We start from the raw sequence: 50,606 nt of genomic DNA on the forward strand, positions 1-50,606 counted from the left end.
GAGGTTTGTAACCTAGTGGGCTAAGTAAAAACCGAGCAAAGCTTCCGCGTCCTGCTCACGCCCCTTACCTACATCCATGTAGGCAACAAAGAGTCAATCGCCCCTAGGCAGAACCCTTCGGGCAGTGCCTGTTTGGCATTGATGCTACGTTATCGCCTATTTATGGGGAATAACCACACCACATAGGCTCTGCCTTGCCTAAATACCAAACACACTGCTGCAAATTCAACCTTGAAAGATCAACAGACCCTAATCAAGCCTAGGCGTTAGTAAACCTTACAAATTAAGCCTTTTAAGTAAAAACCTTCAGGGTAACTACCCGCAATAGGGTGATCGGCGGCTTGGTTTAAACGCTCCATAATAAGTAAGTCTTTACCAGCATCAAGGGCTGCATCAGCCACCACTTTTTGAAACAAGTTTTGCTCCATTAAGCCCGAACACGAGAAGGTTAATAAGGTGCCACCTGGTTTTAATATTTGCATAGCAATCATGTTTATGTCTTTATAGCCACGACACGCACCAGTAAGTTGTGCTTTGTTGTCGGCAAACTTTGGCGGATCCATTACTATAGTGTCAAACAATACACCGTCTTCGCGGTATTGACGCAGTAACTTAAATACATCTTGTTTGACAAAATCAACCTTATCTAAATCAAGGTTGTTATGCTCAACATTGCGCTTAGCTGTATCGAGGGCTGGCTGCGATACATCCACATTAGTTACGTGTTTACAGCCGCCACGTAGGGCATACAACGAAAATGTACCCGTGTAGCTAAAGCAGTTTAATACGGTTTTGTCTTTAGAAAAGCGTTCAAGTGCAGCGCGGCTATCGCGTTGATCTAAATAAAAGCCGGTTTTATGGCCATCAATAATATCAACTTCAATTTTAAAGCCATTTTCTGCAATGAGTACTGGGGCAGTTGGTTCATTGCCCCATAATGCCCCTTTAATTGGCTCAAGGCCTTCTTTGGTACGCACTTCTACGTCTGAGCGCTCGTAAATGCTCATACCAGGGAATATAGCCATTAACGCGCCAACAATTTCACCTTTATGACGCTCAGCACCCGCGCTAAGTAATTGACACACTAATACGTTGTCAAACTTATCTATGGTAACGCCGGGTAAAAAATCTGATTCTGCGGCGCAGAGTCTAAAGCCAGTTAAACCACCTTCTTCAATTACTTGGCTACGGGCTTCTAGTGCACGACGTAGGCGGCGTTCAAAAAAGTGTTGATCAATAACTTCTTTTTCGTCAAAGCTCCAAACACGGGCACGAATTTGTGAATGTGGGCTATAAGCTGCTGTTGCTAAAAATTTACCTTCACTGTCGTGAATAGTAACTGTGTCACCTAGGCCTGGTTTACCTTTAATTTTTTTGATGGCTTTGGAAAATAACCAAGGGTGTTTTCTTTTTAATGATTTATCGCGGCCAGCTTGCAGGTAAACGGCAGATGTCATAAAGCTTCTCAGTAGTAATAAATAAGCGCTGTATTTTAGTCAAGGCAAGGGCAACATACAATGAATGTTTTGCATGGAGCCCATAAATCGCGGTAAAGTATGGCTAATTCAATATGTTAATTAGGTATTTGGAACACGTTGTGACAGACATAATGTTAAGCCCTGAGCTGCAGCAGCTCAATTTACAGTGCAGAGCCTTTATTACCACACTAATTCATGCCGATGTGGCGCATGATATAACCCATATTGAACGCGTAGTTCGGGTTGCTATTAAATTGTGCGATGCAGAGCAAGCTAATATGAAGGTAGTGCTCCCGGCTGCATGGTTACACGACTGTGTAGCCGTGGCCAAAAACCATCCAGATAGGGCTAAAGCCTCTACTATGGCCGCCGATAAAGCGATTGCTTTTTTAGCTTCTATTAATTACGACGCGCAATTATTTACTCAAATTCATCATGCAATAGCGGCGCATAGCTTTAGCGCCAATATTAAAGTGAACTCAGTAGAAGCACAAATAGTGCAAGACGCAGACAGAATGGATGCACTAGGCGCGATTGGTATAAGCCGCTGCATGAAAGTAGGTGGCTCAATAAGTCGATTACTATATAACCCGGATGACCCATTTTGCCTACAACGCGAAGCAGATGATAAAAAATACACGCTTGATCATTTTTTTATTAAGTTATTACACATAGCTCAAAGCATGAATACTCCCTCGGCTAAGGCCGAAGCACTAAGACGTACTGAGTATATGCATGACTTTTTAGAGCAACTAAAGTCTGAAATAGGAGAGCAGCGTGAGTATACCTAAGCTAGCTGGGATTGATCATTGTCATTTAAATGTGGATGATTTAGCGCAAGCGGTTAAATGGTATGAGCGTGTTTTAGGCTTTAGTGTGGTTGAAGCGCTCGCCTTTTGGAATGAAGATGGCAAAGGGCCATTAACCCTTGAAGATGCAAATGCTACCACGCGTTTAGCGTTATTTACTGCACAGGGACGTAGTAAAGGCATTGCTTTTTTAGCCACTGGGGAGCAATTTATTGCATGGCTTGAGCATTTTGAACACCTAAATATTAAAACAGTATTAGCTGATCACGGCGTTACGTTTTCAATTTATTTTAAAGATAACAGCGGAAATAGCCATGAAATTACCTCTCATGACTATACGCAGATTAAAACTGTGTATCCGCAGGTATTATTAGGCTCGCATACAGCCAAAAAGAGCTAAATTAAAATCGCTCCTGATGAGCATTTTTTATGGCAATAATATCGTCAATTTTGCCAATAAATAGCTCAACCAATTGCGGGTCGAAGTGTTTACCGGCTTGTTGTTGCATATGTTCTATAGTTTGCTCTATGCTCCAAGGCTCTTTATAGGGGCGTTTTGAGGTAAGTGCATCAAATACATCGGCAATGGCAACAATACGGCCTTCCAGCGATATGGCTTCTCCTTTTAGGCCATTGGGGTAGCCAGTACCATCCCACTTTTCATGATGTTCAATTGCCAGCACATGCGCCAGTTGTAATAGTGGCGATGATGAATTTGCTAAAATTTGTGCACCAATTAAAGCGTGCTCTTTCATGTGGGTAAACTCATCGGCAGTTAACTTTCCGGGTTTTAGCAAAATGGCATCCGGAATACCTATTTTACCTACATCGTGCATAGGGGCTGCTTGGCGTAATAATTCGGCGTGTTGCTCATCCATACCCAGCGCCAATGCAAGTACTTTGCTGTATTGACTCATACGTATAATATGCTCACCGGTATCGGTGTCTTTATATTCTGCAGCACGACCTAAACGCTGTACTAAATCGACATGAGCTTGTTTTAGCTGCTCAGCTTGCACTAACGACAGGTGAGTTTTAACACGTGCCCGTACAATAGCAGGGCTAATGGGTTTGGTTATATAGTCTACAGCGCCTAGTTCAAAACCTTTAAATTCATCACTTTCATCACTTAGCGCAGTAACAAAAATAATAGGGATATGCGATGTTGCAGGGTTAGCTTTAACAATTTGGCATACTTCAAAGCCATTCATATCAGGCATCATAATATCGAGTAAAATTAGCTTTGGTAGTTCTTTTTCAAGTAATGCTATAGCGGCAGCGCCCGATTTAGCAAACGACATTCTATATTGATTACCAAGCACCTCGCGCATTACTTTTAAGTTTGCAGGCTCGTCGTCAACAATTAATATGCGGGGCTTATCTAGAATAAAATCCATTAATTAATTCTCCTTTAGGGTTAACTTTTTAAGTAAATTTGCTAATTTAACTTGCGCGTTATCAAAGTCGAATTCATCAAAGGCACTGGCTATTTCATCTATATCTACTTGTACTGATGCTATACATTTACGTTGTAACTGATCGAGAAGATCATCATTAAGTTCGGCATTTTGTGCATCAGCATAGAGTTCTTGGCAAATTTCTATTAGCTCAGCTGTTGATAACGGCTCAGCATTGTCGATAAGTTTGGCGGGCTCTTTACATATAGTGCTTGCTAATAATTGGCCGATAAGCGCCAATTCAGTTTTTATATCTGCCAAAACGCTGGTTAGCGCAGCTTCATCGTCTGCGTTCTCTAAACGCGTTAACAGTGTCATTAAGGTTAATAACCCTAAATTACCAGCCACGCCTTTTAAAGTGTGAATAAGCGTATAAACACTTTTAATATCGCTTAGTTGCAGCTTAAATAAGCTTATAAATTGCTTTTCGTTGGTATTAACAAATTTAGTAATTTCGGTAAGCTGTTTACATTTAGAGCCCCACAAAGCTAACCCTTTTTCAAAATCTATGTGCTTGGCATCGGGGTCGGTTTGCGCAATTAATGTTTCTTTTGCTAAGCCAAGTCCAAGCACCAGTGCTATTTCTTGATTCAGTTGGTTGATATCAACCGGCTTATTAGCAAACCCATTCATGCCTGCATTTTTAGCGGTTAGTTTATCTTGCTGTAACACGCTGGCTGTTAATGCAATAATAGGCGTAAATTTTATTTGTTTTAGTTGCTCCAATGTACGAATTTTAATGGTGGCCTCAATACCGTCACATTCAGGCATGTGAATGTCCATTAAAATGACATCAAAGTCTTGCTGATTAAACGCCTCAATGGCTTCTAAACCATTACTTGCAGTGGTTACTGTGTGTTGATCTCGCGAAAGTAATATAGAAAGTAGCTCTGTATTTTGTTCTATATCATCAACCACTAATATTCTAAGCGGAGGTAGTTCGGTATGTAGGCCTTCAAAATAATCTATTTTATTTTCATCACCAACAGTAAAAGGTAATGAGAAGTAAAAGCAGCTGCCTTTATCAACTTCACTCACTAAATCAATTGAGCCATGCATAAGCTCTACTAATTGTTTACTTATTGTTGTGCCTAAACCTGTGCCACCAAATCGACGTGTGGTCGTGCCATCGGCTTGCACAAAAGGCTGAAAAACCGCTTTAATACGATCTTTAGCAATACCAATGCCTGTATCTTGTACTTCAAAAAATAGGTGATTATTTTGTGTGGTACTTACGGTAACAGTAACAGCGCCTTGCTCAGTAAATTTAATAGCGTTACCAATAAGGTTTGTAAGTATTTGCCTAAGGCGGTCGGGATCACCGTAGTATGCGGTGCTAACTGATTTATTAATATTAAGCGTTAAATTAAGGTTTTTCTTTTTAGCTTCTAACCAAAAAGTTGAAATAATACTGTCGATAACGGGCTTTAAATTAAAATGCACAGGCTCAATGGTTAGCTTTCCTCGTTCTAACTTTGCAGAGTCGAGAATCTCATTAAGCAGCCGCAGCAAAGAGCGTGCTGCGCTATTAACCGTAACAAGGTGCTTTTGCTGCTCTTTACTTAGCGGTGTATCCATTAGCAGATCGCTAAAGCCAATAATTGCATTCATAGGGGTGCGTATTTCATGGCTCATATTTGCCATAAAAGATTGCTTAGCATTGGCAGCTTCTTCTGCTTGCAGTTTAGCGTGCTCTAATTTTGCTTCATACTCTTTGCGCTCAGTAATATCAACAAGTACACCATCAATCCACTGTGCAACATCGGTATTATTAAAGTCAAAACTACCTTTCTCTAATACCCATACAGTTGCGCCGTTGCGATGGCGAATTCTATATTCAACAGAGTATTGACGCTTTTCGGTAACGGCATTAGTGAGCGTGGTAATAATCATTTGTTGATCAGACTTTAAAATCAGGTCTGTAAACTCAATGTGTTGCTCAATAAATTCATCTGGTGTATAGCCAGTTAAATCCAATATACTTGGGCTAACAAATAGCATGGTGTAGTTAGTATCGAATTTACATCTAAAGGCAACGCCTGGCATATTTTGCATTAATGAGCGATATTTTTGCTCATTTTCAACAACCGTTTTTTGTAGCGCTCGTTGCTGCGTTAAGTCAGTAATAAAGCCAACATACAAAGGCGGTTGCCCAGTTTGCGTCACTTGTCCAATACCAAGGCGCACAGGGATCAAATGGTTATCTTTATGTTTAGCAAAAGTATCGCGGTTTATGCCTATAATAGCGCTTAGATCAAGAGTCATATCACCAGATGATGACGCATTGTTTAGAGCGTTATTATCATTTAAAAGAATCTGTACACTTTTACCTTGTAACTCATGTTCTCGCCAACCTAAAATCTTACTTGCTGCTTCATTAAAGCTTAAAATAATACCTTGATGATCAATAGTCACAATGCCATCTATTGCTGTTTCTAATATAGCGTTTAACCGCGACTCGTCGGCTGACTTTTCTTCAAGTAGCAGTTTATAGCGTACCATGCCATTAATTACAGCAACCAAGCTGGTTATTGCAACAGTTGCAGTGGCAACCGCAATTGCAACAAATGTAAGCCCAGCAGACGCATTTTCGTCTGCGTAAATTAGTGGGGAAGTTGCTACAAAACGGGTTGCTGCCATACCCATATAATGCATCCCAGTAACGGCAAAGCCTAATATAACGGCGCTGATTGAACGAGTTTGTAACTGTGTTAACCGAGGGAAAATTCTTTCAAGGTTAAAGTGGCTATATAAAGCTATAAAGGATAGGGCAACGGCCACTAAAATAGACAACCCAAACATAACTGGGTCATACCGTAGCATAGGCGCAAGCTCCATCGCTGCCATACCACTGTAATGCATAGTGCCAATACCTGAGCCTAATAATACCGAGCAAACAGCTAATACTTTAAAGTTACCATTACTTTTTACCAGTATAGATACAGCGTATTGGCACGCTAAAAATGCCGGTATAAAAGAGAGTAAGGTAATAGTTGGGTTATATTTAATGTTAGTACACAAAGAAAAAGCCAACATACCAATAAAATGCATGCTCCAAATACCCGCAGAAAAAACAGCTGCAGCGGTTACAGTAGCTAAACGTTGATAGCTTGGGAAAGTAGTTTTTTTAGCTAAATCAATGAGTTTTGTAGTAAAAAAAGCGGCAAATATGACTATTAAAACTGAAAGAGAAACCAAAAGGGGATCGTAAACCCCGTTTATAATTAAACTAGGATCTTGGTCAGTAATAAAGAAAGCTGATAACATGGCGGCTCTAAATAGGCATTTTAATCGTGTAGTTTAATAGAATTAATTAATTAATAAACCGTTAATTTTATGTTTGCTTATTAAGCTATAAATAAACAACGCGGCATTAACTAACCATTAGACGAAAAGTAGCCCCTAGCTAGTATAGTGTGAGAGATTAATTTGTTTGCCTACCAACTAAAAAAAAGTACCCGACGAAAGACCGTTGCTATTAAAGTGCATAATCAAAATGTGACGGTATATGCCCCCCATCACGTACAAAAAAAAGTGCTCGATAACTGGTTATTAGAAAAAAAATCATGGGTTGAGGCGCAGCTGCAAAAACAGCATACTTTGGTTGATACAAAACAGTATCCACTTAAGGACAAAAAGATCTGGTTTTTTTCAGAAGCAATTAATTTAACGTTTCAGCAAGGCAATACCTCTACAGTGGAGCGCCAACAAGATGGCCTGCTTATTACCGTTTCTGCTCGTGTTAAGCATCAGCAGCAAAAGTACCAATTACTTTTAGAGGCGTATTTAAAAGAGCAGTTAACCGCATACATAGAAATGCGACTTAATGACTTTTGCACGCAGATGCAAGAAGCGCTGCCTAACGATTTAAATATTGCAGTTTATAAACGCAAATGGGGAAGTTGTAATAGTAAAAGGGCGCTAACATTTAACTTATTATTGATTGGTGCACCGCATAGCATTATTGATTATGTAATAGTGCATGAGCTGGCGCATTTACGATATTTAAATCATAGCAAAGCATTTTGGCAGCGCGTAGCACAATTTTGTCCCGACTATAAAGCAAGTACGTTATGGCTAAAACAACATGGTATGAGTTTACAATGGGTATTTTAATGTTTAACTAAGAAAAAACACGGAGATTACTAACAAGGAATGTAGTAACTATATAAGTAGAAAATAAGTAGAAAAGTGGTGGAGGGAGCTGGATTCGAACCAGCGAAGGCTGAGCCGTCAGATTTACAGTCTGATCCCTTTGGCCGCTCGGGAACCCCTCCACACTAATTTTGTTACATTTGGCCCCACTTAACTTAGCGGTAAGAAAAGTGGTGGAGGGAGCTGGATTCGAACCAGCGAAGGCTGAGCCGTCAGATTTACAGTCTGATCCCTTTGGCCGCTCGGGAACCCCTCCAATGCAACGGCGCTGATAATAGCAAACATCGTATTTAAGTAAAGAAAAAAGCTAAAGAAAAATGAAATAAAGCCGATAAATAGGTATTACTTACTTCAATCGGCTAAAGTCTATGCAAATCGGTGATTTGTTAATCACAGAGAGTCAGCTCAACACTCGACTCAATAAAAGTGTGCATGAAAAGCGCCGAGGAGAGTTTGCGCTTTTACTCGCTATGCTATCTCATGATGCACTCGATTTTAGCCAATTCCATTTACCAAAAACAGAAATTGAAGATTCAACTGTTGGCGAAGATACCCTTCGCAAACAAATTGGAGCAGGTCCAAAGCAACTTTTAGCGCCAGATAAGTTTGATATCTTGATAGGGCAGTTTAACGCCTCACTATTAATGCAAGCAGGGGAACGCGCTGGAATGAGCGATATTAAATTAAATCACTGTTTAAACCCTGAACCATTGTTTATAAGAGATGATGTAAGCCATATTCCGCTTCAGGTGCGTGATAATTGTGAATTAGCAGTGCGCAGGCGTATAAATAACACACAAACGCAACTATCTAACCCGCAACTCGATGCTGCTGCTTTTTACGAAAGCCTAAATAATGATGCGCTTCACCACCCATTACATTTAGTAAGCGCTTAATTATAAAGCGTACGCTGTAACTGCTTTGATATTGCAATAACCAATTATATTAATAGAACTTGGCAAACGATTGCGTCATCACTCTAACTATTAAATTACTTGTCTGTAATATAAAGCCGCTAACTCTCTACACTTAAGCGCATTTTAGCGATACTTTATTTTATTAATGGATTAATAATTGATTTAATATAAAAAAAGCATCCAAAAATTAAATGCAATTGCTATAATAGGCTCAAATGGTATGACATTAAATGCCGTTATCATTAAACCAAGGTAATTAGGAACGTAATGAAGAAAATATTCACGCTAAATCACGAGAAAATCAAATATCCTCGTATGGTTGACGCCGCAAAGCATGAAGTGAAAAAATATTTGAAAAGAGAGCGTAACAAAACTCTACCACTCGATGCTGATTACTGGGCGTTTGATTGTAAGTTTGGTAATACCGCTGAAGATGCACAAGTAGTGCACGTTGCAGAGCTTAGTAATCATATAAGCGAAATAGAAAAGCAAAGCTTAACTTCTTTTTATGTAGAAATATTAGCGCGCCCAGCTCAACGTCAACAACCAGATTTGGATGACGACGAATAAGACGCTTATAAAGTAATTTGCGTAATTTTTAAAATGGGCCTAGTGGCCCATTTTTTGTTTGTACGTTTATACAAACGCGATTTCAACCTTGAGCATTCAAGTACAAGCAGCTTATAAGCAGTGCTTACTTTCAGTATTACCCTGAAAATTATGGCCGTGATTTTCTAAAACAATTAACAACAACTCTGTATCGCCATTTTTATATTTGGTTGTAAGTTTGATTAAAAACCCAACTTTAATACATTTGCATAACATAAGACTGTATTATACTGTGTTAGTTGATAATTATAGAAAACAGTAGTATTTATGCCATTAAATTATGCCGATAGCGATTTAAAACTTAGCCTTAAAACCTCAAAAGTTCTCATTGTTGATGATCAGTTACTTAGCATAATTGTACTGAAAAAAATATTATCAAAGCACTTTATTGTTAACACCGCCAACAGCGGTGAAGAAGCAGTTGAAATATGTAAATCTAATACTCCCGATATCGTACTGCTGGATATTTCAATGGATGGCATATGCGGTATAGAAACCTGTTTAAAACTTAAAACGACGACACAAACCCAAGATATTCCCGTTATATTTGTTACCTCCTTTGAAAATCAAGAAGAGGACTGCTGGGAAGCGGGCGCGGTAGACTTTATTCAAAAACCGATTAACCCAGAAACCTTATGCAGAAGAGTAAGAGCGCACTTAACTATTAAGCTGCAACATGACTTATTAAGCCAAAAAGTGTTTCTTGATGACTTAACTAAAGTATTTAACCGTCGTTATTTTGATACTCATATTAATAAAATACAATTGAGTGCATTAAGAGAGAATGCAGAATATGCTTTATTACTTATGGATATTGATTACTTTAAGCAATACAACGATATTTATGGACACGTAGAAGGCGACGCTGTTTTACACTTAGTTGCTCAAACAATTGCCAACAGCCTACAAAGGCCAAGCGATTTTGTTGCCCGATATGGCGGCGAAGAATTTGTGGTTGTGCTACCGCATACCAACGAGGAAGGCGCTCGCTGTGTTGCTGAAAAAATTAAAAATAACATATCCGGCTTGGGTGTTTTACATAAGTACTCAGAGTTTGAATTTGTCACTATAAGTATAGGTGGGGCTACGTTATTGCAATCAGACGAAGGCAGCATAGATATTTTGCAACGCGCAGATAAAAAAATGTACGCCGCTAAAGCACAAGGGCGAAATAAGGTGTGCTTTTAAAGCGCACTGTACCAAAATATGCAGTAGAGCAGTTATTAACGCAGTCCTATAGGTATGTAAATTGCCAATAGTTGCTCAAAAGAAAAGTTTAATTTTAGCCATACACCGCTTCATAACAGCGATTACTAGGTATGGCTATTTGTATTTAAGGTTTAGTTGCCTGCAATTACCTACTTTACTCACCGCACAGTTAGTTGCAGTTTGTTATATGCTATGACACTTTTTATATTTTTTGCCACTTTGGCAAGGACAGTTATCATTTCTGCTTATTTTAATATCGGCTACCGGAAATAGTGTGCCTTCAAGGTAGCGCCACTGCCCATCTTGTTTAATAAACAACGACTTTTCGTGCAACTCGCAATATAGGTTTTGGTAAAAGTAATTTACTTTAAATGTTACAAAGCCTTCGCTTGCATCGTGCTCAGTGTCGATGACGGTTAGCTTTATAAAGCGGCAGCTATCAGCAAAGTCTTTAATCTCTTTTACAGGGTTTTCTGCCTGTTTTTCACTTGCATAAGTTTGATAAACATAAGTTGCATTTTTAAGTACATATGCACTGTAGCGAGCACGCATAAGTTGCTCAGGTGTTTCAGCTATTTTTGATGCTAAATGAAGTGGTTCACAGCAGTCAGCATAGTTTTGCTGGCTGCCACAAAAGCAAGGAGAAGTCGTTAATGAGGTCATAATACTAATATAAAGAGTTTAAAACACGAGTTTAACAAGCTTATTGAGTCAGTGGTATCTCAAGGTTGTGAGTATTTTTAGTAAAACAGTAAAGCTTAGTATTTGTAGTGCTTAAATTTAATGATAGCTGTGTCAGCTGTTGATCATTAATAATATCGGTCCAGGTAATAACCGCAGCAAAGTTTCCGTTGTGTAGCGCCGAGCTAAGTACATATTCTAAGTTTACTAAATGTTTTTGCCTGATCACCAGTAATTTGCTGGTATCAATGGAGCATGAATCAAGTAAAGCTTTACTTGGTACATGGTCAGGTGCAATCAGTAGTGTCCATGCATTTAAGCTATTGTATTGGTGTAATACTTTAAGCAATTCAAAGGTTGCTGAAATTTCATCTTCAATTTGAATTAAATTCACACAATCACTTTTATCGTCTTGCTGATAACTTTTAACGGTTCTTACGGTAATAGGCTGTAACATAAATCTCTCACTCACTGGGTTTTTATACAGTACCCGTATACAGTAGTTTATACAGTGTTATGGTGCAAGTGTTTTTTTGCTAATTATTTGAACAGTCATTCAGTTTTAAATTTTTACACGGATAAAAAAACAAAAATAACTATTAAAAACAGAGCGTTAATATTTTAGATTTGTACTTTATATTTTTTACTAAAATTATGCGGCGAATAACACCTATACAGTACTTTATCCTCTATTATTTACGTTAAAGTAAAACTAATTATTTAGCATATAAGCACGGTAATTATTATTTTTAAAACCTAAAGCACATACGTATTACCGTGTCATATTTATTATTTCAGCTACTTCAATAACTTAATGCATAACAAGGTAAAATGTCCGGTATTTCGCTATTTTTATGCTAAAATCTCGCCACTTTTTACTACCTTAAGTTTGTTATGCTCGAAGCCTTATTTAAAATCCGCGCAAATGATTCCTCAGTACAACGTGAATGTGTTGCCGGTATGACTACTTTTATTACTATGGTTTATATTGTTTTTGTTAACCCAGCAATGCTTGCCCAAGCAGGAATGGATCAAGGCGCTGCGTTTGTAGCTACATGTATTGCAGCTGCAATAGGCTGTTTTATTATGGGCCTATGGGCCAATTATCCGTTAGCGTTAGCACCAGGTATGGGATTAAATGCTTTTTTTACCTATGGCGTTGTTTTAGGAATGGGTTATACCTGGGAAGCGGCATTAGGTGCTGTGTTTATGTCGGGTTGTATATTTTTATTTTTAAGCTTATTTAAAGTACGAGAGTGGATTATTAATGCCATTCCACTGGTGCTTAAACAAGCAATAGCGATCGGTATTGGTGCTTTTTTAGCGCTAATTGCGCTTAAAAGTGCAGGGATCATAGTATCTAGCCCTGCAACCTTAGTGCAGCTAGGTGATATTACTGCGCCTGGGCCATTACTTGCTATTTTAAGTTTTTTTGTAATTGCGGCATTGTTATATCGCGACTTTAAAAGTGGTGTGTTAATTAGTATTTTACTGGTAACTGGTATTGCTCTGGCTTTTGGTTTGGTTGAATATAAGGGGGTTATGTCTATGCCGCCGTCAATTTTACCAACCTTTATGCAACTTGATTTTAGTGCGGCATTTGAGCTTTCAATGCTGAGTGTTATTTTTGCATTTTTATTTGTAGATTTATTTGATACCTCAGGCACCTTGGTTGCGGTCACGCAAAAAGCAGGGCTTGCAGATGAAAAAGGCAATATGCCACGTTTAGGGCGCGCCCTTAGCGCTGATAGCACTGCAACTATTGCCGGTGCAATGTTAGGTACATCTACTACTACCTCTTACATAGAGTCGGTGGCTGGTGTTTCTGTAGGCGGATGCACAGGCTTAACAGCCGTTGTTGTGGGTATTTGTTTTTTATTGATGATGTTTTTTGCGCCACTAGCGCAAATGGTGCCAGCGTATGCTACTGCCGGTGCTATTTTATATGTTTCGGTACTTATGCTACAAAACTTAAAGTTTGTAAACTGGGACGATATGACAGATGCCATTCCTGTTAGTGTGGTGTTATTAATGACCCCGCTGACATTTTCTATTGCTCATGGTATTGCGCTTGGGTTTATTTCTTACACCGCGGTTAAAGTGTTATGCGGTAAAAAGGATCAAGTAAGTATTAGTGTGTGGATTTTAACGGCATTGTTTATTGTTAAGTTTGCATTTTTATCTTAAAAAACTTATTTATCTATCAATAAAAAAAAGCCCATACAAAATTGTATGGGTTTTTTTTATAAATTTTAGTGCCAATTTACCATTTCTTTTTCGGAGCAAATAATATGTCTAGGTCATCTTGCTCTTGCTCAGTTTTCTTTTTAAGTGCACTGGCATTCGATGCCCTTAACTCAACACTAATAGCTTCTAAGTAGCCTTCTACTTCTTGGTATTTAGCAGTTACATATGGATCGCTATACGATACCGCACTGAGTGAAGCATGAGCTTTTTCAAAATACTGTCTAGCTGAACCTACCATACCTGCAGAGCGCGCCGATAAACCACGTTTAATTTGGCTTTCAATATTTATTTGTAACTGTAGTTTTTCCATGCGCTTGTCCTCGATTACAAATAGTTGGCTATCAAGGTTACCTTTATTGTGCTCAGAGCGTAGAATAATACGTAATTTTTTTATGCCCTGTATTAGCGATACCAGTTGCTTATCGTTACTTGGCAGTGAAAGCGATTCGCTATTGCTGCCTTGAACTGGGTTGTTTAAACGCTCTTTCGCTTCATTTAAACGGTTTTTTAATATTTTAGAACCAGGTGAAAGCGATACCATGGTGCTAAGCGCATCGTGATTGCGACGCTGTAAAACACGTAGTGTATTATCTGAAAACGGGATATTAGCGTTATTCATTAACGCTTCCTCTGTTTCCTCAATAATAGCTTTTTGTTTGGTTAGTTCTTTACGGCGATCAGCTTCTTGTTTTTCTTTATGCTGTTGCACCGCACTTACCCAAAGCGCAATCACAATAAGAGCAACAATGAGTATAATTATAATAGAGACGATCATGTTACAGTTCTCGGGTTCTAAACCTAATAGCTCAATCTTACATTAAATATATAAGAACAGGAAAACTTTGCGCTAATTAACTACAAAAGCAGGCTAAGAAAGCGTTTAAATCTTAATGCTTTATATGATAATCATTGCTATCTGAAGTATATTTATTGTGCTAGCCTAAGCCTATATTTATTAAATACGGTATTATCAATTAAAACCTACCTTTTGTTGGGTGGTCAGTTTTTAAAGATAAAGTATTTACCCCTCAAAAACGAATAATAACGAAAATACATAGCTATGAAATTACAACAACTTAGATATATTGTAGAAGTTCAAAATCATAAATTAAATGTCTCAGCAACAGCTGAAAGTTTATTTACCTCGCAACCAGGTATTTCTAAGCAAGTGCGCATGCTTGAAGATGAGTTAGGTATTCAAATTTTTGGTCGCAGTGGTAAACATTTAACGCATGTAACCAGTGCCGGTGAAGAGGTCATTAATATATCGCGCGAAATCCTTTCAAAAGTGGAAGGTATTAAAGCGGTTGCTCATGAGCATACTTTACCAGATCAAGGTAAGCTTAATATTGCCACTACTCATACCCAAGCACGTTACGCATTGCCGAATGTTATTAAAGGGTTTATGAAAAAATACCCTGCAGTGTCACTTCATATGCACCAAGGTACACCGCAGCAAATATCAGATGCAGCTGCACGTGGCGATGCTGACTTTGCTATTGCAACAGAAGCACTACACTTATATTCAGACCTTGTTATGCTGCCTTGTTATCATTGGAACCGTAGTATTGTGGTGGCAAAAGACCATCCATTAGCTAAAAAAGCCAATAATATAACCGTGGCTGATATTGCAAAATACCCGCTTATTACCTATGTATTTGGCTTTACTGGGCGCTCAGAACTAGATAAAGCGTTTAGTGCCCATGGGCTTGAGCCGCATATAGTATTTACCGCCACCGATGCCGACGTTATTAAAACATATGTACGCTTAGGGTTAGGTGTTGGAGTGGTTGCGTCAATGGCGATTGATCAAGTCAGTGATACTGATTTAGTGTGTATTGATGCCAGCCATTTATTTGAGGCGAGCACTACCAAAATTGGCTTTAGAAAAGGCAGTTTTTTACGCACTTATATGTATGACTTTATTGAACGCTTTGCACCACACTTAACTAAAGAGCGAGTAGAGCGTGCTAATCTATTACGCAATCAAGAAGATGTTGATAAATTATTTGCTGATATAGAGTTGCCGGTTAAATAATCGTTTTAGTATCGAGTATTTTAGGTGTTTAGTATTTAGCTATCTATATTAAAGTTACTAATAAAAAAGCCGCCAGTTTTTAAACTGACGGCTTTTTTAATTATTCTTTAGTGTGGTGTTAACACTCAATAATATTAACGGCTAAACCACCACGAGCGGTTTCTTTATATTTAGTTTTCATGTCGTTACCGGTTTCGAGCATAGTTTTAATCACTTTATCGAGTGATACTTTTTGCTCGCCACTACCGCGAATTGCAAGGCGTGACGCATTAATCGCTTTTATTGCGCCCATGGCGTTGCGTTCAATACACGGTACTTGCACTAAGCCACCAACTGGGTCACACGTAAGGCCTAAGTTATGCTCCATGCCAATTTCGGCGGCATTTTCTACTTGCACTACATTACCACCTACAATTTCGGTAAGTGCGCCTGCAGCCATTGAGCAAGCCACGCCTACTTCACCTTGACAGCCTACTTCAGCACCCGAAATAGAGGCGTTCTTTTTATATAAAATACCGATTGCGGCGGCGGTTAATAAATAACGCGTGACAATATCGCGATCAACTTCTTTTATAAAAGTATGATAATACATAAGTACTGCTGGTAAAATACCCGCTGCGCCATTGGTAGGTGCGGTAACTACACGACCGCCTGCGGCGTTTTCTTCATTTACAGCTAAAGCAAATAAGTCGACCCAATCCATAGCACGCAGGGGGTCGTTACTTACTTCTACATTAAGTTTTAAGTGTAAATTTGGAGCACGACGTTTTACTTTTAAACCACCGGGTAAAATACCTTCGGTGCGCATACCACGCTCAATACAGGCTTTCATTACTTGCCAAATATTAAATAACTCGTCTTTAATGTCGTTTTCGCTGCGTAATGTTTTTTCGTTATGCATCATTAAAGTAGATACACTGAAACCCGACTCTTTACACATTTCTAGTAGCTCTTGTGCGCTACCAAAAGGAAAAGGTGCTGGGTTTTCTTCACGAATATCAAGCGCTGCTTGTTTTTCGTTTTCAAAATCTTGATCGGTAACAATAAAGCCACCGCCAATAGAGTAATAAATTTGGCTATAAACCTTCTCGCCATTATTAGAGGCAATAATTTCCATTGCATTAGAGTGCTTAGGCAGCGTTTTACGACGGTGAAAAACAATAGCCCCTTGCTTTGGGAATTTAGCCTTATGCGTTTGATTTAAGTAAATAACTTGTTCTTTTTCAATTGTGGCTAAAATAGTATCAACCAAATCGGCGTCGATAGTTTCAGGATCATACCCAGCAAGGCCAAGTATTACTGCTTTACCAGAGCCGTGGCCAATACCAGTTTGACCTAGCGAGCCGTACAGCTCTACTTTAATATCGGTAACGTTTGCTAATAATTGTTTTTCTTGTAGGTCATTAACAAATAAACGAGATGCGCGCATTGGGCCAACGGTATGTGACGAAGAAGGGCCAATACCAATACTAAACATATCAAATGCACTTATCATAATGTGTCTCTTCTGTGTTTACTCAGCACTAGGCTGCTTTTTTGAACGGTCGTGTATAGTAACGCTAAATTGTGACTATGTAACCATTAATCAAGAACATTTAAACTGGTAAGGCGAGTTGTTTTGTAAAGTTTTTTATGATGCTTGCAGTGGCACCCCAAAGTAAACCATGTGGGGTATTGTAACCATATAAAATAATGGTTTTACCAAAACGCTGAAAAGGCAGGGGTTGCCAATTAGCCTCGTTAGTTAAATCACGCAGTGGTAATAAAAAACTAGCTTGTACCTCGTTATGATCGTTCTCCCAAATGGTGTGTTTATTAAGCATGCCAACAAAGGGGCTAATATTAAAGCCGGTGAGTGTTGAGTACAAAGGTAATTGGCCAAACACTTTAACATTACTGGGCGTAATATTTAGCTCTTCATGTAGTTCACGCAGGGCAGTAGTGCGAAGCGTAATATCACTTGTTTCAAACTTACCACCGGGTAAGCAAATTTCACCGGGATGATGGTGTAAATAAATAGGGCGCTTACACAGTAAAATATGCGCATGATCATCTACATCAATAAGCGGCAACATGACTGCGCTGGCACGCTTTTTAGAGTTGTCTATTCCTTGATCTGGCGCTGCCGTAGGGCTTAACTGAAACCGCGCCATAATGTGTTCACTATTCAAAGCGACCTACTGTTATTTATAATAATGGAAGTATTTTATTTACTTTATCGTATGTTTCTTGGTATTCCAATGCAACTTTAGAATCAGCTACTATGCCACCACCGGCCCAGCAGTGTATATGTTGGGCGTGGCATACCAAGGTGCGAATAGTAATGCTGGTATCCATGTTACCACAAGCACTTAAATAGCCTATTGAACCACAATAAATACTGCGACGATGTGGTTCAAGCTCTTCAATAATTTCCATTGCTCTCACTTTAGGCGCGCCAGTAATAGAGCCTCCAGGAAATGCTGCAGCAAGTTGATCAACCGCCGTTTTACCCTTTGCTAATGTGGCCGTAACGGTGCTAACTAAATGATGCACCGCCGGAAAACTCTCAATAGCGAATAACGAGGGCACCTGAACCGATCCTGGCTTGGCTACTTTACCTAAATCGTTTCGTAATAAATCTACAATCATTACATTTTCAGCGCGATCTTTGGCAGAGTTTGCCAATAACTGTGCTTGTTGGGCGTCTTGCTGCGGATCCGTTTTTCGCGGTAACGTGCCTTTAATCGGCTTAGTTTGCACTTGATCATCGCTTACTAATATAAAACGCTCCGGAGAAATAGACAAAATTGCGCCTTGCGGATGGTTTATAAAGCTAGAAAACGGCGCTTTATTCGCTGCTGTTAATTTAACGTAGGCAGCCCAAGGCGAGCCTTCATATTGGGCACTAAAACGCTGTGCTAAATTTATTTGATAGCAATCGCCTGTTTTTAAATAATCTTCAATTACGGCAAATTTTTGCGCATAATCAGCGCGGCTCATATTAGATTGCCACGCCGTTTTAAGTGCAAAGCTAGGCATAATGGCAGGCTGTGCTAAATACTGCTGATAAAGTGCTAAGCGATTAACCTTAGGCTGGGCAATATAAAACCAACTGTTTTGTTGTTTATCGTATATGAGTGCATCTAAGTACAAGCCAACGGCCATTTGTGGCAAGTCTATATCGTTTATAGCGCTACTTGGGAGGTTTTCAAGTGTGCGGCCTAAGTCATAACCCAAATAACCCAGCCAGCCACCACTAAAGGGTAGGTTGTTGGCCGCTTTGTTGTTATTAAGTTTTAGCAGTTCGCTGTTCATTATTTCAAAGCAGCTTCTTGCATCGGGTTGGTTATTTAAAATACTGAGGTTGTTTTGTACTTCCAGTGTGCTTTTGGGCTCGATGGCAATAATATCAAAACGACTGTCTACATGCTCACTATTGGCCGAATCGAGTAAAATGGCATAAGGCAAGTGGGCAAAATGCGCAAATACATCAATACAGCTTTGTGTTATGGCTAATTTTATACAATTATTTTTATTGTTTAGCATTTACTACCCCTTTAAGAACTGGCTCGAAACGGGCGAGGAGGGTATCATAAGTCAAATTTTTTTGGCAGCGTTTAGTTGCTTCCCAAATTAAAAACAGTGCAAACCACCGTCACCGGTTTGATATAGCTTACGCGACACCGCGTAACGGTAACTTAAGGAACCACTATGAGTACAATCCGTCAGCAAGACTTTATAGATAGCATTGAAGATGCTTTGCAGTATATTTCCTTCTATCATCCCCTTGATTTTGTTCAAGCGCTTGAAAAAGCCTATAACAAAGAACAAAGTAAAGCAGCAAAAGATGCCATCGCACAAATTCTAATTAACTCGCGTATGTCGGCTGAGGGCAAGCGTCCGCTTTGCCAAGACACAGGTATTATTACCTGTTTTGTTAAAGTAGGTATGGATGTTAACTGGGATAAAACCGATTTAACCGTTCAACAAATGGTTGATGAAGGCACACGCCGTGCATACTTAAATCCAGACAACCCGCTGCGCGCCTCTATTGTTGCAGACCCTGCAGGTACTCGTAAAAACACCAAAGACAATACCCCTTCAGTTGTACATATAGATTTAGTAGCGGGCGGTAAGGTTGAAGTAATGGTAGCGGCTAAAGGCGGCGGCTCTGAAAACAAAAGTAAAATGGTTATGTTAAACCCATCTGACGATGTGGCAGAATGGGTAGAAAAAACGCTACCTACAATGGGCGCAGGCTGGTGTCCGCCTGGCATGCTAGGTATAGGTATTGGTGGTACGGCTGAAAAAGCGGCAGTAATGGCTAAAGAGTCGTTAATGGATCCGGTAGATATTCATGAATTAATGGAACGCGGTGCAGAAACCACAGAAGAAAAGCTACGTTTAGAAATATTTGAACGCGCTAATAAATTAGGTATTGGCGCACAAGGCTTAGGCGGTTTAACAACGGTTGTTGATGTTAAAATTAAAACAGCACCAACGCATGCAGCGTCAAAACCGGTCGTGATGATCCCTAACTGTGCGGCTACTCGCCACGTACACTTTACCCTTGATGGTTCAGGCCCAGCAAACCTAAAAGCACCTAAGTTAGAAGATTGGCCACAAGTAACCTTTGAAGTGGGCGAAGGCACACGTCGTGTTGATTTAAATACCTTGACCAAAAAAGATGTGCAAGAATGGAAAATGGGTGAAACTGTTTTACTTTCGGGTACTATTTTAACGGGTCGAGATGCCGCGCATAAGCGTTTGCAAGACATGATCAACTCAGGCGAAGGTTTACCTAAAGGCGTAGACTTCGATAATAAATTTATTTATTACGTAGGCCCAGTAGATGCTGTACGTGACGAAGCAGTGGGCCCTGCGGGTCCGACAACGGCTACGCGTATGGATAAATTTACCGATATGATGCTAGAAAAAACCGGCATTGTAGGCATGATAGGTAAAGCAGAGCGTGGTCCTGCTACGGTTGAGTCTATTAAGCAGCATAAGTCAGTGTACTTAATGGCAGTTGGCGGCGCGGCGTATTTGGTATCTAAAGCAATTAAAAAAGCACGTGTTGTTGCTTTTGAAGATTTAGGTATGGAAGCCATCTACGAGTTTGAAGTAGAAGATATGCCAGTAACAGTCGCTGTTGATAGCGAAGGCGCTAATGCGCATACGCAAGGCCCTGCAATTTGGAAAGCTAAAATTGAAGAGCTAGATAGTAAGCTAAAGTAACTTAACTTACTTAATTTACTAAATATACAAAGCGAGCCCAGTGCTCGCTTTTTGTTTAACTTAAACTAAGTAACCTGATCTCTGGATAATAAACCTATCTCAAACAGCTATTTTCAGCGCTAACTGCGTTGAATTCACTGAAAATCTCTGGCTAGAGAAAATAAAGATAAATATAACTATGATTCAATACGTTAGTAAATCTCTTAACCAGAGTTCAGGTTAAATAACCTGTTCTATTGCCCGTAATTTAATTTGCTTAGCAAAAGAGTAAACAGCTCTGACCAGTTCTCCTAAACCAACACCTTTTAAGGCAAGCCTGTGCAGCATAAGCGTTTGCATATTATGCTTGCGTGTAATTTAAACTTTACAGTTACTTGGTGTGTTACGTTCACGTAAGCGTAAACTTTGTGGTATTTGTTGTTTTTAGCATTTAAAACTTAAATACGCTACTTTTTAGTGTTTTTTATGTGCTTTATTGCTTTTATTTGGTTATTTAATTCAATACCGTTTTGCGCTTGGGTTTATCCTCTCATGGTATAGCGAAGCGTTATCCGAAGTGATAAAGTCTCGGCAATTTCATGCATGCATACCCTTTAAGGGTAACTATTTCGGAGTATTAAAAGTGGTTGTGTTTAATCAAGTTGAATTTGATAACCATGAACAAGTGGTTTTTTGTACTGATAAAGAGTCGGGTTTAAAAGCAATCATTGCGGTACATAATACTAACCTAGGTCCGGCAGTGGGCGGATGTAGAATGTGGGATTATGCAAATGATGAAGATGCAGTTTACGACGTGCTGCGTTTATCCAAAGGCATGACCTATAAAAATGCAGTTGCGCGCTTGCCATTTGGTGGCGGTAAATCTGTGATTATTGGTAATGCTAAAGAAATTAAATCTGAGCAATTATTCCGTGCTTTTGGTCGTCAATTAGAGCGATTAAACGGCAGCTACTATTCAGCTGAAGATGTAAATATCAACTGCGACGATGTTGCAATGATGAACAAAGAAACCAGTTATGTACTTGGCCTTGAAGGCAAAAGTGGTAACCCATCACCATTTACAGCATACGGTACGTTTTTAGGTATAAAAGCGGCATTAAACCATCAGCGTGGTCATCAAAACTTTGCTGGTATTAAAGTAGCAGTACAAGGGTTAGGGACAGTTGCTTATACTTTATGTAAGCATTTGTCAGAGGCAGGCGCTGAGCTATATGTTACTGATATTAACCAAGCAGCAATTGACCGTGTTGTTAATGAATTTGGTGCTACAGCCGTTGGCATTGACGAAATTTACGATTTAGACGTAGACGTGTACGCACCTTGTGCACTAGGTGCAACTATAAACGATGCAACTATACCGCGCCTTAAAGCTACTATAATTGCAGGCTGTGCCAATAACCAGTTGGCACAATCGCGCCATGGTGAAATTATTCGTGAGAAAGGTATTTTATATGCACCAGATTACGTAATTAACGCCGGTGGTATTATTAATGTTTATTATGAAACGCTACCAGAAGGGTACAGTGCTGCTGCGTCAAATAAACATGTTGAAGGTATTTTTGATACCCTAACTGAAATTTTTGCGCGTAGTGAAAAAGAGCAAAAATCTACGCATTTAATTGCTGATGAGCTTGCACAAGAGATCCTTAAAAACGGTCTTTAATCGGCTAAATAAGTTAACCGTAAATATTAGGGCGTGCAATTGCACGCCTTTTTTTTGTTTATACGTTAAACTTAATTTTTTATTTTATGTGTTTATTTATCTATGTCTTCTTCGCCTGTTTCTATGCAGCCTATTGATTTTGATAGCTGGCCCCGTAAACAACATTTTGAGTTGTTTAAACACTTTTCTCAACCTTACTTTAATGTGTGTGTACAGCTAAACGCGAAGGCCTTATATAATTACTGTAAAGCGCATCAGCTGTCTTTTTTTCAGGCCTATACTTATGCCACACTTAAAGCGTGCCATGCGTACCCGCCAATTATGCTGCGTATTATTAATGATAAGCCATGGTTACTAAGTAACACCCGCGCTAGTGTGGTTGAGCTGGCAGCAGATGACTCGTTCAGGTTTAGTTACTTTAGTGATAAGGCCAACTTTACTGAGTTTGCCGTGCATGCCAGCGCAGTTAGTTTTAATGCTAAATCGCAGCCTTTATTTTCTGACGCCTTTGCACAAACCGAAGGGCAGGCCGACTTAATTCATATTTCGGTGTTACCTTGGCTAAATTTTAGTGCTTTTTCGCATGCGTTTAGTGAAGGGAAATGTTTAGGGATCCCTAAATTTGTATTTGGTCAGCTTAATAAACAGCAGCAAACTATGCCCTTAGCCATTGATGTACATCACTCTTTAATGGATGGTTTACACGTGGCAAAGTTTATAAACATTTTACAAGATACATTTGATAACTTTTGTAAAGATTAGTTAATGAAATGCTACTGCAGGCTGTGGTAGTATTTTCTTAGTTTAGCTGGTTTTGGTTGGTTTTTAATCACTTAGGATTGCGTTAAATTTGGTGGGTAATACTAATTAATCAATAATAATTATAAAGGTCGCAGTGATGAAGCATTTAGGGATTTTATGTGTATTTTTCGTCATGTTCACGTGTCAGGTGCAGTCACAAGCTCGTTTACCTCTAAGTGATTATTTTTTTGAAACATGGAATACCCGCTCAGGCCTGCCTCACAATAGTATTAATAGCTTAGCGCAAACTCAAGACGGTTATTTATGGATAGCAACATGGGAGGGTTTAGCGCGCTTTAATGGCCAAGAATTTAAACTATTTACTCGCGCTGAAATAAATAATATTCCCGACTCAGGGCTTCGTGCACTTACTCCTACCGATGACGGCGGCTTATTAATAGCCGGTGCAAGAGGTGGTATCAGCTTATATCAATATAGACAGTGGAATACTCAGCCGAGTGCCTCAGCTATGGTTAATCACATAATTAAAAGTAACGATGACGGGTTTTGGCTGGCATTAGAAAACGATGGCGTATTTTACCGCGGGGCTAATAGTAAACACGATCAGGCCATTGTTCATAATGTTAGCGCCTATCATGTGCTTGAAGATGCCAATGGCGTTATTTGGGCTGCTACTAGCGATGGTTTATATAAAATTGTTGATCAGCAAGCAAGCTTAATAACAGCCGATGACGGGCTACCCAATGCAGCAGTTTATACTCTACTACTTACTCGCCAAGGGAAATTAATTATTGGCAGTGAGCGCGGCGCTTATATTCTCAAAGACGCAGTATTTACTGCCATCCATCCACAGCTCAGTGTCGAGTCTATTTCTAGTTTATTAGAAGATAACCACGGTGATTTATGGTTTGGCACTATTAATAAAGGTATTTTTCGACTCAGTGTGGCTGGGCTTGAGCAATTAGATGCGAAAGGCGGACTCCCTGCTAATAGAATATTGTCTTTATTACAAGATAGAGAAAACAGTATTTGGGTGGGCACTAATGCCGGGCTGTTTAGATTAAGGGAGGCGCCATTTACCGCCTGGACTACTAAGCGGGGTTTAGCTGGGGATTACGTGCGAACGGTATTATCGCACTCCGATGGTAGCTTATGGGTAGGGAGTAGTGCCGGCCTTAACAAAATTAAAAATAATAATGTAACTCAAATAGAAGGTGCTAAAGAAGGTTCTCCCTATTCGGTATTGAGTTTACTGGAGGGCGAGGATGGCGATGTATGGATAGGCACTTATACATCGGGTGTATTAAAGGTCAGTAATAATAAAATAACGCCTTATTTAAATCGTAGTAATGGCCTTGGGAGTAACGAAGTAAGAGGGCTATTACTCGACTCTAAACAGCGATTATGGATCGGCTCTGCTATGGGGTTAACGCGAGTTGAAAAAGATGGCTCATTAGTGCAATTTACCAATGAAAAAGAGCTGCCTAGCGGTTTTATTTTAGCACTCAGTGAAGATAACAAAGGCAATGTTTGGATTGGCACCGGCAATGGGGTTGTGGTGTTTAATATACTAACTGAGCAATTTAGTGCTATAAGCTTTCCAGCGCAATTTGCTGCCGAGTATGGATTTGGTTTTTATTTCGATGACGACTACACATGGGTGACGACAGATCGTGGATTAATGCGCTATGAGCACAGTGCGGGCAAAATGGCTATTTTAGGGCGGGAGCAAGGGCTGCCAGTCGATAAGTTATTTCAAATTGTGGTTCATAAAGATTCATTTTGGTTATCGAGTAACCGCGGGGTTATTCAGGTTGATCGCCAGCACGTTAATCATGTTCTTGATGAAAAACAAAAAAATATAAATATTCCACTCGTATTTCAACTTTATGACGAGGGCGATGGCATGCTCAGTGCACAAGTTAATGGCGGCTCGACCCCATCAGCAACAGTGCATAAAGATGGCACCATTTGGTTTGCTACTGCAAAAGGAGTAAGCGCGCTAAAACCTGAGTTATTGCAAGCATCAAGCAAAGTAGATTTGCCTACTATGATTGAGAGCTTTAGCGTTAACGGCAGAGCAACAGCGCTCCCATTAGATGGTGAAACAGTATTATTGCCGCCTAATGTTTCAAGATTATCTTTTCAGTATGCGGGTTTGAGTTTTATTATGCCGCAGCGTTTAAGTTTTCAAACACAGTTAGAAGGTTTTAATAAAGAGTGGGTAAACCGCCAGCACATGACAGGTGCAGAATACACCAACTTACCTGCAGGTAAGTATACGTTTAAGGTGCGCGCCGGGTATCCAAATACTCAATGGCAGCAAAATGAGCAAAAAATTAGCTTTATAATTCAGGCGCATTATTGGAAAAAACTGAGCTTTAAATTAACACTGTTTTTTACTTTTTTGGTCACTATATATGCTATTTATAAATACCGCTTATATCATTATAAAAAAGTAGAGGCAGAGCTAACTAAACGAGTAGAAAAGCAAACACAGGACCTTCAAGAACAGGCCAATGCTTTTGCTTATCAAGCCACTCACGATCAACTTACTGACATGCCTAACCGGCGCGCTTTCGATAGTTGGTTAGCAGCAAATTTTGCCACTTATAAGCAGGAAAATAAAATATTAGCTATTGCTATCATGGATATAGATCACTTTAAGCGAGTGAACGATGGCTGGTCACACATTGTTGGTGATAAAGTTATTTGTGAAATAGCCAAAATGCTTAAATCGCGCTGTGAAGGAGAGCAACAAGTAGCTCGCTGGGGCGGGGAGGAATTTACCTTAGTGTTTCCTAACAAAACTGCAGCAGAAGCAAAACTCATGTGTGAACTATTACGGGAAGAAATTGCAAATAACGATTTTTCAGTAATTGCTGCTGGGCTGCATCAAGTAACCGCGAGTTTTGGTGTTTCTGATTCTAATAATATAGACGATTACGACCGACTTTTATCAGGAGCCGATCAGGCATTATACAAAGCCAAAAACGGTGGCCGTAATCGTACCGAAATCATGTAATTGAAAAGTGCCTCAGTCGCACACATATAGAGAGTATACATTGAGCGAAGGCATCAGCATGATAAATGGATTGTTAATTGTTATCTTAATTATTTTTGTGGTTATTTTTTGGCGTTGGCCAGCTATTCAAAATAGATTATGGCAACGTAAATATAAAACTCTTGAGCTTAATTCGCAGCAAAAAGATATTTTACTGCGTTGTATGCCTATTTATAAAAAAATGACCGATGCTGATAGAGCAAAGTTAGAGCGTCATATTATGTGGTTTTTAAGTGAAAAACGCTTTGTAGGGTGCGATGGCTTAAAACTAACAGGTGCAATGAAGCTAATTGTAGCAGCCGATGCCTGCTTGCTTGTGCTCAATAAACCTTGGCCACTTTACAAAAATGTAAAAGAAATACTCCTATACCCAAGTGCTTATTATGCACCGCAGTCAACGCGTGATAGTGCTGGCTTAGTTAGCTATCATAATGCAGTTAGGCTTGGAGAGTCGTGGCCAGGCGGTACACTAGTACTTAGTTGGCACGATGTACTAGAGGGGAATAGATTACCCAGTGATGGCCATAATTTAGTGTTTCATGAATTTGCGCATCAGCTAGATCAAGAAACCGGCAAAACAACCGGCACGCCGTTACTTAAAACTTCAGCCGAGTATAAAGAATGGGGGCGCGTATTTAGTCGTGCCTTTAATCAGTTAAAAAGTCATGTTGCTTATAGTATGGAGCATGTTATTCATAGTTATGGTGCGACTAATGAGGCTGAATTTTTTGCGGTGATCACCGAAACCTTTTTAGAAAAACCAGCAGAGCTGCGTCGATATGACCCTGAAATTTATCGCTTGCTGGTGGACTATTATCAATTTGACCCTATAGTCTGGCATTAATTTACGGCATTTCATCCTATAACGCTGGCAACTTGTCGGCGTTTTTGTTGCAATCATGTAAGAGAGTTACATAGAGCAACAATAATAAGTGAGAATTGCATGAAAAAAATGCTGCAAACGGTGCTAACTTTATCTGTGTCATTGGCATTAGGCAACGCACAAGCCCAACAAGACGATGAGCCAAAATGGCAAGTAGATTCACCTAAAGGGCAATTTGTAGATGCCACCATTAGTGTTGATCAAGGCACATGGATGAACTTAGATATTAGCCCTGATGGTAAAACACTGGTGTTTGATTTACTTGGCGATATTTATACTATGCCAATAAGTGGTGGCAGTGCCACACAACTTACCTCAGATATTGCATGGCAAATGCAACCGCGCTTTAGCCCAAATGGTAAACACATTGCTTTTACCTCAGATCAAGGTGGCGGCGATAATATTTGGATTATGGATTTAAACGGCGAAAACCAAAGTGCAGTAACCGACGAAACCTTTCGCTTATTAAACAGCCCTGCATGGAGTCCTGATGGCGACTACCTAGTTGCCCGTAAACACTTTACCGCAAGTCGCTCATTAGGGGCAGGCGAAGTATGGCTTTATCATAAAGCGGGTGGCAAAGGAGTACAGCTTACTAAGCGAGCTGACGATCAAAAAGATTTGGGTGAACCAATGTTTTCGCCCGATGGTCGTTATGTGTACTTTTCACATGATGCAACGCCAGGTAAAACCTTTCATTATTCAAAAGACTCTGTAGCGGGAATTTATAAAATAAAACGTTACGACCGTGAAACCGGCGAAATTGAAACGGTGATTAGTGGCATGGGTGGCGCAATAAGACCAACACCTTCACCCGATGGTAAAAAGCTTGCCTATATAAAGCGTGACGACTTTCAAACTAGCCTGTATTTATACGACTTAACTAGCGGTGAGCATACTAAACTGTACGATAAGTTAGAGCGTGATATGCAAGAAACCTGGGCTATTCATGGTGTTTACCCCACGATTGCTTGGACGCCAGATAACCAACAGCTGGTATTTTGGGCTGGTGGCACAATACATAAACTCGATGTTAGCGATAAATCGGTAGAAACCATTGCTTTTAAAGTACAAACCACTAAAAAAATTCAAAAAGCAGTGCGTTTTACACAAAACCTCGATACAGATGAATTTGATGTAAAAATGCTGCGTAACGTAAAAATTAGCCCAGATGGTGAAACGGCTATTTTTGAAGCGTTAGGACACATTTATAAACGTGATTTAGAATCAGGTAAAATTAAGCGTTTAACCAAACAAACCGATCATTACGAGTTATTTGCGCAGTACTCGCGCGATGGCAAAAAAATAGTGTACACCACGTGGGACGATAACGAGCAAGGCCAAGTACGTGTGGTTTCTGCGAGCAGTGGCCGTGGAGACACCATAACTGAGCAACCGGGTAAGTACGTTGAGCCTACCTTTAGCCCAGACGGTAAAACAGTGGTTTATCGCAAAGCCACCGGTGGCAGTATTTTAAACCCTAAGTGGTCACTAAACCCAGGAGTTTACAGCGTAAGTACTAAAGGCGGCAAAAGTGAGTTAATTTCAAAAAATGGCTATCAGCCACAGTTTGGCGCAGCTAACGATCGAGTGTACATCATGAGCCCATGGCCAAAACCAACGCTGAGTGTAGTAGAACTTGATACTAAAAAAGTGCGTAAGCTTTACGAATCTGAGCATGCCACCGAGTTTAGAGTATCGCCAGATGGCCAATATCTTGCGTTTGCTGAGCGCTTTAAAGTATTTGTAACACCGTTTGTAGAAAGCGGTAAAACGCTTAATATTAGCCCTACAGACAACCAATTTCCTATTGAGCAGTTATCTGTTCGTGCGGGAGAAAATATTAGCTGGAGCGCTAATAGCAATAAACTGTATTGGACTTTAGGTCCTGAACTTTATCATGCCAGCCTTGAGGGTATGTTTGCTATTAATAAAGCTGACGATAAAGACTTTAAAGTAAAAAGTGGCGATAACATTAGTTTTAGTAAAAAAATGGCTGAGCCAAAGGGCATGATAGCTCTAACGGGCGCTAAAATTATTACTATGGATGGCGAAAAAGTTATTGAAAATGGTGTGATTATCACCGATGGTAAGCATATAAAAGCCATTGGTACAGGCGCTGAAGTAAGCATTCCCAAAGGTGCTAAAGTAGTTGATGTAAAGGGCAAAACGATTATGCCAGGGCTAGTCGACGCCCACGCACATGGCTCGCAAGCAAGTGATGAAATTATTCCACAACAAAACTGGAAAAACTTTGCAGGGCTTGCATTAGGTGTAACTACAATTCACGACCCATCAAACGACACCTCAGAAATATTCACCGCCAGTGAAATGCAAAAAGCAGGCATGATAGTTGGCCCGCGTATATTCTCTACCGGTACTATTTTGTATGGCGCCAATATGCCAGGGTATACCTCGCATATTGACTCGTTAGATGATGCTAAATTTCATTTAGAGCGTTTAAAAAAGGTTGGCGCGTTTAGTGTTAAATCGTACAACCAACCACGTCGCGAGCAACGCCAGCAAGTAATAGAAGCGGGGCGTGAACTGCAAATGATGGTAGTGCCCGAAGGTGGCTCATTACTACAACATAACCTAAGTATGATAGTAGATGGGCATACAGGCATTGAGCATTCAATTCCGGTAGAGCATATTTACGACGATATAAAACAGCTGTGGTCACAAAGTGATGTAGGTTATACACCAACGCTTGTTGTAGCCTATGGCGGTATTTGGGGCGAAAATTACTGGTACGATAAAACGGATGTGTGGAATCACCCACGGTTAAGTAAATTTGTGCCTAAAAACCAATTATTACCGCGCTCAATGCGCCGCGTTAAAGCACCCGAGCATCACTATAACCATTTTAACAATGCCCGCGTAGCTGCTGAGCTGCAAGACCTAGGTGTACTAGTTAACTTAGGAGCGCATGGCCAACGTGAAGGTTTAGGTGCGCATTGGGAAATGTGGATGTTTGCCCAAGGTGGCATGACCCCACTTGAAGCAATTAGAGCCTCTACACTCGATCCAGCTAAGTACTTAGGGCTAGATAAAAACGTCGGATCGCTAGAAGTAGGTAAACTTGCTGATTTAATGGTAATTGATGGCGATCCGCTAAGTAATATCCGCGACTCAGACAAAATTGACTACACCATGATCAACGGCCGCTTATTTAATGCCGCAACTATGGTTGAAGTGGGTAAAAAACAGCGTAAACCACTTTATTTTGAAAACAACAAATAACATTTAAAGTTAGAGTTTAAATAACGTTAACGCATTTAAAAGCGGCTAACTTAGTGTTAAGTTAGCCGCTTTTTTTAGGCATAAAAAAACCGCTTAACGCGGTTTATTTTAAAATCACATTAGGATGTTAAACAACACCGCGCGGTAAACGGCAATCGTGCTCTTTACGCGCTAATTCTACAATCCAAAACTCTTCAGCTGTATAACCGTCTTCATTTTCGGTAACAACAGTAAATGGTGCTTTTTTCTGTGCTTTAGCAGGCGCAGCCACTTTAGTTTTTTTCGTTTTAGCAGTTTTGCCAGAAGTTAACTTTTTAGTTAACTCTGCTACATCAGCTAGGCGTAAATTTTTGCCGCCATCGATGCTGTACCAGCCTGGTTTTGTAGTGATTTCAGGTTTTTTACCGTTGGCAGCTTCATACGCTGATTCAAAGGCAGATAACACTGCTGTTTTGTCTAGTTTACTCATTAGAGACCCTATACGTTGTTAACACAGATAAAGAAGTCCTATTTATACCTATTTTAAAAGTGTTTTTCAATTTTTTGCGATTTTCCTTCCATTTTAGCTCATAAACAGCCAAAATTTGCACAAAATTCAGTGTTAAGTAAGGTAGCTTGTATGCAACGTCGAGAATTTAACCAGCTGTTAAATGACATTTTAAAACCCCACACAATTAATGATTTTTGCCCAAATGGCCTACAAATTGAAGGCAAAAATGAAATTAAAACCATAATTACTGGTGTTACTGCAAGCCAAGCACTGATTGATGCTGCAATAGAAAAAAATGCTGATGCAATATTAGTGCACCATGGTTATTTTTGGAAAGGCGAATCGCAACCAATTACAGGTATGAAAAAACGCCGCATTGGTGCGTTATTAGCAAATGACATTAACTTATTTGCTTATCATTTACCGCTCGATATACATCCGGTACTTGGTAATAACGCACAATTAGCACTGTTGCTAGATATTGAAATTGAAGCGGGTTTAGAGCCTGTTGCAAACAGCGTAGCAATGAAAGGGCGTTTAAAAACACCGTTAACGGGTGAAGAGTTTGCCAATAAAATAGCTCAAGTGTTAAACAGATCACCACTGAGCAGTTTAGTACGAACCGATAAAATAGAGACAATTGGGTTATGCACCGGTGGCGGGCAAGGTTACATTGACCTAGCTGCAGAGCAAGGCCTTGACGCCTACTTAACTGGCGAAGCCTCGGAGCAAACTATTCATAGCTCGCGCGAGCAAAATATTGATTTTTTTGCCGCAGGGCACCACGCCACAGAGCGCTACGGCATTAAAGCATTAGGTGAGCTACTCGCTCAAGAGCATGGTTTTGACGTCACATTTATTGACATAGATAACCCAGTATAAATAGTTAAAAATGCAATAAATATAAAATCATCATTAGCTCTCATGGCTTTGGTAAACAATACAAAAAACCATATTAATACATGTGTTAGTGAAGGTTGCGGCTGGGTGGTTTTTACTAAATACAAAGTGACAGGTAAAGCTTAAGCTATAAATCTTAAGCTACTAACCTATGCGGCTATTTTATATTTATGAGCTGCTTTAGATTTAAGTCGTGATCGCGTTTTTGAGGAATGCTTGAAGCCGTTTTTCTATAACTAGAAACTTCAGAGCCTCGAATATAAGTAATGAGAGGAGTCACTTTTGAGCGAAATGAAAATATTTGGTCTTTTTTTAATTACGGCTTTGGCAGAAATTATTGGCTGTTATTTACCATACCTTTGGTTGCGTGAGGGGAAATCGGTTTGGTTACTGGTTCCTGCAGCCCTCAGCCTGGCTATATTTGCTTGGTTATTGTCGTTGCATCCAGCCGCTGCAGGTAGGGTTTATGCTGCTTATGGTGGCGTGTATATTTTCATGGCTATTTTGTGGTTGTGGGCTGTTGATGGTATTCGTCCAACTACATGGGATCTTGTGGGGTCTGGTGTAGCACTTGTAGGTATGGCTATAATAATGTTTGCTCCACGTAGCGTATAACAATAGTATCAGAGGTGGTAGTTTCCATCACGGAAAATAAAAAACACCTATTTTAAGGTTTGTAATTGCAGCGTAGTTAGTAAAGCTGCACATATCCGGAAATTACCATGTCTAAATCAGTTCAACCGCACATTAAAATGTAGCTCTAATCGTTAAAAACTACGATGATGCTATCGCGTTGTATACTAAAAAACTTCAATTTACATTCCTCGAAGATACTGATTTAGGTGGCGGGAAGCGCTGAGTTTAGGTTTATCTTCCCTATTCTAATGGTACGAATTTACTAGGAGCACAAACGAGCAGACACAAGCTGTTGGTAACCAAACCGGTGGACGTGTTTTCTTACTTTTACAGATCAACGATTTCTGGTGAGACTATGAGCTAATGAAAGCAAATGATGTTGTATTTAATGAAGAGCCACGAGTTGAAGAGTATGGCACAGTAGTGTTTTTTCAAGACCTATATAGTAATAAATGGGATTTACTGCAACTCAACAGCACAACCAAATAGTATGCACTTAACAATAGACTATAGGAACAACAGCTGTTTTCACCACACACTTAATCTGGCAGCATCTAAGCCAATAAATTTAAAAAGTTAAGAACCGATAAAAATTATGAACACTGAAAATACTTCTCAAAAAAGCGCTAGCTTTTTTCCATGGCTGATTATGATCTTGATGTCGTCAGTGACCTTTGTAGGGATATTATCGGAGCTGATGCCCTCAGGTGTTATGCCTTTAATGATGGCCGATCTCAATATTAGTGAGATGCAAACAGGTAATTTGGTGGGCTACTACGCCATTGCTTCAGCGATATTTGCAATTCCGCTCATTTCAATGACGATGCAATTTAATCGCAAGCACTTACTGCTGCTTTTGTTGAGTGGCTTTGCCGTTTCAAACATTGTGGTTGGGCTGATTGATAATTATAACGTTATTATTTTTCTTAGAATTATCGGAGGCATTTGTGCAGGTGTGATGTGGCCAATGATTGCAGCTTACGGTATGCGACTGGTAGATGAGGAACATCATGGCAAGGCTATTGCGGTTATTATGGCAGGCACCACGCTGGGAATTAGTATTGGTATGCCCATAATGACGACTATTGGCAATGAATATGGTTGGCGAAGTGAGTTTATTGGCTTTGGGCTGGTTATTATTGCTATTGCAGTTATTAGCTTTTTTGCTTTGCCTTCTGCGCCCGGTGAAAAGCTGAGCAAAAGCTCCTCACCTTTTGCGGTATTAACAAATCCAGCTGTACTAGTTATTCTTGTGCTTACCTTGCTTGGTGTAACCGCACATTATGGTGCCTATGTTTACATTACAAGCCTGGTTGAGGAAATTGGTTTAGCTGGTGGGATTGAAAGTGCTTTATTGTTTTTTGGTATAGGTTCGATGATTTCTGTTTTTTTAGCTATAAAACTTATCGATAAATACCTGCGGCTATTAACAATAACCATGTTTGCATTACTTATTGTTTCTATGCTCACATTACTAATGTTTGGCAAAGTAAAAGGTGTAGGGCATTTTGCTTTTTTTATCTGGGGTCTTTCATTTGGTCCCTTAGTCACTTTAATGCAGGCCGCCGTTAGCAGGCAGGTAAAAAATGCTAAAGATGTTGCTACTTCAGTTCAGTCCTCGGTATTTAATTTATCCGTTATGATCGCATCTTCTGTTGCTGGGCTGCTGCTGGGGATTTATTCACCTATGAGCTTGGTGTACTTTGCCGTTGCTTTATCTATTCCGGGTATTATTATCTCATTTTTTGCGAAAAAAACTTTAAGTAAAGTGTTTTAGAAAAGCTTATAGATACTAAGAAAATAAAATCTATACAGTTAAAGTGAAGTGGCCAATTGAAAGGTAGTGTAACTAATATTACTCCCTCTAGTGCCGGATGATGATGGTTATAGTTATAGCTTGTTCATGCAGCAAAATGGCCTAAAGTGAGCTCCCTATGTATCTGCTTTAGCATTTGGAATTTGACTCTAAGCGCGATGGAAAGTCACTGCTTGTTGCTTAACAAAGTAATCAAAGCTGTCTTTGGTAAGTGCACTAACACGTGTAACTTTGTGGGATGTTATGTGGCGCATTGGCAAAATGTACGACACACGTTATTGGCAAAAGAGTTATAAATTAATAAAACCGGACACTTATTTAAGTAATCCGGTTTAATACACTATTTGTAATTTACTGTGTTGAACTTACGTTAAAGTGCTTCTGGGTCTATCCAACGGCGCATGCTGATCCACGCTTTACCCACTACCTCATGGCTGTATTGTGTTACTACATGCAAAGCTTGGGCATTTGGTACGAGTTGTTTGTGCCAAGGTAACACAGCAAAGTTATGATAATCAGTTGCCGCTGTTATTACCTCAACACCTTGGGCGTTAAATAAATCTTTTGCGCGCGGCATATGTAAAACTGAAGTAACCAATGCCACTTTGTAGTCAACTAATGTGGGGGCTAATAATCTTGCTTCGGCTGGGGTATCCATAGCCGCTGGATTTTGCACTAAGCGATTTTTATTAATGCCTAAATTTATTGCTGTGTTATACATTAAGCTACTATTAGTGACTTTTTGGTATCCGCCGCCCGATACAATAAGTTGTGCATTTGGGTAGAGTTTGGCTAGCTTTATGCCTTCGACTAAACGAGTAAGTGCGCAGTTGCCAAGTTGGTTATTAGCACTTAAAGCCGTGTTGGGGTTAATGTCGCAACCGAGTACGACTATTTTGTCAATTTTTGGCTGTTTTAATGAATTAAATGCCAGTGCGGGTGACTCGTTATTTTTTATAATTAGGTTAGCAACCAGCGGTGTGCTGACTAAAAGCAGCGCCGCTAAGCTTATAAAAGATAAAAATAAAGCAGATCTTTTACCTCTAAATGCCAAAAGTAGCATAATAAGGGCAAATAGACCCATTAAAGGCAGTGGCATTAATAAACCACCCAATAATTTTTTAATGGCAAACATAATGAGTAATATAAAAAGCTAAGTTAGCTTTATATTACTCATGTGTAAGATGTTTATCGACCGTTATTTAACTTACAGGTATTTAAAAAGTGACGATAAACAGGGTTGTCTTTCATTTCTTTTTTCATCGCTAAATACATAGGGCGAGTTAAGCCTAATGCTCCTAGCGGAATTGACTTAATTAATCCTTGGCTTTCGTAAGGTGTAACCAGCCAGTCGGGTAATGCAGCCACGCCCATGCCCGCACTAACGAGTTGAAAAATAAGTAATCCCTGGTCAACTGTTTTAAGTGTGCCATCAAAACGGGCATTTTGAATAAAGTGTTTAAAAATATCTTGGCGTTCGCGCGGAATAGGGTAGGAAATAATAGTTTCGTTTTTTAAATCAAGCGCAGTTACATAGGCTTTTTTAGCAAGATCATGGTCGGGGGCAACAATGAGCTTTAATTTAAAGTCGAATAAATGGGCGTATTCTAGCTGGTCGGGTTCGCGTATATCTGAGGTGAGCACTAGGTCAAGTTCATCACTTAATAAATCAGGGATGGCGTCGTAGCTAAAACCGCGTTCGTAATCAATTTTTATATCGGGCCAAAAATTATTAAATTCTTTAATTGTTGGCAATAACCAATGAAAGCACGCATGGCACTCAACACTTAAGCGCATTTGTGAAATAGGCTGGTTTAAACTTTCTTTTAAGCGGCACTTGGTTGCTTCTACTTTTGGTAATATTTCGTGGGCTAATTCAAGTAATAGCATACCTTGGGGGGTAAATCGTACTGGTTGGGTTTTTCTCTCGAACAATTGGCAGTCTAATTTGTTCTCTAAATCTTTGATTTGATGTGATAAAGCCGATTGCGTTAAAAATAACTCACGTGCGGTATTAACCAAAGATCCCGTTTCTTTTAAGGTAGCAATGGTTTTTAAGTGTTTAAGACCAATCATCTTTAAAAATTCTCATGAAAAAGGTGAGTTAACTCAGAGTAAGCACATATTACGCTTTTACAAAAAACGTTTCAACGTCTAGAAGGCTGTTAATTGTGTTTTATTAGTAACCTCTATGCTTAACATTAAGTTTTTTAATCATGAAAGTCATTTTAAAATAGATTTGATGGATTTTGCATGAGTTTAGCTCATGTTGGGTTTTGGTGTGATTACTAAAAATATTGTGGGCGAGCATGGATTTATTACAAAGGTTTGAAATGTTGATTACCCGAATGACACTGACCAAGTGTATTAGGATATTAATACAGCTAAGATGCCCAGTATTGCATGGATAAAAAGCAATTATTCACAAAGCAGCTAAAGCACCGGTTGCGCGTTTGTGGATAAATCCAGATTGTGGTTTAAAACCAGATCATGGGACAAGCACTTACCAACATGGTTAAAACAACCAAAGAGCTGCGTGAAGAGTTAAAGGTTAGATCTACACCTTAAAAATGTAGCTTACGTATATTACTTATATAAAAATAATCGTAAAAATAAGCCAGCAATAATTAGCTGGCTTTTTATTATAGTGGGGCGTCGATTAGTAAAATAGCTTCTTGGGCTGTTACCGGTTTTGATTTTAAATAGCCTTGCCCGTAATTGCACTGCGTAGTTTGTAAAATAGCGAGTTGCTCTGCAGTTTCAATCCCCTCAGCAACCACTGCAAGATTAAGTGATATTGCTAGCGACAAAATAGCATCAACGAGTGGGTTGGCTGAGTCATGTAAGTGATCAATAAAGCTCTTATCTATTTTTAAAATATGAATAGGTAGCTGATGTAAGTAACCAAGCGCTGAGTAACCTGTACCAAAGTCATCAAGGCAAAGCTTTACTTTTAATGGCGATAAGCCTTCAATTATTTGCGTAGCTAAGTCTAAATTTTCGATTAACCCCGATTCAGTAATTTCTAAACACAAAGATCCCAGCGGGAGCTGATATTTATTATAAATAGCGTGAATTTGTGCCACAAAATCTAAACTGGCAAAGTGACGAGACGATACATTAACGGTGACTTTTAAAAACCGGTGTCCTTGTTGATGCCAAGTGCTAATTTGTTGTGCGGCTAAATCTAATAAATGTAAGTCTAAATTAATTATTTGCCCGGTTTTTTCAGCAATTGGGATAAAGTCATTTGGCGGTACAAACCCTTTACTGGGATGATGCCAACGAACAAGTGCTTCAAAACCGATTACTTCACATGTTGCAATGGTAAATATAGGCTGAAAATACAGCTCAAACTCATTGTGCTCTATACCGTGTTGTAAGTCGTTTTCAATATCGGCATGTGTTTTAAGCTTTTTGCGCATAATATTATTAAATAGCTTAACTTGTCCGCGTCCTGTCGATTTAGCTTCGTACATAGCTGCATCAGCTTGTTGCAATAAAATATAGGCTTTGTCGTTTTCGTTATCACTTAATGCTACGCCAATACTTGTAGATGCTTGTAATAGGTGGCCGTCAATATTAATTGGCTTTGAAAGGGCAAGTTGTATGCGTTTGAGCGCATCCGTTACCTGATTGCGGTGAGTGATGTTTTCCATAAAAATAGCAAACTCATCGCCACCTAAACGTGAAAATGTGTCGGTATTGCGCACCGTGCCTTTAATTAATTGGCATATTTTTATTAAAAAGTGATCACCAACTTCATGACCAAGTGAATCATTAATACTTTTAAAGCGATCAAAATCTAAATAGAGTAAGGCGTGGCTAGTGCCTTTTTTTGCTCTTGCAAGGCGTAAAATAGCATGCTTAATTCGCTCAATAAGTAATGAGCGATTAGCTAGGCCCGTGAGGTCATCGTGCAGGGCGCGGTGCTCTAGTTCTTGGCGAGCTAATTGGCGATCAATCGCCATACTTATTTGTCGGCTAACATAGGTCAGCAGCGCATTATCGTGTTGACTGTAATGTAGTGCTTTATCGTAACTTTGCACTACTATAACACCGCTATGGCGATCGTTTACCCTAAATGGGACACCTAACCAAGATTCTGCGCGCCTACCCACCATTTTAAAATGCTGTTGTTCTACATGGTGTAAAAACTCACTATTAGTGAGCAGTAAAGATTGCTCCGTAACTAATAAATAATACGAGGCAGTATCTTTTAATTGCTCTTTTGAAATTTTTTGATGGCTGTTGGTTTTAATGCCTTCTTCAACAATATAAACAATATCTAACACGTCAATTTGTTTATCGTATAGCGCTATAAAAAAGTTATCGGCAGGGAGTAAACTATTAATAATTAAATGCAGCGATTCAAAAAAAACGTCTAAATTTTTAGCTTTATAAGTTAAGTTTGCAATTTGCAGCAGGCTATTTTCTAACTTTTGGGCATTATTTAATTGTAAAACCGTTGTTTGTAAGCTGTTTACCGTATTAACTTGGTTTATTTTGGCACTTAATAAGTGAGCAACCGTAGTGAGTATTTCGAGGTGCGAGTTAGTAAAGTAATTTTTAATTGGGTGCTCACAATCTATTACCCCTAAAACATGATCTTTGTATATAAGTGGAACACATATTTCAGATTGAGCAGGGCGCTCATCAGCAATGTAGCGGCTATCTTTGGTTACATCGCCAATCATGATTGCTTTAGCTGTGGTTGCTACATAGCCGGTGATACCTTCATCAAAGCGGATCACTTTTCTCTGTGCTTGATATTCTTTGCGCTCACTGGCAACGCCCATAGAAGCGGCTTGAATAAGCGTTAAATTGGCAGTATCAGCAAGATAAATAACACAATCAACAAAGCCAAGCCTATTAATCACTTGGGTAGTTACATATTCAAATAGCTCATCAAGCGTATCTAATTGCAGCAAGCTTGAGGAGAACTGATTAATTATACTCAGCTGATCGGTTTTAACCTCGAGCGCTGTAGTGATATCTACTTTGTTAGGCATAGCAAATAATGTAGTTCTTAGTTAAGTATAAATACGGGTACTAATTTAACATGGTATTAACTTTCCTACAAAACAAAATGATAATTGCTTTATGTAAACTGTAAAGTTTAATTGCAGCGCTACAAAGGTTGATTATTTATAATAAGATCTTTACTCGAAAACGTCCTATGCCTATGATCGGATAAATTTAGCTTAGGGACCAACTCATGACCGTTAAAAATACAGACTCTGCAGCAACACTCACTATTACCAGGCCAGATGATTGGCATGTACACTTACGTGATGGTGATCAATTAAAAGACACGGTTCGTGATATTAGCCGTTATATGGGTCGAGCAATTATTATGCCTAATTTAATGCCGCCAGCAACTTGTACAGATACGGCATTAGCATACAGAGAACGTATAATGGCTGCAGGCCCACAAGGCAATTTTGAGCCTTTAATGGTGCTATACCTTACAGATAAAACAACCCCAGATGAAATAATAAAAGCCAAAGCAACTGGCAAAATAGTTGCAGCAAAACTATATCCGGCAGGTGCAACAACAAATTCAGACTCAGGTGTTACCTCAATTAAAAATATTTACCCTGTTTTAGCTGCAATGCAAGACGTAGGCATGCTGCTTTTAATACACGGTGAGGTGACAGATTCGTCTATTGATATTTTTGACCGTGAAAAAATATTTATCGAAACGATTTTAGGTGATGTAGTAACTGACTTTCCTGAGCTAAAAATAGTACTTGAGCATATTACAACCAAAGATGCGGTAGAGTTTGTAACTAATGCGCCGGATAATGTTGCAGCAACAATTACTGCTCATCACTTACTGTACAATCGCAACCATATGCTGGCAGGGGGCATTCGCCCACATTATTACTGTTTACCTATTTTAAAACGTAATATTCACCAACATGCTTTAATGGCTGCTGCAGTAAGTGGTAATAAAAAATTCTTTTTAGGTACTGACTCAGCGCCTCATTATAAAGATAAAAAAGAAGCTGCGTGTGGTTGTGCAGGAGCTTATACCGCACATGCTGCTATTGAGTTATACGCAGAGGCATTTGAAGGCGCTGGTAAACTAGACAAACTGGAAGGCTTTGCAAGCTTTTTTGGACCAGACTTTTATGGCCTTGCACGTAATAAAGATACCATTACTTTAGAAAGAAGCCCGTGGCAAGTGCCTGCAAGTTATACGCTTGGCGACTCACAAGTAGTACCTATAAAGGCAGAGGATACAATTGACTGGCAAGTTAAGTAGCCTGGTTGCTCACAATACCTAAAATTTTTAAAGCCGTTTAGCTTAGCTAAGCGGCTTTTTCATTTTTTAAACGGAGTTTAAAGTTTAGGTAGAATCAGCTGGTAATTTTAGAAAAGCGCTTTAGATTTATTGTTAGATGATTATAGAAAATACTAAAGCGTTTAATGGTATTGCCAGCAAGGTGACAATTACAGGATAAAATCTATATTTATTTGCTTTTAAATTAACCGTTTAAGAAAAAAAATCAGAAACAACGCATTATTGATAAATATTTTCTAATTAATAGAGCGAAATAAAATTTAATGTGCTAATCTTAACTTGCTTTGAGTTTTTGCCTAATGAATTTACGGATGTTGTGCTGCGTTTAAGGTTACCGGTTTGGTTATTACTTCTTCCTGTACTGTACCTCCATATTTTTGAGCATTGATTCAAGGAGGATATTGCCATAATAATATGGCTGAATTTTAATTATTGACTTACAGGAAAATTTAGTATGTCGGTTACTGGTAAAGTAAAGTTTTTCAACGAAGCTAAAGGCTTTGGTTTCATTGAACAAGAAAATGGTCCTGACGTGTTTGTACATTTCAGCGCAATCACTGGTTCTGGTTTTCGCACTCTTAGCGAAGGTCAAGCAGTGACATTCAGCATCAAGCAAGGTCAAAAAGGCCCTGAAGCTGAGAACGTAGAAGCAGCATAATTTATTATGTGAACCTTCGTTCAACGTGGTGAAACAGGCTACTGTTTCACCATAATTTTCTTTTTAAATAATTCACATTCCCGCAAATCAAAATAGCTACCTCTAAATATTTTAATTATCACTTATCAACTTAAACACTCTGTTGTTGTGCGTCATTTTAATAATTACAATTTTTAAAAATTCCATTACTCAATAAATAAAATCATTCTTTATGTATTTGCTATTTATAGTTTAAATAACCACAAACACAGCAAATCATGGGTTATAAAGTTTAATGGTAATATTTTTAAAAAAGATAAAATAGCTTCTTCACTGTGTTGAAAGTAACTTAAATAGAGTAACTAATTTTTGTTTGTGCGCAGTTAATTTAAATCCCCCTTCGTTATTTACTCCCACTGAATTTAAAGCAGTTTTAATAAGCTGATACAAGGTCGTCAAAGTTATTAAAAGTAACTTGTGTACGCATGTAAGTTGCGTATGTAAGTGCTGCGAGCGTACAAAGGCGCTACAACAGGATATTACAAACTACCAGCCTCATAGTTTAAGGGGTAAGCACTCCTTAGCTTTAATGCTGTGTTAATCAATCCACATCACTTTAAATTAATAAAAAATGATCAGACTATAGAATTAAATCATCACTAGCTGCGTTAAAAGTAATTTTTAGTCACCACACGAGTGTACTAAGTGAAAGTGATGGCAAAGTAATAATTCAGAACAACGAAATATAAAGCCTTGATTAAGAACAAGAGGCTTGCTCGTCATTAAAATAACCCTTTTAATTAAGCATATTAATATTATTGCCTTAGGGGATGTAGTAATTATCAACTACTCTAAAATAAGCCTGCAGATACCGCTTTAGTAGCAAACATTAAAAATAAACATTGTGCTAATAGGGTGGTAATGATTTATATTATTTTTGCATTTTAAAAAATGGATAAGCCATATTTATTGTTTGAATTCTACCTTTATGATTAGTTTTTTATAATGTAATACACAATAGTTATTATGAAGTGGGTTGTAGATTATCTATGGTACAAATGAGTTTTCGTCTATAAAACGCTCAAAAGTTGTTAAAGATAAAATAATAGAAGGTTATTTATATTTTTTTTTTAGTCTCTAAATAGTTAATGTCAAATGTTATAATAATGTTTATTTTTAAGTTGTTAATTATGAATGTTGTTATTACAAAAGGGTTTCATGAAAGTATTTGCGGTAAAGTGGTTGCAATAATGTTAATGTTATCGGGTTGGTATATTAAATAACTAGTTCATATGCATATTTATTTATAGGTAATGCTAAACATCAAGTTGACATGACTTACTGCATTTAGCATTATTGAAAGGTTGATATCTATTAAAAGATATCAGGGTTGTCTTCCTCTTGTAGGTTGATAATTAAATTATAAAAGTAACATTACTTAATTGGTTGGGAACTATGTCTGTTAAAATCAGAAAGAGTCTTGTAGCAACTGCGTTGGTTGGCGCATTTGCATTTGCAAGCAGCAATGTGATTGCAGATCCTTTGAATGACGTGCAACAAGCAGGTCAGCAAATTCAAAAGGCTGCAGTTAAGTCTCAAACTAAAATTGACAATGTATATGGTCAAACTCAAGAGCTAATAGCTGAGTACCGTAGCATTGTTGATGAGACTGAACTTATGAAAGTGTACAACGATCACGTAGCACGTTTGGTTGATGACCAAAACGCGTCTATTGAATCGTTTGACCGTCAAATAGCAACTATTGATAACACTAAACAAAACGTTGTGCCTCTGATGTATCGCATGATCGATACGCTTGAGCAATTCATCAAAGCGGACGTTCCATTTAATCTTGAAACGCGCTTAGGTCGTGTTGAAAGATTACGTGAAATCATGTCTTCTTCTTCTGTAACAACGTCTGAGAAATTCCGTCAAGTACTTGAAGCTTACACAGTAGAAACATCATACAGCTCAGCTGTAAATGCTTCACAAGGTACGCTTGATGTTGATGGCCGTAGCATTAACGTTGATATCGGTCGTTTAGGTCGTATTACTTATGTTGCACAGTCATTTGACTTGAAACATGCTTGGGTTTGGGATAACAACACTAAACAGTGGAAAGAATTAGGTGAAGAATACCTAAAACCTGTTAAAGAAGTGATCCGTATGGCACGTAAGCAAGCGACACTAGAACTTGTTAAACTACCAATTTTTGGCGCGGAGTAATCAATAATGAAGAAACTATTTAAAGGTTTTGCTGTTGCAGCAGTACTAACTGTTTCTGCAGGTACCGCGCTTAATGCACACGCAAATACGAATGCATTAGATAAAATTCTTGAGCAAGTAAAGCAAGAGCGTATCTCTGAAGGTAAAATCAATAAGCAACGTGAGCAAGAGTTCTTATCAGAACGTGCTGACAAGCAATCATTACTTAATAAAGCGAAAAGCCAATTAGTTGCTGAAAAGTCACGTGGCGATCGTTTAACTAAAGAGTATGCACAAAACGAAAACACGCTAGCTGAGAAAGAGCAAGCACTACAAAATGCTCAAGGTACACTTGGTGAAATGTTTGGTGTTGTACGTCGTGCAGCTCAAGATGCTATCGGTTCTATCGAAGCGTCATTAGTAAGTGCTGAAAAGCCAGGTCGTGCTGAAGTATTACGTTCATTAGCTGCGGCTAAAGAGCTTCCTACAGTTCGTGAGTTAGAAGAGCTTTGGATTTCACTTCAAACTGAAATGACAGAGTCTGCTAAAGTTTCTACTTTTGAAACTGAAGTTGCTGGTCTTGACGGTAACCCGTCAATGAAAAAAGTAACACGTATTGGTAACTTTAACTTAGTTACAGATGACGGTTACTTAATTTATTCACCAGAAACAAAGTCGATTCAACCACTTGGTAAGCAGCCTGATAGCTACATTTTAGACGGTATTGCAGACCTTGAAAAAACATCACCTGACAACTATGCTGGTGTATATGTGGATCCAACACGTGGCGCGATTTTGCGTATTAACACTCAAAAAGCAACACTTATGGAATACTTCCATCAAGGTGGCGTAGTAGGTTACATAATTACTGCGTTGTTAGCTTTAGGTATGTTAATTACTCTAATTCGTTTTGTTGACCTTACGCTTACTACAAGCAAAATTAAGAGCCAACTTAAAAATGTTGCTACACCGAATACAAATAACCCATTGGGTCGTATTCTTAAAGTGTACCATGACAACAAGAATCAAGATGTTGAAAACCTTGAGCTTAAACTTGATGAAGCGATTCTTCGTGAAACGCCACGCATCGAAGCTGGTATCAACATTATCAAGATCCTTGCTGCAATCGCACCATTACTTGGTCTACTAGGTACAGTAATCGGTATGATATTAACGTTCCAAACAATCACATTGTTCGGTACGGGCGATCCGAAGATCATGGCTGGTAATATCTCTCTAGCACTTGTAACTACAGCGCTAGGTCTAATTGCTGCACTACCACTAATTCTACTTCACGCACTTGTAGCTGGTCGTAGTAAGTCGGTATTACACATCCTAGATGAGCAAAGCGCAGGTATCGTTGCGACTCACGCGGAGAAGGAGAAAGCCTAATGCTAGTCCTGATGGAGATATGGGAATCTATCAGGGATTTTGTTGGCACAGGCGGCCAGGTTTTATACGTGGTCGCGATAGCACTCTTTCTGATGTGGGTTTTAATGATTGAGCGCTATTGGTTCTTACTTGCAGAGTTTCCGCGTTTATCGCAAGAAATTATTGCAAAGTGGGATGCCCGCCAAGACACTACGTCTTGGTACGCACACAGAATCCGTGAAGCATGGATTTCTGAAGCGTCTGAAAAATTAGATCAGCGTATGTTGTTGATTAAAACATTAGTAGCTGTTTGTCCTTTAATAGGTTTGTTAGGTACTGTTACGGGTATGATTTCGGTTTTCGAAACCATGGCTAGTCAAGGTACTGGTAATGCACGATTAATGGCATCAGGTATTTCAATGGCAACAATCCCAACAATGGCTGGAATGGTTGCGGCACTATCTGGAGTGTTTTTTAGCTCACGTCTTGAGACAAAAGCTAAAATGGTGAAAGCCAAACTTGTAGATAACATGCCTCATCACTAGAGAGAGAATTAAATATGGCACGTAAACAACGTTTTCGTGAAGAAGAAGAAGCAGCGGTCGATATGACGCCGATGCTTGACATCGTATTTATCATGCTTATTTTCTTTATCGTAACTACATCGTTCGTTAAAGAGGCTGGTATCGAGGTCAATAAACCAAAAGCTGCCCAAGCTACTAAGCAAAAAAATGCTAACATTTTTATTGCTATACGTAGTAACGGCGAAATCTGGGTTGATAAACAACAAATTGATGTTGAACGTATTTCAGCAAAAATTGAAAGTTTATTAGCAGAGCAACCTACCGAAGTTGTGATTATACAAGCTGATAAAGAAGCTAAGCACGGCACGGTAGTTAAAGTGATGGACCAGATTAAAGCGACGGGTGATAACCTAAGAATTTCAATCGCTGGAGATCAGTAATGATTCGTTTTCTGTTTTCACTGATTGCAGGTGGGGCAGTTACTTTCGGCTTGTTCTACTTCATGGCATTCCTCATCTCTGGTGGGGCTGACCGTAATACTGAACAAAAAGAGCAGATCATAGTCGAAATAATGACGAATCCGCCTGAATCTAAGGTGCAGGAAAGAAGGCGTGTTCCGCCTCCTCCTCCTCCACCGCCTAAGCAGCCGCCTAAACCGCAGCCGCCACAGCCGGAAAATAACAACCCTAATCCTGGTGGATTGTCATTTAATATGCCAAGCATCGATGTGGGAAGCACGGCAGGTGGACTAAGTGGTCCGGGTGCATTTGGACGAGATGGTGATGCGACACCTATCGTTCGAATTGAACCAAAATATCCAACGCAAGCAGCACGTGATGGTAGAGAAGGTTGGGTTCAACTTTCGTTCACTATCGATGAGTTAGGTGGCGTGGTTGACGTTGATGTAATTGACGCTGACCCAAAACGTGTCTTTGACCGTGAAGCTAAACGTGCATTGCGCAAGTGGAAGTACCGTCCTAAAATTATTGACGGTAAACCACAAAGACAAGTTGGTTTACAAGTTCAATTAGACTTTAAACTTAACCAAGGCAACTAAGGAGGCGAGTAATGAGAAATTTATCTAAAGTAACTGCTCTTGCAATTCTTATGTCTGTGTCGGGTGCAGCTTTGACTGCACCTGTTTTAGCGGCGCCAAATTACGCAAAAATTGAAGAGCGTAAAAAAGCAAAAACTAAAATCATGGGCGAGCGTACTGGTAAAAAGGTAATTAAAGCGTTTGACTTGTATAATGAAGATGATGTTGATGGTGCACTTGCTTTACTTAAAGAGTTAGATCCGTCTAACGATTTTGACAAAGCAACTGTAAATCGTTACTTAGGTAGTATGTATGCTCAAAAAGAGCAATACAAAACAGCCATTAAGTATATGAAAGCAGCGATTGCACCAGATGTATTAAACTTTGCCGATCAAGCACAGGGTTTAAAAACCTTAGGTGATATGTATGCAGGTACTGAGCAATATAGTGCTGCAAAAAAAGCCTACGCTGATTGGATGGACTTTACAGGTGAAGAAGATCCGAAAGTTTATACTCGTATTGCGCAAGCAAGTTACGAACTTAAACAGTTTAAGGATGTTATAGAACCTGCAGATAAAGCGATTAAGCTTGAAAAAGAGCCAACAAAAGCTCCTTATCAACTTAAGCTAGCTTCATATTTTGAACAAAAGCAGTATCAAAATATGGTTCAAGTTGCAGAAGAAATCGTTCGTGTATGGCCAGATGATAAAAAATCTTGGGTAGGCTTAGGTAAGTATTACTTACAAACTGAAGACTACAAAAAAGGCCTTGCAACTATGGAAGTTGCATACAAAAACGGTTACTTTGAGAACGAAGTTGAATACAAAGTACTAGCTAACTTTTATTCTTTAAACGAAATACCTTATAAAGCAGCATTAACGCTTGAAAAAGGTGTTAAAGAAGAAAAAGTACAACGCACTAAGCAAAATATTAGTGCAATTGCTAGTAACTACCATCGTTCAAAAGATATTGAAAAAGCCGCTAAGTATTACGAAGAAGCTGCAAAATTTGATAACGATGCTGAGCTTTATCGCAAAGCCGGTTCGTTACTTTTACAATCTGAAAACTTTAGCGCTGCAGTTGTTCGTTTGAACAAAGCACTAGAGTTAGGCTCTGATAAAAAGGGCACTATTTATTCAGATTTAGCTGAAGCGTACTACTACCAAGCTAAGTATAAGCAAGCACATGCTGCAATTACTAAAGCTATGGATGACCCTCGCACGCGTAAGTTTGCAAAAGGTTGGGCTACATATATTAAAGATAAAGCCGCTCGCAACGGTGTTAAAATTTAATTTTTAATGTATATTAGCAATTTTTAAAAAGCCCCATTGGGGCTTTTTTTATTGGGATGAACATGAACAAAACGCTTATTTTTTCATTTTTACTTTGTCTATTTTTGGCCTCTTGCTCTAAGCAACCACAGCAGTACACATCGTTTGATGAAGCGCAGCACGCATTAAAATCGCTTAACTTAGCTTTATATCAGCCAAAAAATAGTAAACACACAGGGCTGCGTAGTGAGCAATTGCCTTTTACAGATGCGTATTTAAAAAAACGCCACGCTATTTATCAAAGCTTAATGCAAATGCAACTAACCAAGCAGCAAACTGAGCAGGTTAACTATCTTGTTATTGCAGAGCGTTTTCCTGAGCGTTACTTTGCCTGGCCAGCACATACAAATGTTTTAGTTAATTTACTTAACTTAGCAAGTTCAGAAAGTGACTATCAAAATATAAGTAATTGGCTTGAATTTGTGCAGCGACAACTAGAAAGTGCGCAATTAAGCAATTTAAAGTTGAATAAAATTGAACACAATTTAATAAAAAATTATGTGCTTAGTGCACTAAACGATAAAAACATACCCAATAGCTTATTAGCTCAACTTAATATTTTAAAAGATTATTTAGTGCAATATAGCCCCAGAGGAAGTGTCGGGCTATATGGTTTAGCTAATGGCAGTGAGTGGTATCAAAGTAAGCTAAACTATTTTAGTGGTACAGTGCACTCTCCGCTAGAGTGGCTTACTATTATAAATGAGCAGTTAAAAGAGGAAAGTACACAACCAGCCAATCAGGAGGTTAGCCAAATTTATCCACAGTCATTTTTGGTGCAATTTACTAATGGGGATAAAGAGGTACCAGGTTTAGATTGGTTGTCGGGGTTTAGAAACTTACCCGCTATAGCTGAAAACAAATCACTTTTAGCGCAGCAAAAAACGCTAATGTTAGCAATGATGGAAACTGATGTTGGATTGCATATTCATGCGTGGACCTTGCCACAGGCAAAGGTTAACTTAATAAAGCGTTTAAACATTAGCGAAATAGATGCAACAAGATTAGTTAAAAACATAGTGCTTTACCCTGGGCAGGCATTTAGCTTTACTCAGCAATTACTTTAACTGCTCCAGCGACTTAACGTTGCTCAATGTGCGCTTTATTTAGCGCACTGTTCACAACGTTGTGTAGCTGGATCTAATTCGAGTAATGCTGTGGTTATAGGCTCTTCACAATCACAGCAATAACCGTACTGACCTATCTCAATTTGACTCACAGCAGCCTCTAAAGTGGTCATTCGTTGAATATATTCACCGTATTCGGGACCTAGTTTTTGCGCCGCCAAATCGAGCCACTCTGCATTGACTGTTTGCGTTAATAAAGATAATAAATGCTGATGAGATAGATGCGCTGATTGAGAAAGTAAGTTTAATATAGTTAATTTTACTTCCTCTATTTCATTAATTAACCTTTGCTGATGTTGCATCGTGTATAACCCCTTTATAATTAGCATTGAGCAATAGGGGTATTATCTAGGTAGATTTACTTACGCGTTATGATTTGCATCAAACTGTGGCGCTTTGGCATACTTACTTAGTACCTCTGCGACATCTTCTTTGGCCTTTAACCGGCGGATCTCGTCAAATAATGTTATTGCCTGTGGGTACTGACGCTTTAAGTAGCCTAACCACTGCTTAGTACGCGATGCAAAGTACTTTTCATCTTTAGCCGGGTCGTGATGAATAGCAGAATTTATTAAATGATAAAGAATATGCTCCCACTCGAGCCCTACATAATGTTCATTATTTATATTCGCTTTAATCTTTTTTGCTAAATCGGGATGAGATAACGCACCACGACCAAGCATTAAGTCGGTACAACCACTGCGTTTTTGGCACAACATAGCATCAGCTACTTGCCATATTTCGCCATTGGCCACAACCGCAATATCTTTATCTTTAATTAAAGGTGGGATCTTTTCCCAATAAGCAGGTGGGTTATAGCCATCACGTTTAGTGCGAGCATGAATTGCAATGCTACTTGCACCAGCGCTGACAACAGCATCTACTATTTCTTGGCTGTTACTGTCATCATCAAAACCAAGACGAATTTTTGCACTCACTTGATGCTTGCTATCAACGGCGTCTCTTACCGCTTTAATTATTTCATACATGTGCTCGGGATCTTTAAGCAGTACAGCTCCGCCTTTACTTTTATTAACAGTTTTTGCAGGGCAGCCAAAATTTAGGTCTATGCCATGGGAGCCCAAACTAATTGCTTTAACTGCATTTTCTGCAAGCGCACCTGCAACTTGACCTAATAACTGAATGCGTACCGGTGTACCAGCACTAGTGAGGCCATTATTGCTAAGTTCAGGACAGTAACGATAAAAAACTTTATCAGGTAAGCAAGCATCAACAACACGCACAAACTCAGTCACACATAAGTCAAAACCACCTATATTGGTAAGAAGTTGGCGCATTTTGAAGTCAACAACACCTTCCATCGGTGCTAAAACAAGTTTCATAGAAAGATTAATTATGGCTAAATAAAGGGATGTGTAGTGTAACCGTTAATCATAAATTGATAAATCCGTAATTACCGCGCATAGTTACTTTAGCCAAAAAGTTTACAATTAATTAAACTAAAATGAAATTTTTTATTTTTATACAGGTCTACTTAAATACATACTCGTATTTTCCAATTCTTTGGTTATACAATCTTATTAAAAAGAGAGTCATATAATGAATACAATCAAAAAAAGTTCAATCGCGTTAACACTAGGTGCAGTTGTTGTTGGCTCTGCAAGCTTTGTATCTGTGGATGTGCAAGCCAATCCTTTTGAGTTTCAACAAATGGTTACCGGCTATCAAATAGATGCTACCGAAGGTAAGTGTGGCGAAGGTAAGTGTGGCGAAGGTAAATGTGGCGGCGAAGCAAAAGCTAAAAAAGAAGGCAACTGTGGCGAAGCT

At 39.1% G+C, this 50,606-nt stretch carries 42 protein-coding genes, 2 tRNA genes and 2 pseudogenes; 29 read left to right on the forward strand and 17 right to left on the reverse strand.

Annotated features, from left to right (window positions below; genetic code table 11):
- Positions 1-266 precede the first annotated feature (266 nt).
- Complete coding sequence (locus H5058_RS12450; RefSeq protein ID WP_011327833.1) at positions 267-1,457, reverse strand: class I SAM-dependent methyltransferase; 1,191 nt, start codon at positions 1,455-1,457, stop codon at positions 267-269.
- Positions 1,458-1,609: 152 nt separating this feature from the next.
- Here H5058_RS12450 and H5058_RS12455 point away from each other — a divergent pair, with 152 nt between their 5' ends.
- Positions 1,610-2,269, forward strand: a complete 660-nt coding sequence (locus H5058_RS12455; protein WP_011327834.1) for an HD domain-containing protein — start codon at positions 1,610-1,612, stop codon at positions 2,267-2,269.
- Positions 2,256-2,687, forward strand: coding sequence for a VOC family protein (locus H5058_RS12460; protein ID WP_086993303.1), 432 nt, complete (start codon positions 2,256-2,258; stop codon positions 2,685-2,687). Before H5058_RS12455 ends, H5058_RS12460 begins: the two co-directional genes overlap by 14 nt.
- Position 2,688: 1 nt before the next feature.
- Here H5058_RS12460 and H5058_RS12465 read toward each other — a convergent pair whose 3' ends face one another.
- Together H5058_RS12465 and H5058_RS12470 are read right to left on the reverse strand one after the other, a co-directional pair.
- Positions 2,689-3,684 (reverse strand): two-component system response regulator, encoded by a 996-nt coding sequence (locus H5058_RS12465; RefSeq protein WP_179806739.1) that lies wholly within the window; start codon positions 3,682-3,684, stop codon positions 2,689-2,691.
- A gap of 3 nt (positions 3,685-3,687) precedes the next feature.
- On the reverse strand, positions 3,688-7,011 hold the full coding sequence (locus tag H5058_RS12470; RefSeq protein WP_182678457.1) for an MHYT domain-containing protein: 3,324 nt from the start codon (positions 7,009-7,011) through the stop codon (positions 3,688-3,690).
- A 162-nt stretch (positions 7,012-7,173) separates the two neighbouring features.
- On the opposite strand from H5058_RS12470, the gene H5058_RS12475 reads away from it, so the two are divergent.
- Entirely contained in the window at positions 7,174-7,860 is a 687-nt protein-coding gene (locus H5058_RS12475; protein WP_182678459.1) for a M48 family metallopeptidase, read from the forward strand.
- 76 nt (positions 7,861-7,936) lie between these two features.
- Here the strand turns inward: H5058_RS12475 and H5058_RS12480 are convergent.
- Positions 7,937-8,021: transfer RNA gene (locus H5058_RS12480), tRNA-Tyr, on the reverse strand.
- Positions 8,022-8,070: 49 nt separating this feature from the next.
- Positions 8,071-8,155: transfer RNA gene (locus H5058_RS12485), tRNA-Tyr, on the reverse strand.
- Between the two features lie 112 nt (positions 8,156-8,267).
- Here H5058_RS12485 and H5058_RS12490 point away from each other — a divergent pair.
- From H5058_RS12490 to H5058_RS12500, 3 genes are all read left to right on the forward strand, one after another.
- Entirely contained in the window at positions 8,268-8,795 is a 528-nt protein-coding gene (locus H5058_RS12490; RefSeq protein WP_011327839.1) for a VC2046/SO_2500 family protein, read from the forward strand.
- Between the two features lie 288 nt (positions 8,796-9,083).
- The gene (locus tag H5058_RS12495; protein WP_011327840.1) at positions 9,084-9,386 is read left to right on the forward strand and encodes a DUF6172 family protein; all 303 of its coding nucleotides are present in this window, start codon (positions 9,084-9,086) and stop codon (positions 9,384-9,386) included.
- A gap of 306 nt (positions 9,387-9,692) precedes the next feature.
- Entirely contained in the window at positions 9,693-10,613 is a 921-nt protein-coding gene (locus H5058_RS12500; protein WP_182678461.1) for a diguanylate cyclase, read from the forward strand.
- 204 nt (positions 10,614-10,817) lie between these two features.
- Here H5058_RS12500 and H5058_RS12505 read toward each other — a convergent pair whose 3' ends face one another.
- Entirely contained in the window at positions 10,818-11,297 is a 480-nt protein-coding gene (locus tag H5058_RS12505) for a YchJ family protein (protein WP_179806734.1), read from the reverse strand.
- Between the two features lie 40 nt (positions 11,298-11,337).
- On the reverse strand, positions 11,338-11,772 hold the full coding sequence (locus tag H5058_RS12510) for a SulA-like leucine-rich domain-containing protein (RefSeq protein ID WP_011327844.1): 435 nt from the start codon (positions 11,770-11,772) through the stop codon (positions 11,338-11,340).
- A 437-nt stretch (positions 11,773-12,209) separates the two neighbouring features.
- Here H5058_RS12510 and H5058_RS12515 point away from each other — a divergent pair, with 437 nt between their 5' ends.
- The gene (locus H5058_RS12515) at positions 12,210-13,502 is read left to right on the forward strand and encodes an NCS2 family permease (RefSeq protein ID WP_182678463.1); all 1,293 of its coding nucleotides are present in this window, start codon (positions 12,210-12,212) and stop codon (positions 13,500-13,502) included.
- Between the two features lie 76 nt (positions 13,503-13,578).
- On the opposite strand, the gene H5058_RS12520 is transcribed toward H5058_RS12515, so the two are convergent.
- On the reverse strand, positions 13,579-14,337 hold the full coding sequence (locus H5058_RS12520; RefSeq protein WP_179806733.1) for a hypothetical protein: 759 nt from the start codon (positions 14,335-14,337) through the stop codon (positions 13,579-13,581).
- A 285-nt stretch (positions 14,338-14,622) separates the two neighbouring features.
- Between H5058_RS12520 and cysB the strand changes: the two genes are divergently transcribed.
- Entirely contained in the window at positions 14,623-15,600 is a 978-nt protein-coding gene (cysB, locus tag H5058_RS12525) for an HTH-type transcriptional regulator CysB (protein WP_182678465.1), read from the forward strand.
- Between the two features lie 118 nt (positions 15,601-15,718).
- Here cysB and H5058_RS12530 read toward each other — a convergent pair whose 3' ends face one another.
- From H5058_RS12530 to pabB, 3 genes are all read right to left on the reverse strand, one after another.
- Positions 15,719-17,095: an L-serine ammonia-lyase gene (locus H5058_RS12530; RefSeq protein ID WP_011327848.1), complete on the reverse strand. Its 1,377-nt coding sequence runs from the start codon at positions 17,093-17,095 to the stop codon at positions 15,719-15,721.
- A 100-nt stretch (positions 17,096-17,195) separates the two neighbouring features.
- On the reverse strand, positions 17,196-17,771 hold the full coding sequence (locus tag H5058_RS12535) for a CoA pyrophosphatase (RefSeq protein WP_182678467.1): 576 nt from the start codon (positions 17,769-17,771) through the stop codon (positions 17,196-17,198).
- Positions 17,772-17,787: 16 nt separating this feature from the next.
- The gene (gene pabB, locus H5058_RS12540) at positions 17,788-19,128 is read right to left on the reverse strand and encodes an aminodeoxychorismate synthase component I (protein WP_182678469.1); all 1,341 of its coding nucleotides are present in this window, start codon (positions 19,126-19,128) and stop codon (positions 17,788-17,790) included.
- A gap of 165 nt (positions 19,129-19,293) precedes the next feature.
- On the opposite strand from pabB, the gene H5058_RS12545 reads away from it, so the two are divergent.
- The 6 genes from H5058_RS12545 to H5058_RS12570 all read left to right on the forward strand — a co-directional run bounded on the left by H5058_RS12545 (position 19,294) and on the right by H5058_RS12570 (position 30,435).
- On the forward strand, positions 19,294-20,820 hold the full coding sequence (locus tag H5058_RS12545) for a fumarate hydratase (protein WP_011327851.1): 1,527 nt from the start codon (positions 19,294-19,296) through the stop codon (positions 20,818-20,820).
- A 622-nt stretch (positions 20,821-21,442) separates the two neighbouring features.
- Positions 21,443-22,483, forward strand: a complete 1,041-nt coding sequence (locus H5058_RS12550) for a Glu/Leu/Phe/Val dehydrogenase (RefSeq protein ID WP_089368020.1) — start codon at positions 21,443-21,445, stop codon at positions 22,481-22,483.
- A 123-nt stretch (positions 22,484-22,606) separates the two neighbouring features.
- Complete coding sequence (locus tag H5058_RS12555) at positions 22,607-23,245, forward strand: chloramphenicol acetyltransferase (RefSeq protein ID WP_080516808.1); 639 nt, start codon at positions 22,607-22,609, stop codon at positions 23,243-23,245.
- Between the two features lie 136 nt (positions 23,246-23,381).
- Positions 23,382-26,270, forward strand: coding sequence for a ligand-binding sensor domain-containing diguanylate cyclase (locus H5058_RS12560; protein ID WP_182678471.1), 2,889 nt, complete (start codon positions 23,382-23,384; stop codon positions 26,268-26,270).
- 58 nt (positions 26,271-26,328) lie between these two features.
- Positions 26,329-27,153, forward strand: coding sequence for a M90 family metallopeptidase (locus H5058_RS12565; protein ID WP_182678473.1), 825 nt, complete (start codon positions 26,329-26,331; stop codon positions 27,151-27,153).
- A gap of 99 nt (positions 27,154-27,252) precedes the next feature.
- Entirely contained in the window at positions 27,253-30,435 is a 3,183-nt protein-coding gene (locus H5058_RS12570; protein WP_182678475.1) for an amidohydrolase family protein, read from the forward strand.
- Between the two features lie 127 nt (positions 30,436-30,562).
- Here the strand turns inward: H5058_RS12570 and H5058_RS12575 are convergent, their stop codons facing one another.
- Positions 30,563-30,904, reverse strand: coding sequence for a hypothetical protein (locus tag H5058_RS12575; RefSeq protein WP_011327857.1), 342 nt, complete (start codon positions 30,902-30,904; stop codon positions 30,563-30,565).
- Positions 30,905-31,054: 150 nt separating this feature from the next.
- Between H5058_RS12575 and H5058_RS12580 the strand changes: the two genes are divergently transcribed.
- From H5058_RS12580 to H5058_RS12595, 4 genes and pseudogenes are all read left to right on the forward strand, one after another.
- The gene (locus H5058_RS12580) at positions 31,055-31,807 is read left to right on the forward strand and encodes a Nif3-like dinuclear metal center hexameric protein (protein ID WP_011327858.1); all 753 of its coding nucleotides are present in this window, start codon (positions 31,055-31,057) and stop codon (positions 31,805-31,807) included.
- A gap of 309 nt (positions 31,808-32,116) precedes the next feature.
- On the forward strand, positions 32,117-32,440 hold the full coding sequence (locus H5058_RS12585; RefSeq protein ID WP_011327860.1) for a YnfA family protein: 324 nt from the start codon (positions 32,117-32,119) through the stop codon (positions 32,438-32,440).
- 107 nt (positions 32,441-32,547) lie between these two features.
- Positions 32,548-32,950: pseudogene (locus H5058_RS12590) on the forward strand (VOC family protein).
- Positions 32,951-33,056: 106 nt separating this feature from the next.
- Positions 33,057-34,238 (forward strand): MFS transporter, encoded by a 1,182-nt coding sequence (locus H5058_RS12595; protein WP_182678477.1) that lies wholly within the window; start codon positions 33,057-33,059, stop codon positions 34,236-34,238.
- Positions 34,239-34,647: 409 nt separating this feature from the next.
- On the opposite strand, the gene H5058_RS12600 is transcribed toward H5058_RS12595, so the two are convergent.
- On the reverse strand, positions 34,648-35,412 hold the full coding sequence (locus H5058_RS12600; RefSeq protein WP_182678479.1) for a YdcF family protein: 765 nt from the start codon (positions 35,410-35,412) through the stop codon (positions 34,648-34,650).
- A gap of 53 nt (positions 35,413-35,465) precedes the next feature.
- Positions 35,466-36,353: a LysR family transcriptional regulator gene (locus H5058_RS12605; RefSeq protein ID WP_011327866.1), complete on the reverse strand. Its 888-nt coding sequence runs from the start codon at positions 36,351-36,353 to the stop codon at positions 35,466-35,468.
- Positions 36,354-36,730: 377 nt separating this feature from the next.
- On the opposite strand from H5058_RS12605, the gene H5058_RS18505 reads away from it, so the two are divergent.
- Positions 36,731-36,796 (forward strand): hypothetical protein, encoded by a 66-nt coding sequence (locus H5058_RS18505; RefSeq protein WP_231613568.1) that lies wholly within the window; start codon positions 36,731-36,733, stop codon positions 36,794-36,796.
- 123 nt (positions 36,797-36,919) lie between these two features.
- On the opposite strand, the gene H5058_RS12615 is transcribed toward H5058_RS18505, so the two are convergent.
- On the reverse strand, positions 36,920-39,289 hold the full coding sequence (locus H5058_RS12615; RefSeq protein WP_182678481.1) for a GGDEF domain-containing protein: 2,370 nt from the start codon (positions 39,287-39,289) through the stop codon (positions 36,920-36,922).
- A gap of 206 nt (positions 39,290-39,495) precedes the next feature.
- On the opposite strand from H5058_RS12615, the gene pyrC reads away from it, so the two are divergent.
- From pyrC to H5058_RS12660, 9 genes are all read left to right on the forward strand, one after another.
- Positions 39,496-40,548, forward strand: coding sequence for a dihydroorotase (gene pyrC, locus H5058_RS12620; protein ID WP_086993324.1), 1,053 nt, complete (start codon positions 39,496-39,498; stop codon positions 40,546-40,548).
- Between the two features lie 493 nt (positions 40,549-41,041).
- Positions 41,042-41,245: a cold-shock protein gene (locus H5058_RS12625; RefSeq protein ID WP_002961702.1), complete on the forward strand. Its 204-nt coding sequence runs from the start codon at positions 41,042-41,044 to the stop codon at positions 41,243-41,245.
- Positions 41,246-42,679: 1,434 nt separating this feature from the next.
- Complete coding sequence (locus H5058_RS12630; RefSeq protein WP_011327871.1) at positions 42,680-43,450, forward strand: DUF3450 domain-containing protein; 771 nt, start codon at positions 42,680-42,682, stop codon at positions 43,448-43,450.
- 6 nt (positions 43,451-43,456) lie between these two features.
- Positions 43,457-44,821 (forward strand): MotA/TolQ/ExbB proton channel family protein, encoded by a 1,365-nt coding sequence (locus tag H5058_RS12635; RefSeq protein WP_011327872.1) that lies wholly within the window; start codon positions 43,457-43,459, stop codon positions 44,819-44,821.
- Entirely contained in the window at positions 44,821-45,345 is a 525-nt protein-coding gene (locus tag H5058_RS12640; RefSeq protein WP_011327873.1) for a MotA/TolQ/ExbB proton channel family protein, read from the forward strand. The genes H5058_RS12635 and H5058_RS12640 overlap by 1 nt, the downstream gene beginning before the upstream one ends.
- Positions 45,346-45,359: 14 nt before the next feature.
- Positions 45,360-45,764, forward strand: coding sequence for a biopolymer transporter ExbD (locus tag H5058_RS12645; protein WP_007583867.1), 405 nt, complete (start codon positions 45,360-45,362; stop codon positions 45,762-45,764).
- The gene (locus H5058_RS12650; protein WP_011327875.1) at positions 45,764-46,381 is read left to right on the forward strand and encodes an energy transducer TonB; all 618 of its coding nucleotides are present in this window, start codon (positions 45,764-45,766) and stop codon (positions 46,379-46,381) included. Before H5058_RS12645 ends, H5058_RS12650 begins: the two co-directional genes overlap by 1 nt.
- Positions 46,382-46,392: 11 nt before the next feature.
- Complete coding sequence (locus H5058_RS12655) at positions 46,393-47,652, forward strand: lipopolysaccharide assembly protein LapB (RefSeq protein WP_011327876.1); 1,260 nt, start codon at positions 46,393-46,395, stop codon at positions 47,650-47,652.
- Between the two features lie 62 nt (positions 47,653-47,714).
- The gene (locus H5058_RS12660; RefSeq protein WP_182678483.1) at positions 47,715-48,758 is read left to right on the forward strand and encodes a hypothetical protein; all 1,044 of its coding nucleotides are present in this window, start codon (positions 47,715-47,717) and stop codon (positions 48,756-48,758) included.
- Between the two features lie 35 nt (positions 48,759-48,793).
- On the opposite strand, the gene H5058_RS12665 is transcribed toward H5058_RS12660, so the two are convergent.
- Positions 48,794-49,120, reverse strand: coding sequence for a conjugal transfer protein TraR (locus H5058_RS12665; protein ID WP_089368028.1), 327 nt, complete (start codon positions 49,118-49,120; stop codon positions 48,794-48,796).
- Positions 49,121-49,180: 60 nt separating this feature from the next.
- Positions 49,181-50,161, reverse strand: coding sequence for a tRNA-dihydrouridine synthase (locus H5058_RS12670; protein WP_182678485.1), 981 nt, complete (start codon positions 50,159-50,161; stop codon positions 49,181-49,183).
- 217 nt (positions 50,162-50,378) lie between these two features.
- On the opposite strand from H5058_RS12670, the pseudogene H5058_RS12675 reads away from it, so the two are divergent.
- Positions 50,379-50,606 (forward strand): annotated as a pseudogene (locus H5058_RS12675) (hypothetical protein); the annotation flags it as partial.

Origin of the sequence: Pseudoalteromonas sp. SR45-4, assembly GCF_014163535.1 — a bacterium.
GTDB classification, from domain to species: Bacteria; Pseudomonadota; Gammaproteobacteria; order Enterobacterales; family Alteromonadaceae; genus Pseudoalteromonas; species Pseudoalteromonas nigrifaciens.

Bases quoted from the DNA above. Each gene is read 5' to 3' on its own strand.
- H5058_RS12495 (WP_011327840.1), top strand. From the start codon at position 9,084: ATGAAGAAAATATTCACGCTAAATCACGAGAAAATCAAATATCCTCGT.
- H5058_RS12560 (WP_182678471.1), top strand. From the start codon at position 23,382: ATGAAGCATTTAGGGATTTTATGTGTATTTTTCGTCATGTTCACGTGT.
- H5058_RS12515 (WP_182678463.1), top strand. From the start codon at position 12,210: ATGCTCGAAGCCTTATTTAAAATCCGCGCAAATGATTCCTCAGTACAA.
- H5058_RS12580 (WP_011327858.1), top strand. From the start codon at position 31,055: ATGCAACGTCGAGAATTTAACCAGCTGTTAAATGACATTTTAAAACCC.
- H5058_RS12650 (WP_011327875.1), top strand. From the start codon at position 45,764: ATGATTCGTTTTCTGTTTTCACTGATTGCAGGTGGGGCAGTTACTTTC.
- H5058_RS12670 (WP_182678485.1), bottom strand. From the start codon at position 50,161: ATGAAACTTGTTTTAGCACCGATGGAAGGTGTTGTTGACTTCAAAATG.
- H5058_RS12520 (WP_179806733.1), bottom strand. From the start codon at position 14,337: ATGATCGTCTCTATTATAATTATACTCATTGTTGCTCTTATTGTGATT.
- H5058_RS12530 (WP_011327848.1), bottom strand. From the start codon at position 17,095: ATGATAAGTGCATTTGATATGTTTAGTATTGGTATTGGCCCTTCTTCG.
- H5058_RS12665 (WP_089368028.1), bottom strand. From the start codon at position 49,120: ATGCAACATCAGCAAAGGTTAATTAATGAAATAGAGGAAGTAAAATTA.
- pyrC (WP_086993324.1), top strand. From the start codon at position 39,496: ATGACCGTTAAAAATACAGACTCTGCAGCAACACTCACTATTACCAGG.
- H5058_RS12635 (WP_011327872.1), top strand. From the start codon at position 43,457: ATGAAGAAACTATTTAAAGGTTTTGCTGTTGCAGCAGTACTAACTGTT.
- H5058_RS12565 (WP_182678473.1), top strand. From the start codon at position 26,329: ATGATAAATGGATTGTTAATTGTTATCTTAATTATTTTTGTGGTTATT.
- pabB (WP_182678469.1), bottom strand. From the start codon at position 19,128: ATGCTAAACAATAAAAATAATTGTATAAAATTAGCCATAACACAAAGC.
- H5058_RS12600 (WP_182678479.1), bottom strand. From the start codon at position 35,412: ATGTTTGCCATTAAAAAATTATTGGGTGGTTTATTAATGCCACTGCCT.
- H5058_RS12585 (WP_011327860.1), top strand. From the start codon at position 32,117: ATGAAAATATTTGGTCTTTTTTTAATTACGGCTTTGGCAGAAATTATT.
- H5058_RS12505 (WP_179806734.1), bottom strand. From the start codon at position 11,297: ATGACCTCATTAACGACTTCTCCTTGCTTTTGTGGCAGCCAGCAAAAC.
- H5058_RS12545 (WP_011327851.1), top strand. From the start codon at position 19,294: ATGAGTACAATCCGTCAGCAAGACTTTATAGATAGCATTGAAGATGCT.
- H5058_RS12575 (WP_011327857.1), bottom strand. From the start codon at position 30,904: ATGAGTAAACTAGACAAAACAGCAGTGTTATCTGCCTTTGAATCAGCG.
- H5058_RS12645 (WP_007583867.1), top strand. From the start codon at position 45,360: ATGGCACGTAAACAACGTTTTCGTGAAGAAGAAGAAGCAGCGGTCGAT.
- H5058_RS12510 (WP_011327844.1), bottom strand. From the start codon at position 11,772: ATGTTACAGCCTATTACCGTAAGAACCGTTAAAAGTTATCAGCAAGAC.
- H5058_RS12450 (WP_011327833.1), bottom strand. From the start codon at position 1,457: ATGACATCTGCCGTTTACCTGCAAGCTGGCCGCGATAAATCATTAAAA.
- H5058_RS12595 (WP_182678477.1), top strand. From the start codon at position 33,057: ATGAACACTGAAAATACTTCTCAAAAAAGCGCTAGCTTTTTTCCATGG.
- H5058_RS12470 (WP_182678457.1), bottom strand. From the start codon at position 7,011: ATGTTATCAGCTTTCTTTATTACTGACCAAGATCCTAGTTTAATTATA.
- H5058_RS12490 (WP_011327839.1), top strand. From the start codon at position 8,268: ATGCAAATCGGTGATTTGTTAATCACAGAGAGTCAGCTCAACACTCGA.
- H5058_RS12640 (WP_011327873.1), top strand. From the start codon at position 44,821: ATGCTAGTCCTGATGGAGATATGGGAATCTATCAGGGATTTTGTTGGC.
- H5058_RS12465 (WP_179806739.1), bottom strand. From the start codon at position 3,684: ATGGATTTTATTCTAGATAAGCCCCGCATATTAATTGTTGACGACGAG.
- H5058_RS12655 (WP_011327876.1), top strand. From the start codon at position 46,393: ATGAGAAATTTATCTAAAGTAACTGCTCTTGCAATTCTTATGTCTGTG.
- H5058_RS12625 (WP_002961702.1), top strand. From the start codon at position 41,042: ATGTCGGTTACTGGTAAAGTAAAGTTTTTCAACGAAGCTAAAGGCTTT.
- H5058_RS12605 (WP_011327866.1), bottom strand. From the start codon at position 36,353: ATGATTGGTCTTAAACACTTAAAAACCATTGCTACCTTAAAAGAAACG.
- H5058_RS12455 (WP_011327834.1), top strand. From the start codon at position 1,610: ATGTTAAGCCCTGAGCTGCAGCAGCTCAATTTACAGTGCAGAGCCTTT.
- H5058_RS12500 (WP_182678461.1), top strand. From the start codon at position 9,693: ATGCCATTAAATTATGCCGATAGCGATTTAAAACTTAGCCTTAAAACC.
- H5058_RS12555 (WP_080516808.1), top strand. From the start codon at position 22,607: ATGCAGCCTATTGATTTTGATAGCTGGCCCCGTAAACAACATTTTGAG.
- H5058_RS12660 (WP_182678483.1), top strand. From the start codon at position 47,715: ATGAACAAAACGCTTATTTTTTCATTTTTACTTTGTCTATTTTTGGCC.
- cysB (WP_182678465.1), top strand. From the start codon at position 14,623: ATGAAATTACAACAACTTAGATATATTGTAGAAGTTCAAAATCATAAA.
- H5058_RS12630 (WP_011327871.1), top strand. From the start codon at position 42,680: ATGTCTGTTAAAATCAGAAAGAGTCTTGTAGCAACTGCGTTGGTTGGC.
- H5058_RS12570 (WP_182678475.1), top strand. From the start codon at position 27,253: ATGAAAAAAATGCTGCAAACGGTGCTAACTTTATCTGTGTCATTGGCA.
- H5058_RS12615 (WP_182678481.1), bottom strand. From the start codon at position 39,289: ATGCCTAACAAAGTAGATATCACTACAGCGCTCGAGGTTAAAACCGAT.